Annotated in this window: 55 protein-coding genes and 1 pseudogene (1 of these 56 only partly in view); 26 read left to right on the top strand and 30 right to left on the bottom strand. The window is 68.6% G+C overall.

Translation table 11 applies throughout. From position 1 onward, the window contains the following. Both A5708_RS09615 and otsB read left to right on the top strand, forming a co-directional pair. Positions 1-1,327 carry the 3' portion of a wax ester/triacylglycerol synthase domain-containing protein gene (locus A5708_RS09615; RefSeq protein ID WP_065028393.1) on the top strand. The gene continues 2 nt to the left of window position 1, outside the view, so the window shows 1,327 of its 1,329 coding nt (coding positions 3-1,329); the start codon is cut by the window's left edge — 1 of its three bases falls inside, at position 1; the stop codon is at positions 1,325-1,327. A 40-nt stretch (positions 1,328-1,367) separates the two neighbouring features. After that, positions 1,368-2,513, top strand: coding sequence for a trehalose-phosphatase (otsB, locus tag A5708_RS09610; protein WP_065028392.1), 1,146 nt, complete (start codon positions 1,368-1,370; stop codon positions 2,511-2,513). A gap of 91 nt (positions 2,514-2,604) precedes the next feature. Here otsB and A5708_RS09605 read toward each other — a convergent pair whose 3' ends face one another. Then, entirely contained in the window at positions 2,605-3,471 is an 867-nt protein-coding gene (locus tag A5708_RS09605; protein ID WP_064952079.1) for a MaoC/PaaZ C-terminal domain-containing protein, read from the bottom strand. A 139-nt stretch (positions 3,472-3,610) separates the two neighbouring features. On the opposite strand from A5708_RS09605, the gene A5708_RS09600 reads away from it, so the two are divergent. After that, the gene (locus A5708_RS09600; protein WP_065028391.1) at positions 3,611-4,324 is read left to right on the top strand and encodes a histidine phosphatase family protein; all 714 of its coding nucleotides are present in this window, start codon (positions 3,611-3,613) and stop codon (positions 4,322-4,324) included. Positions 4,325-4,379: 55 nt separating this feature from the next. Then, a complete protein-coding gene (locus A5708_RS09595; RefSeq protein ID WP_065028410.1) occupies positions 4,380-6,395 on the top strand; it encodes an SDR family oxidoreductase in 2,016 nt (671 codons plus the stop codon). Here the strand turns inward: A5708_RS09595 and cmaA1 are convergent, their stop codons facing one another. Further along, a complete protein-coding gene (gene cmaA1 / locus A5708_RS09590; RefSeq protein WP_065028409.1) occupies positions 6,396-7,283 on the bottom strand; it encodes a cyclopropane mycolic acid synthase CmaA1 in 888 nt (295 codons plus the stop codon). A gap of 40 nt (positions 7,284-7,323) precedes the next feature. Between cmaA1 and A5708_RS09585 the strand changes: the two genes are divergently transcribed. The 4 genes from A5708_RS09585 to A5708_RS09570 all read left to right on the top strand — a co-directional run bounded on the left by A5708_RS09585 (position 7,324) and on the right by A5708_RS09570 (position 11,461). Continuing rightward, the gene (locus A5708_RS09585; protein WP_065028390.1) at positions 7,324-8,358 is read left to right on the top strand and encodes a nucleoside hydrolase; all 1,035 of its coding nucleotides are present in this window, start codon (positions 7,324-7,326) and stop codon (positions 8,356-8,358) included. Continuing rightward, positions 8,355-8,813: a hypothetical protein gene (locus A5708_RS09580; RefSeq protein WP_065028389.1), complete on the top strand. Its 459-nt coding sequence runs from the start codon at positions 8,355-8,357 to the stop codon at positions 8,811-8,813. The genes A5708_RS09585 and A5708_RS09580 overlap by 4 nt, the downstream gene beginning before the upstream one ends. 141 nt (positions 8,814-8,954) lie before the next feature. After that, positions 8,955-10,208, top strand: coding sequence for a 3-oxoacyl-ACP synthase KasB (gene kasB / locus A5708_RS09575; RefSeq protein ID WP_065028388.1), 1,254 nt, complete (start codon positions 8,955-8,957; stop codon positions 10,206-10,208). A gap of 74 nt (positions 10,209-10,282) precedes the next feature. Next, complete coding sequence (locus A5708_RS09570; RefSeq protein ID WP_065028387.1) at positions 10,283-11,461, top strand: alpha-hydroxy-acid oxidizing protein; 1,179 nt, start codon at positions 10,283-10,285, stop codon at positions 11,459-11,461. Here the strand turns inward: A5708_RS09570 and A5708_RS09565 are convergent. The 4 genes from A5708_RS09565 to A5708_RS09550 all read right to left on the bottom strand — a co-directional run bounded on the left by A5708_RS09565 (position 11,452) and on the right by A5708_RS09550 (position 16,198). Next, positions 11,452-12,993 carry a DNA polymerase Y family protein gene (locus tag A5708_RS09565; protein WP_065028386.1) on the bottom strand — a complete coding sequence of 514 codons (1,542 nt, stop codon included), beginning with the start codon at positions 12,991-12,993 and terminating at the stop codon, positions 11,452-11,454. The genes A5708_RS09570 and A5708_RS09565 overlap by 10 nt on opposite strands. Positions 12,994-13,049: 56 nt before the next feature. Continuing rightward, positions 13,050-13,733: a hypothetical protein gene (locus A5708_RS09560; protein ID WP_065028385.1), complete on the bottom strand. Its 684-nt coding sequence runs from the start codon at positions 13,731-13,733 to the stop codon at positions 13,050-13,052. 182 nt (positions 13,734-13,915) lie between these two features. Beyond that, complete coding sequence (gene guaA / locus A5708_RS09555; RefSeq protein ID WP_196772584.1) at positions 13,916-15,508, bottom strand: glutamine-hydrolyzing GMP synthase; 1,593 nt, start codon at positions 15,506-15,508, stop codon at positions 13,916-13,918. 45 nt (positions 15,509-15,553) lie between these two features. Further along, a complete protein-coding gene (locus A5708_RS09550; RefSeq protein WP_065028384.1) occupies positions 15,554-16,198 on the bottom strand; it encodes a winged helix-turn-helix transcriptional regulator in 645 nt (214 codons plus the stop codon). Positions 16,199-16,275: 77 nt separating this feature from the next. Here A5708_RS09550 and A5708_RS09545 point away from each other — a divergent pair, with 77 nt between their 5' ends. From A5708_RS09545 to A5708_RS09520, 6 genes are all read left to right on the top strand, one after another. After that, positions 16,276-17,805, top strand: coding sequence for an MFS transporter (locus tag A5708_RS09545; protein ID WP_065028383.1), 1,530 nt, complete (start codon positions 16,276-16,278; stop codon positions 17,803-17,805). Then, the gene (locus A5708_RS09540) at positions 17,802-18,632 is read left to right on the top strand and encodes a class I SAM-dependent methyltransferase (protein WP_065028382.1); all 831 of its coding nucleotides are present in this window, start codon (positions 17,802-17,804) and stop codon (positions 18,630-18,632) included. Before A5708_RS09545 ends, A5708_RS09540 begins: the two co-directional genes overlap by 4 nt. Beyond that, positions 18,629-19,441, top strand: coding sequence for a class I SAM-dependent methyltransferase (locus A5708_RS09535; RefSeq protein ID WP_081292894.1), 813 nt, complete (start codon positions 18,629-18,631; stop codon positions 19,439-19,441). Before A5708_RS09540 ends, A5708_RS09535 begins: the two co-directional genes overlap by 4 nt. After that, positions 19,438-19,866, top strand: a complete 429-nt coding sequence (locus A5708_RS09530) for a hypothetical protein (protein ID WP_065028380.1) — start codon at positions 19,438-19,440, stop codon at positions 19,864-19,866. Before A5708_RS09535 ends, A5708_RS09530 begins: the two co-directional genes overlap by 4 nt. Before the next feature lie 74 nt (positions 19,867-19,940). Beyond that, a complete protein-coding gene (locus A5708_RS09525) occupies positions 19,941-20,690 on the top strand; it encodes a beta-phosphoglucomutase family hydrolase (RefSeq protein WP_065028379.1) in 750 nt (249 codons plus the stop codon). Further along, positions 20,687-23,068 (top strand): glycoside hydrolase family 65 protein, encoded by a 2,382-nt coding sequence (locus tag A5708_RS09520; RefSeq protein ID WP_065028378.1) that lies wholly within the window; start codon positions 20,687-20,689, stop codon positions 23,066-23,068. The genes A5708_RS09525 and A5708_RS09520 overlap by 4 nt, the downstream gene beginning before the upstream one ends. Here the strand turns inward: A5708_RS09520 and A5708_RS09515 are convergent. Further along, positions 23,062-23,637, bottom strand: a complete 576-nt coding sequence (locus A5708_RS09515; RefSeq protein ID WP_065028377.1) for a TetR/AcrR family transcriptional regulator — start codon at positions 23,635-23,637, stop codon at positions 23,062-23,064. The genes A5708_RS09520 and A5708_RS09515 overlap by 7 nt on opposite strands. A 60-nt stretch (positions 23,638-23,697) precedes the next feature. Between A5708_RS09515 and A5708_RS09510 the strand changes: the two genes are divergently transcribed. After that, positions 23,698-24,600, top strand: coding sequence for a TauD/TfdA dioxygenase family protein (locus tag A5708_RS09510; protein WP_065028376.1), 903 nt, complete (start codon positions 23,698-23,700; stop codon positions 24,598-24,600). On the opposite strand, the gene A5708_RS09505 is transcribed toward A5708_RS09510, so the two are convergent. Genes A5708_RS09505 through guaB form a run of 3 tightly spaced genes read right to left on the bottom strand, consistent with a single transcriptional unit; the run spans position 24,597 to position 29,121 of the window. Next, entirely contained in the window at positions 24,597-26,342 is a 1,746-nt protein-coding gene (locus A5708_RS09505; RefSeq protein ID WP_065028375.1) for a GMC family oxidoreductase, read from the bottom strand. The genes A5708_RS09510 and A5708_RS09505 overlap by 4 nt on opposite strands. 48 nt (positions 26,343-26,390) lie before the next feature. Continuing rightward, positions 26,391-27,518 carry a GuaB3 family IMP dehydrogenase-related protein gene (locus A5708_RS09500; RefSeq protein WP_065028374.1) on the bottom strand — a complete coding sequence of 376 codons (1,128 nt, stop codon included), beginning with the start codon at positions 27,516-27,518 and terminating at the stop codon, positions 26,391-26,393. A 7-nt stretch (positions 27,519-27,525) separates the two neighbouring features. Next, entirely contained in the window at positions 27,526-29,121 is a 1,596-nt protein-coding gene (guaB, locus tag A5708_RS09495; RefSeq protein WP_065028373.1) for an IMP dehydrogenase, read from the bottom strand. Between the two features lie 162 nt (positions 29,122-29,283). Between guaB and A5708_RS09490 the strand changes: the two genes are divergently transcribed. After that, entirely contained in the window at positions 29,284-29,697 is a 414-nt protein-coding gene (locus A5708_RS09490) for a DUF5319 domain-containing protein (RefSeq protein WP_007773416.1), read from the top strand. A gap of 1 nt (position 29,698) precedes the next feature. On the opposite strand, the gene A5708_RS09485 is transcribed toward A5708_RS09490, so the two are convergent. The 3 genes from A5708_RS09485 to A5708_RS09475 all read right to left on the bottom strand — a co-directional run bounded on the left by A5708_RS09485 (position 29,699) and on the right by A5708_RS09475 (position 31,949). After that, positions 29,699-30,469, bottom strand: a complete 771-nt coding sequence (locus A5708_RS09485) for an anti-sigma-D factor RsdA (RefSeq protein WP_196772583.1) — start codon at positions 30,467-30,469, stop codon at positions 29,699-29,701. Further along, the gene (locus A5708_RS09480) at positions 30,456-31,034 is read right to left on the bottom strand and encodes a sigma-70 family RNA polymerase sigma factor (protein ID WP_040630965.1); all 579 of its coding nucleotides are present in this window, start codon (positions 31,032-31,034) and stop codon (positions 30,456-30,458) included. The genes A5708_RS09485 and A5708_RS09480 overlap by 14 nt, the downstream gene beginning before the upstream one ends. Positions 31,035-31,124: 90 nt before the next feature. Continuing rightward, entirely contained in the window at positions 31,125-31,949 is an 825-nt protein-coding gene (locus A5708_RS09475; RefSeq protein WP_065028371.1) for a hypothetical protein, read from the bottom strand. A gap of 359 nt (positions 31,950-32,308) precedes the next feature. Between A5708_RS09475 and A5708_RS09470 the strand changes: the two genes are divergently transcribed. From A5708_RS09470 to A5708_RS09465, 3 genes are all read left to right on the top strand, one after another. Further along, positions 32,309-32,617 carry a WhiB family transcriptional regulator gene (locus tag A5708_RS09470; protein WP_007773426.1) on the top strand — a complete coding sequence of 103 codons (309 nt, stop codon included), beginning with the start codon at positions 32,309-32,311 and terminating at the stop codon, positions 32,615-32,617. Positions 32,618-32,907: 290 nt separating this feature from the next. Then, positions 32,908-33,480 (top strand): Rieske (2Fe-2S) protein, encoded by a 573-nt coding sequence (locus tag A5708_RS27960; RefSeq protein WP_419538317.1) that lies wholly within the window; start codon positions 32,908-32,910, stop codon positions 33,478-33,480. A gap of 63 nt (positions 33,481-33,543) precedes the next feature. Continuing rightward, the gene (locus tag A5708_RS09465) at positions 33,544-34,302 is read left to right on the top strand and encodes a superoxide dismutase family protein (protein WP_065028370.1); all 759 of its coding nucleotides are present in this window, start codon (positions 33,544-33,546) and stop codon (positions 34,300-34,302) included. A gap of 63 nt (positions 34,303-34,365) precedes the next feature. Here the strand turns inward: A5708_RS09465 and A5708_RS09460 are convergent, their stop codons facing one another. Further along, positions 34,366-34,938, bottom strand: coding sequence for a TetR/AcrR family transcriptional regulator (locus A5708_RS09460; RefSeq protein ID WP_065028407.1), 573 nt, complete (start codon positions 34,936-34,938; stop codon positions 34,366-34,368). A gap of 128 nt (positions 34,939-35,066) precedes the next feature. Here A5708_RS09460 and A5708_RS09455 point away from each other — a divergent pair, with 128 nt between their 5' ends. Together A5708_RS09455 and A5708_RS09450 are read left to right on the top strand one after the other, a co-directional pair. Then, a complete protein-coding gene (locus A5708_RS09455; protein ID WP_065028369.1) occupies positions 35,067-35,495 on the top strand; it encodes a tautomerase family protein in 429 nt (142 codons plus the stop codon). A 53-nt stretch (positions 35,496-35,548) separates the two neighbouring features. Then, positions 35,549-36,091: a DUF302 domain-containing protein gene (locus A5708_RS09450; protein ID WP_065028368.1), complete on the top strand. Its 543-nt coding sequence runs from the start codon at positions 35,549-35,551 to the stop codon at positions 36,089-36,091. Here A5708_RS09450 and A5708_RS09445 read toward each other — a convergent pair. Further along, positions 36,088-36,507 carry a Rid family hydrolase gene (locus tag A5708_RS09445; protein ID WP_065028406.1) on the bottom strand — a complete coding sequence of 140 codons (420 nt, stop codon included), beginning with the start codon at positions 36,505-36,507 and terminating at the stop codon, positions 36,088-36,090. The two genes, A5708_RS09450 and A5708_RS09445, sit on opposite strands and share 4 nt — an antisense overlap. 91 nt (positions 36,508-36,598) lie before the next feature. On the opposite strand from A5708_RS09445, the gene A5708_RS09440 reads away from it, so the two are divergent. Further along, positions 36,599-37,000 carry a hydrogenase gene (locus A5708_RS09440; RefSeq protein ID WP_065028405.1) on the top strand — a complete coding sequence of 134 codons (402 nt, stop codon included), beginning with the start codon at positions 36,599-36,601 and terminating at the stop codon, positions 36,998-37,000. Positions 37,001-37,004: 4 nt separating this feature from the next. On the opposite strand, the gene A5708_RS09435 is transcribed toward A5708_RS09440, so the two are convergent. The 15 genes and pseudogenes from A5708_RS09435 to glmS all read right to left on the bottom strand — a co-directional run bounded on the left by A5708_RS09435 (position 37,005) and on the right by glmS (position 52,913). Beyond that, positions 37,005-38,213 (bottom strand): FAD-dependent oxidoreductase, encoded by a 1,209-nt coding sequence (locus A5708_RS09435; RefSeq protein WP_081292893.1) that lies wholly within the window; start codon positions 38,211-38,213, stop codon positions 37,005-37,007. 107 nt (positions 38,214-38,320) lie between these two features. Then, positions 38,321-38,818, bottom strand: a pseudogene (locus A5708_RS09430) (adenylate/guanylate cyclase domain-containing protein); the annotation flags it as partial. 101 nt (positions 38,819-38,919) lie between these two features. Next, on the bottom strand, positions 38,920-40,539 hold the full coding sequence (gene groL, locus A5708_RS09425; protein ID WP_065028365.1) for a chaperonin GroEL: 1,620 nt from the start codon (positions 40,537-40,539) through the stop codon (positions 38,920-38,922). A gap of 80 nt (positions 40,540-40,619) precedes the next feature. Then, on the bottom strand, positions 40,620-40,922 hold the full coding sequence (gene groES / locus A5708_RS09420) for a co-chaperone GroES (RefSeq protein WP_007773431.1): 303 nt from the start codon (positions 40,920-40,922) through the stop codon (positions 40,620-40,622). Between the two features lie 249 nt (positions 40,923-41,171). Then, positions 41,172-42,197, bottom strand: a complete 1,026-nt coding sequence (gene tsaD, locus A5708_RS09415; RefSeq protein ID WP_065028364.1) for a tRNA (adenosine(37)-N6)-threonylcarbamoyltransferase complex transferase subunit TsaD — start codon at positions 42,195-42,197, stop codon at positions 41,172-41,174. Beyond that, positions 42,194-42,658: a ribosomal protein S18-alanine N-acetyltransferase gene (rimI, locus tag A5708_RS09410; RefSeq protein WP_065028363.1), complete on the bottom strand. Its 465-nt coding sequence runs from the start codon at positions 42,656-42,658 to the stop codon at positions 42,194-42,196. The genes tsaD and rimI overlap by 4 nt, the downstream gene beginning before the upstream one ends. Beyond that, positions 42,655-43,278 carry a tRNA (adenosine(37)-N6)-threonylcarbamoyltransferase complex dimerization subunit type 1 TsaB gene (gene tsaB, locus A5708_RS09405; protein ID WP_065028362.1) on the bottom strand — a complete coding sequence of 208 codons (624 nt, stop codon included), beginning with the start codon at positions 43,276-43,278 and terminating at the stop codon, positions 42,655-42,657. Before tsaB ends, rimI begins: the two co-directional genes overlap by 4 nt. Beyond that, positions 43,275-43,772, bottom strand: coding sequence for a tRNA (adenosine(37)-N6)-threonylcarbamoyltransferase complex ATPase subunit type 1 TsaE (tsaE, locus tag A5708_RS09400; protein ID WP_269199385.1), 498 nt, complete (start codon positions 43,770-43,772; stop codon positions 43,275-43,277). The genes tsaB and tsaE overlap by 4 nt, the downstream gene beginning before the upstream one ends. Beyond that, positions 43,765-44,814, bottom strand: a complete 1,050-nt coding sequence (locus tag A5708_RS09395) for an alpha/beta fold hydrolase (RefSeq protein WP_196772582.1) — start codon at positions 44,812-44,814, stop codon at positions 43,765-43,767. The genes tsaE and A5708_RS09395 overlap by 8 nt, the downstream gene beginning before the upstream one ends. A gap of 52 nt (positions 44,815-44,866) precedes the next feature. Beyond that, positions 44,867-46,033, bottom strand: coding sequence for an alanine racemase (alr, locus tag A5708_RS09390; RefSeq protein ID WP_065028360.1), 1,167 nt, complete (start codon positions 46,031-46,033; stop codon positions 44,867-44,869). A gap of 240 nt (positions 46,034-46,273) precedes the next feature. Beyond that, positions 46,274-47,638: a glutamate decarboxylase gene (locus tag A5708_RS09385; RefSeq protein ID WP_155765958.1), complete on the bottom strand. Its 1,365-nt coding sequence runs from the start codon at positions 47,636-47,638 to the stop codon at positions 46,274-46,276. 40 nt (positions 47,639-47,678) lie between these two features. After that, a complete protein-coding gene (locus tag A5708_RS09380; RefSeq protein ID WP_065028358.1) occupies positions 47,679-49,100 on the bottom strand; it encodes an NAD(P)H-hydrate dehydratase in 1,422 nt (473 codons plus the stop codon). Between the two features lie 126 nt (positions 49,101-49,226). Beyond that, positions 49,227-49,943: a rhomboid-like protein gene (locus A5708_RS09375; protein ID WP_419538316.1), complete on the bottom strand. Its 717-nt coding sequence runs from the start codon at positions 49,941-49,943 to the stop codon at positions 49,227-49,229. 69 nt (positions 49,944-50,012) lie between these two features. Then, complete coding sequence (locus tag A5708_RS09370) at positions 50,013-50,918, bottom strand: DUF4436 domain-containing protein (RefSeq protein ID WP_065028357.1); 906 nt, start codon at positions 50,916-50,918, stop codon at positions 50,013-50,015. A gap of 120 nt (positions 50,919-51,038) precedes the next feature. Next, on the bottom strand, positions 51,039-52,913 hold the full coding sequence (gene glmS, locus A5708_RS09365; RefSeq protein ID WP_065028356.1) for a glutamine--fructose-6-phosphate transaminase (isomerizing): 1,875 nt from the start codon (positions 52,911-52,913) through the stop codon (positions 51,039-51,041). 83 nt (positions 52,914-52,996) lie between these two features. Here glmS and A5708_RS27200 point away from each other — a divergent pair, with 83 nt between their 5' ends. The 4 genes from A5708_RS27200 to A5708_RS09350 all read left to right on the top strand — a co-directional run bounded on the left by A5708_RS27200 (position 52,997) and on the right by A5708_RS09350 (position 55,799). Next, a complete protein-coding gene (locus tag A5708_RS27200) occupies positions 52,997-53,302 on the top strand; it encodes a hypothetical protein (RefSeq protein WP_196772585.1) in 306 nt (101 codons plus the stop codon). A 146-nt stretch (positions 53,303-53,448) separates the two neighbouring features. After that, the gene (locus A5708_RS09360) at positions 53,449-53,646 is read left to right on the top strand and encodes an Rv1535 family protein (RefSeq protein WP_065028355.1); all 198 of its coding nucleotides are present in this window, start codon (positions 53,449-53,451) and stop codon (positions 53,644-53,646) included. Positions 53,647-53,715: 69 nt separating this feature from the next. Further along, positions 53,716-54,555, top strand: a complete 840-nt coding sequence (locus A5708_RS09355; protein WP_065028354.1) for a dienelactone hydrolase family protein — start codon at positions 53,716-53,718, stop codon at positions 54,553-54,555. 200 nt (positions 54,556-54,755) lie between these two features. Then, entirely contained in the window at positions 54,756-55,799 is a 1,044-nt protein-coding gene (locus A5708_RS09350; protein WP_065028353.1) for an LLM class F420-dependent oxidoreductase, read from the top strand. The last annotated feature ends 424 nt before the right edge of the window (positions 55,800-56,223 follow it).

The following is a 56,223-nucleotide window of genomic DNA, read 5'->3' as shown; positions in this document are numbered from 1 at the left end:
GGCACAGACACTGGACACGGCGTTCCTTCAAGCCCACGATCCGGATCAGCACGCGAGCCTGGCGATCGGCGCGGTCGCCATCGTCGACGGCACCGCGCCCGACTATGAACAGCTCAAAAGCCTTCTGGCCGAGCGCATCCAGCCGATCACGCGATGCACGCAGCTGCTGCGGGCACATCCGCTGAACCAGGAGTGGATCGACTGCCCGGACTTCGACCTGGCCCACCACGTGCGCCGGGTGGCCATTCCCCGCCCCGGCGACGAGGCCGAGCTGTCCCGGGCCATCGCCCACGCCCTGGAACGGCCCCTCGACCTGGACCGCCCCCCGTGGGAGTGCTGGGTCATCGAGGGCCTGAAGGGCAACCGGTGGGCGATCCTGATGAAGACCCATCACGGCCTGCTCGACGGCAACTCGGCCGCGCGCCTGATCAGCAGGCTCTGCGACGACGCCGACGCGGACACCTTCGCCAACGGCGCTGCGGCCAAACCGGTTTCGTCGCCGTCCGCCGGCAAGCCGGGCTGGGTCGACGCGTTGTGGCGAGCTTCGTCGGCCGCGGGCGCCCTGGTCGGCGCGATGTGGCCGACCGTACACACCGACGCGGTCACCGCCTCACGGCACTACAGCACGGTGCGCGTCCCGATCGCCGACGTCGACAGCGTCTGCCGCAAGTTCGGCGTCAGCGCCAACGACGTCGCGCTCGCCGCCATCACCGAGGGATTCCGCACGGCGCTGCTCGGCCGCGGCGAGGAGCCGCGGGCGGACTCGCTGCGCACCCTGGTCCCGATGCCGGTCCGCTCGGCGATGCTCTCGCACCTGCCCGTCGAGCACGACGACCCGGTGCGGCGGTTGCAGACGGTGCACACCAGGTGGAAGGCCAAGCTGACCGCGCAGCCGCCCGGCATCGTGGAGTCGGCGATCGGCTTCCTGCCGACGGTGTTGCGCAGCAACGTCTTAGGGCTGCTCTCCCGCCTTCCGCAGCGCGCCGTCGTCACCTTGGCCACCAACGTGCCCGGCCCGCGCCGGCGGCTGCGGGTGATGGGCCAGACGCTGGAACGGCTGCTGCCGATCCCCCCGACCGCCGCGGCACTGCACACCGGCGTCGCGGTGCTGAGCTACGGCGATGAACTGGTCTTCGGTATCACCGCCGAACACGGCGACGCGTTCGACGTCAAGCAGCTGGCCGCCGGCATCGAGCTGGGCATGGCGCGACTGGTGGCCCTCGGCGACGATTCCGTGCTGCTGTTCAACCGCAAGCGTCCCACGCGCCCGGTGGTGCGCCCCGTGCCGCCGACGCACCCCTCGGCGCCGGGGCACGCGCGCCGCTGACCCGTTCCGCCCGCGGCCGACCACCGTGAGAAGGTTGGTCATGGGCAAGTTGGGGCCGGTCACCATCGATCCGCGCCGCCACGACGCGGTGCTGTTCGACGACGAAGGCGCGCTGGACTCCACGCTGGCCGCCCGACTTCGCGAGGCCGGGGTGGGCGCCGCCGTCATCTCGGCGGACGGCCCGGTGGAGGCGGCCAACCGGCTGCGGGTGCGCCCGGGCCGCTGCGTGGTGGTCGCCGGGGACGCCGCGGGCATCGAGGCCGCACGCGCCGCCGGGTTCGCGCTGGTGGTCGCCGTCGACCCGGCCGGGCACGACGACACGGCGCGCGAGGCGGGGGCCGACGCGGTGATCACCGACCTGCGCGACGTCACCGTGCGCACCGGCGACCGCCGGATGTCGCAGCTGCCCGATGCGTTGCAGGCCTTGGCCGATGGGCTCGCCGACCGGCGACCGGCCGTGTTCTTCGACTTCGACGGCACCCTCTCGGACATCGTCGACGACCCGGACTCGGCGCGACCCGTCGCCGGGGCCACCGAGGCGCTGGACAGGCTGGCCGCGCGGTGCCCCGTCGCGGTACTGTCCGGCCGCGACCTCGCTGATGTGACGAAACGTGTTGGGGTGCAAGGTATCTGGTATGCGGGTAGCCACGGTTTCGAGCTGACCGCGCCCGACGGCACCCATCACCAGAACGACGACGCGGCCGCCGCCATCCCGGTTCTCGAGCAGGCGGCCGGCCAGCTGCGTGACCGGCTCGGCGCGATTCCCGGTGTCGTGGTGGAGCACAAGCGATTCGGGGTGGCCGTGCACTACCGCAACGCCGAACGCGACCGCGTCGGCGAGGTGCTGGCGGCGGTGCGCGCCGCGGGACGCCGAGACGAGCTTCGGGTCACCACCGGCCGCGAGGTCATCGAGCTGCGCCCGGACCTGGACTGGGACAAGGGGAAAACGCTGCGCTGGGTGATCGATCACCTGCACGAGGCCGGATCGGGTGCGCTGACGCCGGTCTACCTCGGCGACGACATCACCGACGAGGACGCGTTCGACGCGGTGCGCGCCGACGGCGTACCGATCCTGGTGCGGCACGGCGACGACGGCGACCGCGCCACCGCCGCGCTCTATGCGCTGGACAGCCCGGCCAGGGCCGGCGAATTCACCGGCCGGCTGGCGGATCAGCTGGCGCGCTAGCGGCGGTCGCAAGCGCGGCGAAGCCGGGCGCAGCGGGCCGCCGCCGTCGGGCTAGCGGCGGTCGCAAGCGCGGCGGGCCGCCGCCGTCGAGCTAGGCGTATTCCACCGCGCCGTCGTCGAGCACCACCCGGGTGTCGGCCCCGTCGGGACCCGAAGCCTCGGTGCGGAACACGGCCTTGCCCGGCTCGGTGCGCCAGATCAGCGTCGTCAGCGTCTCGCCGGGGAACACCGGCGAGGTGAACCGCGAGGCGATCGAGGTGATGTTGGCCGCCACGCCCTGGCCCAGCTCGGAGACCAACGCGCGACCCGACACCCCGTAGGTGCACAGCCCGTGCAGGATCGGCTTGGGGAAGCCGGCCAGCTCCCGGGCGAACCACGGGTCGCTGTGCAGCGGGTTGCGGTCGCCGGAGAGCCGGTAGATCAGCGCCTGGTCCTCGCGGGTGGGCAGCGGGATGCGGGCGTCGGGCTCGCGGTCCGGGAATTCCGGCGCGACGGGCCGCTGGCCCGGCATGCCCCCGAAGCCGCCCTCGCCGCGGATGACCAGGGTGGTGAGCGTCTCGGCGATCAGCTGCCCGGAATCCGGCTCGGTGCCCCGGCCGCGCAGCACCAGGATCGCGTTCTTGCCCTCGCCCTTGTCCTGGATGTCGGCGACCTCGGACACCACCGAGAGCTTGCCCGCGGGCGGCAGCGGCGCGTGCAGCCGGATGCTCTGCGATCCGTGTAACAGCATGGCCCAGTTGAACTTTCCGACCAGGCCGGCCGCGCCGAACGCCGGGCAGCAGATCACCGCATACGTGGGCAGCACCTGTTGGTCGATGTCGTGGCTGTTCTCGGTGGTGAACGGTAGGTCGTCGATCCCGGCGCCGACACCGAGCGCATAGAGCAGCGTGTCCCGGTCGGTCCATTCGAACTGCATGGGTTCGGTCACCGCGCCGACGGCACTCGGATCAATCGCCATGGAAGTCTCCTGCTCGTTGAGTAGTGATCCTGAAGTCCACTCTGGCATCCGGCGAAACGGCGGCCTCCCCGAGGTCGCGCGGTAACAAACCGTCGCAAACCCTTCCCACCGGAGCCGTCGGCAAGGCAGGCTAATCGACATGCCCAAGCGCAGCATGATCCGGAAAGCCACGATGACGCTCGCCGCGCTCACCGCAACCATGATCGTCGCCGGCTGCGGCGGCTCGCCGCAGGCGCGGTCGATCACGGTGACGTTCATCCGCCATGCCCAATCCGAGGCCAACGCCAGCGGCACCATCGACACCGAGGTGCCGGGCCCGGGCCTGACGCCGGAGGGCAAGGGGCAGGCCGAACAGGTGGCGCACCAATTCGGCCGTAAGGACTTCGACAGCGTCTACGCCTCCACCATGACCCGGGCCCAGCAGACCGCCACCCCGCTGGCCGCCGAGCTCGGCAAGCAGGTCGAGGTCCTGCCCGGCATCCAGGAGATCAACGCCGGCTGGTACAACGGCAAACCCGAGTCGATGGCGAAGTCGACGTACATGCTGGCGCCGGCGAACTGGCTCAACGGCGATGTGTCCGACAGCATCCCGGGCTCGGTCAGCGGCAAGGAGTTCAACGACCAGTTCACCGCGGCCATCAACAAGATCTACAACAGCGGCCACCGCAACCCGGTGGTGTTCTCGCACCGGAACTCGATCATGGTGTGGACGCTGTTGAACACGCAGAACGCCAAGGACAGCCTGATGGACAGCCACCCGATTCCGAACACGGGTCGCGTGGTGATCACCGGTAACCCGCTGACCGGCTGGACGCTGGTCGACTGGGACGGGATCCGCGACTTCCACAACTAACCTCCGCTCTATATCGGCAGTTGACGTGCGCGGCTGCCACCGCCACGATGTCTTCATGCGGTATGTCGTTACCGGCGGTACCGGGTTTATTGGTCGCCGTGTCGTGTCTCGTCTTGTGGAATCGCGCCCCGACGCGCAGGTGTGGGTGCTGGTGCGACGGCAGTCGCTGGGCCGCTTCGAACGGCTCGCGGAACGCTGGGGCGAGCGGGTGAAACCGCTGGTCGGCACGCTGCCGGAGCTGGAGCTGGGCGACGAGGCCCTCGCCGAGCTGGGCGAGATCGATCACGTGGTGCACTGCGCGGCGATCTATGACGTCACCGCCGGTGAGCTCGAGCAGCGGGCCAGCAACGTCGAGGGCACCCGCGCGGTGATCGGGCTGGCGCAGCGGCTGGACGCGACGTTGCACCACGTCTCGTCGATCGCCGTGGCGGGCGATTTCGCCGGCGAATACACCGAGGACGATTTCGACGTCGGCCAGCAGCTGCCGACGCCCTATCACCAGACCAAGTTCGAGGCCGAGCTGCTGGTGCGCTCGGCGCCCGGGTTGCGGCACCGCATCTACCGCCCGGCGGTGGTGGTGGGCGACTCACGCACCGGCGAGATGGACAAGGTTGACGGGCCGTATTACTTCTTCGGCGTGCTGGCCAAGCTGGCGGTGCTGCCGTCGCTGACGCCGATGCTGCTGCCCGACACCGGCCGCACCAACATCGTGCCGGTCGATTACGTCGTGGACGCCCTGGTCGCGCTGATGCACGCCGACGGCCGCGACGGGCAGACGTTCCACCTGACCGCGGAGAAGACCATCGGCCTGCGCGGCATCTACCGCGGCGTGGCCAAGGCGGCCGGGCTGCCGCCGCTGCGTGGGTCGCTGCCGCGCTCGGTGGCCGCCCCGGTGCTCAAGGTGCGCGGGCGCGCCAGGGTGGTGCGCAACATGGCGGCCACCCAGCTCGGCATCCCCGCCGAGGTGCTCGACGTCGTCGACCTGGCGCCCACCTTCATCAGCGAGAAGACGCGAAATGCTCTGCAGGGCACCGGGATAGACGTTCCAAAGTTCGCCGATTACGCGCCCAAGCTGTGGCGGTACTGGGCAGAGCACCTCGATCCGGATCGCGCGCGTCGCGACGATCCGCGGGGACCGTTGCAGGGCCGCCACGTCATCATCACCGGTGCGTCCAGCGGCATCGGCCGGGCCGCTGCCATCGCGATCGCCGAGCGGGGCGCCACCGTGTTCGCGCTGGCCCGCAACGGCGAGGCGCTCGATGCGCTGGTCGACGAGATCCGCACCAATGGTGGTGTGGCCCATGCCTTTACCTGCGACGTCACCGATTCGGCGTCGGTGGAACACACGGTCAAGGACATCCTGGGCCGCTTCGACCACGTCGACTACCTGGTGAACAACGCCGGCCGGTCGATCCGCCGCTCGGTGGTCAACTCCACCGACCGGCTGCACGATTACGAACGGGTGATGGCGGTCAACTACTTCGGCGCGGTGCGGATGGTGTTGGCGCTGCTACCCCATTGGCGCGAGCGCCGGTTCGGTCACATCGTCAACGTGTCGAGCGCCGGCGTGCAGGCACGCAATCCCAAGTACAGCTCCTACCTGCCGAGCAAGGCCGCGCTGGACGCGTTCTCCGACGTGGTGGGTTCGGAGGTGCTGTCCGACCACATCACCTTCACCAACATCCACATGCCGCTGGTGCGCACTCCCATGATCGTGCCGTCGCACCGGCTCAACCCGGTGCCGGCGATCAGCCCCGAGCGCGCGGCGACGATGGTGGTGCGCGGGCTGGTGGAAAAGCCGGCCCGCATCGACACCCCGCTGGGCACGCTCGCCGAGGCCGGCAACTATTTCGCCCCGCGGACGTCGCGGCGCGTGCTGCACCAGCTCTATCTCGGCTATCCGGATTCGGCCGCGGCGCGCGGGCAAACCACCGAACCCGGCGAACCCGCTCCGGCTCCGCGCACCGCGCGCCGCAAGCCCAGCCGGCCGGTGCGCGCCGTCACCCGCGGCATCCGGACACCCCGTCCGGTCAAGCGCCTGGTCCGCCTGGTGCCGGGCGTGCACTGGTAGTCACTTCTGCAGTGTGAACTGGTCGACGTCGATGTATCCGATCCGGAACGCTTCGGCGCAGCCGGTCAGGTATTTCATGTACCGCTCGTAGACTTCCTCGGACTGCACCGCGATGGCCTCGTCCTTATGGGCCTCCAGCGCGGCGGCCCAGATGTCGAGCGTCTTGGCGTAGTGCGGTTGCAGCGACTGCACCCGGGTCACGGTGAAACCGTTCGCGGTGGCGCGCTCCTGGACCATCGGGATCGACGGCAGCCTCCCGCCCGGAAAGATCTCGGTGACAATGAATTTGATGAATCGGGCAAATGTGAACGAGATCGGCATGCCGCGTTCGGCCATCTCGGTCGGGTGCAGCCCGGTGATGGTGTGCAGCAGCATGACCCCGTCGTCGGGCAGCAGGTCGTGCGCCAGGGTGAAGAACGCGTCGTAGCGCTCGTGCCCGAAGTGCTCGAAGGCGCCGATGCTGACGATCCGGTCCACCGGCTCGTCGAACTTCTCCCAGCCCTCCAGCAGGACCCGCGCCGAGCGAGAGCTGCCGGACTTCGCGATCAGCTGCTCGACGTGCTCGGCCTGGTTGCGGCTCAGGGTGAGGCCGACGACGTTGACGTCGTACTTTTCCTGGGCGCGCAACATGGTGGCGCCCCAACCGCAGCCGACGTCGAGCAACGTCATGCCCGGCTGCAGTCCGAGTTTGCCGAGCGCGAGGTCGATCTTGGCGATCTGCGCCTCTTCCAGCGTCATATCCTCGCGCTCGAAGTAGGCGCAGCTGTAGGTCCGGGTCGGGTCGAGGAATAGCCGGAAGAACTCGTCCGACAGGTCGTAGTGGGCCTGCACATCGTCGAAGTGCGGCGTTAGATCAGTCCCCTCGGGGGGCTCCGACGTGGTTGGCATCATGCCAGCCTAGTCGCCGGATTGAGTATGTTGGAAAACGATGAACTCCCCCGTCTTCGTCGACGTCGATACCGGCGTGGATGATGCGCTCGCGCTGATGTATCTGTTCGCCAGCCCCGACGCCGAAGTCATCGGCATCGCCTCGACCGGGGGAAACGTTGGGGTGGAGCAGGTTTGCGAAAACAATCTGGGCCTGCTGGCGCTGTGCGGGCGCACCGACATACCGGTCTCCAAGGGTTCCGGGGAAACCCTGACCGGACCGATGCGGCTGCCGTCAAAAGTCCACGGCCCCAGGGGATTGGGCTACGCCGACCTGCCACCGGGCTCCCACCGGCTCACCGACTACGACGCGGCCGACGCCTGGGTGCGCGCCGCGCGTGCCCGACCCGGTGAGCTGATCGGCGTGGCGACCGGCCCGCTGACCAACCTGGCGCTGGCGCTGCGCGCCGAGCCCGAACTGCCGGCGCTGCTGAAGCGGCTGGTGATCATGGGCGGGTCCTACGACCACCGGGGCAATACCACCGCCGTCGCGGAGTGGAACATCAGCGTCGACCCGGAGGCTGCGGCCGAGGTGCTGTCGGCCTGGTGCCCGGAAAACGTTGGGCGACAGCGGCTCCCGATTCTGTGCGGCCTGGATCTGACCCGCAAGGTGGCCATGACGCCCGATCATCTGGCGCGGCTGGCGACGGCGGCGGAGTCGACGACGACGCGGCTGAGCGAACACGACGCCGCCGGAACCCGGTCGACGGCGTCCAACCCGCTGATCCGGGTGATCGAGGACGCGATGCGGTTCTACCTGGAGGCCTATCACGAACTCGGCCATGGGTATCAGGCACACATGCACGATCCGCTGGCCGCCGCCGTCGCGCTGGATCCCGGGCTGGTCACGACGCGTCCGGCGACGGTGGACATCGAGCTGACCGGAACCCTGACCCGCGCCATGACGGTGACCGACTGGTCGGACCGTCGAGAACCCAACGCGCTCATCGGGATTGACGTCGATGCGGCGGAGTTCTTCGATCGGTTCATCGAACGGGTCGGGCCGTTTGCACGTCAAATAGGGGGCGACAGATGAAAATTCGTGCGATCGAGCTGATCCGGGCGGGGTGGGGTGTGCTGCTGCTGGCCGCCCCCAACGAGGTGCTCGACCACATCCACGGGGTGCGGGTCGACCGCAAGGCGCTGGTCGTCACCCGGATCCTGGGCGCACGCCACCTGACCCAGGCGCTGCTGTCGGGGGTCAACCCCGGCCCGGAGGTGCTCGCGGCCGGGGTGTGGGTCGACACCGTGCACTCGGCGACCGCGCTCGGCCTGGCCGTGGTCGACCGGCGCCGCGCTCGCGGTGGGGTGACCGACGCCGTCGTCGCGGCGTCGTGGGCCGCGTTGGGCTGGCGCCACCTGCGCGCCGGAAACGCCAGGACCGACAGTGTGCACGGCCGCGACCGGCTGGCCCGCACCGTGGTGGGCTCCCTGCCCGGCGGCCGCGGGCTGATGGCGCACGCGGAACGCATTCGAATGAGTACGCAGTAGCGAAAGTTCGGCCACCAAAAGAACAGTCGAAATCCATAGAGTGTCTCCGGCAGGAACGCTAGGTTGATGATTTGGTAGAGAGGGGACGCGCAGGGGCGTCAGGCGTTAACGGGCTCTGAGCAGGGAAAGGGTTTCGTGGTCATGACGGAGCTGGTTACCGGTAAAACGTTGCCGAATGTGGTCGTCACCGGCTTCGCCATGACGACCGCGCTGGCGACTGATGCCGAAAACACCTGGAAGCTGTTGCTGGACAGCCAAAGCGGTATCCGCAGGCTCGAGGACCCGTTCGTCGAGGAGTTTGACCTGCCGGTGCGCATCGGCGGCCATCTGCTGGAGGAATTCGACAGCCAGCTCACCCGCGTCGAGCTGCGTCGGACCGCTCATCTGCAGCGGATGTCCATCGTTCTGGGCCGGCGGGCCTGGGAGAACGTCGGGAATCCCGAGGTCGACGGCAACCGCCTGTTGGTGTCCATCGGCACCGGTTTGGGTCCGTCGGAAGAGTTGGTCTTCAGCTACGACGACATGCGCGCTCGTGGCCTGAAGGCCGTCTACCCGCTCGGGATCCAGAGATTTATGCCCAACGGCGCCGCCGCGACGGTGGGGCTGGAGCGGCACGCCAGGGCCGGTGCGATCACCGCGGCGTCGGCGTGCGCGTCCGGCTCCGAGGGCATCGCTCGTGCCTGGCAGCAGATCGTGCTCGGCGAGGCCGACATCGCGATCTGCGGCGGCGTCGAGGCCAGGATCGAAGCGGTGCCGATCGCGGCGTTCGCCCAGATGCGCACTCTGTTGTCGCCCAGGAACGACGACCCGGTCGGCGCCTGCCGCCCCTTCGACAAGGACCGCGACGGCTTCGTGTTCGGCGAAGCCGGGGCGCTGATGGTCATCGAAACCGAAGAGCACGCCAAAGCCCGTGGCGCCGACATTTTGGCCCGCATCATGGGCGTCGGCATCACCTCCGACGGCTACCAGATGATGGCCCCGGACCCCAGCGGCGAACGCGCCGGGCATGCGATGACCCGCGCGATTCAGCGCGCCGGGTTGACACCGGGCGATATCGGCCACGTGAACGCCCACGCGACTGGCACCGTGGTCGGCGATCTCGCCGAGAGCAAGGCCATCAACAACGCGCTGGGCAGCAACAAGCCGGCCGTCTACGCCCCCAAGGCCGCACTCGGCCATTCGGTGGGCGCCGGCGGCGCCGTGGAATCCATCCTGACCGTGCTCGCCCTGCGCGACCAGGTGGTCCCGCCCACGCTCAACCTGGAAAACCTCGACCCCGAAATCGACCTCGACGTCGTGGCCGGCAAGCCCCGTCCCGGCAACTACGAGTACGCGATCAACAACTCGTTCGGCTTCGGCGGACACAACGTGGCCATCGCCTTCGGGCGCTACTGACGGCGGCGTAGGCCGCGGGGCCGCGTCTCTCCCAGCGCTCGTTTGGTGATCCAAGCACGGGGAAGTCAGCGACTATGGCTTTCGCCGATTATCAAAACGAGCTGTACGACCAGTCGCTGCACGGCAATCAGCCCCAGTACCCGATCAAGTTCGAGGAGCTGGAGGCCAAGGCGTCGGCGGCGATGACGCCGAAGGTGCTGGGATACGTGGCCGGTGGCGCCGGTGACGAACACACCCAACGCGCCAACTGCGAGGCGTTCAAGCGCTGGGGGTTGTACCCGCGGATGGGGATCGCCCCCGAGCAGCGGGACATGTCGGTCGAGCTGTTCGGCATCAGGTTTCCGTCCCCGATCTTCATGGCGCCCATCGGCGTCATCGGGGTATGCGACCCGGACGGCCACGGGGACATGCTCTGCGCGCGGGCCTCGGTCCGCACCGGTGTGCCGTTTTTCGTCGGGACGCTGTCCGCGGACCCGATGGAAGACCTCGCCGCCGAGCTCGGCGATACCCCGGCGTTCTTCCAGCTCTACACGCCGCCGAACCGCAAGATGGCCGCCAGCCTGGTGCACCGCGCCGAGGCGGCCGGCTTCAAGGGCATCGCCGTCACCCTCGACACGTGGGTCACCGGCTGGCGCCCCCGCGACCTGAAGGGCGGGAATTACCCGCAGGTGCCCAGCGGCTGCCTGACCAACTACACCAGCGATCCGGTTTTTCGCGCCAACCTGAGCCGCGGTGAAGACGCCACCGAGGCGGCGGTGCGCAAGCTGCCGATCTTCGGCGGGCCGTTCCGGTGGTCGGACCTGGAATGGCTGCGGTCCGAGACCAGTCTGCCGCTGATGGTCAAGGGCATCTGCCATCCCGACGACGTTCGCCGCGCCAAAGACATTGGCGTGGATGGCATTTACTGCTCCAACCACGGCGGCAGACAAGCCAACGGCGGACTGCCGTGCCTGGATTGCCTGCCCGCGGTCATCGAGGCCGCCGACGGGATGCCGGTGCTGTTCGACTCGGGAGTGCGCGGCGGCGCCGACATCATCAAGGCGCTCGCGCTGGGCGCGACCGCCGTGGGGATCGGCCGCCCCTACGCCTACGGGCTGGCCGTCGGTGGCGTGGACGGCATCGTGCACGTGCTGCGCTCGCTGCTGGCCGAAGCGGACCTGATCATGGCCGTCGACGGATATCCCTCGCTCAAGGACCTGACCCCGGACGCGTTGCGTCGCGTCGAATATGCTGTACCGCAAGACTATTCATAACTCCCCTCCACATACCAGCGGCGCTGGCGATAGCACAGCAGCAGCGCTCGCTCGCTCTCCAGCAACACCTGGGCGCGGGCGGTGCGACCCTTACTCAATTCGGGATCCCACCATCGCTCGTCGACCGGCCAGGGTCCGGACCACCAGCACAGCCGCTCGTCGCGACCGTGGGCGATCATGCGCGCGGGGTCGGCGGAGAACAACCCCCGGATGGTCACCCGTATCGGGTTTCCTTGGGCGTCAAGCAGTTCCACCGGGTCGTCCAGCAGCACCGCCGGTGACGGCTCGGGCAGCCGGCCCGGCCACGGCGGATCGGGATCGGCCCGCGCTACCGGCTCGTCACCGAGCGGGATCAGCGTGATGCGCTCGGCCGGGCCGCGCCCGCCGGACAGCACCGGCACGCGCACCGCCTCCGGACCGAGCAGACCCTGCACCCGCACCAGCGCCCGGCGGGCCCGCAGCCTGTCCTCCTCGCCCAGGCCGCCCCAGAGCGGCAACTGCAGCGCCTCGGCGGACACCACCTCCACCGCGCCCAGCCGCAACAGCGTCACCGCGGCCGTGGGGCGGGGATTGTGCGCGGTGCGGCTGCTCAGCCATCCGTCCAGCTGCCAGCGCACCCGGTCGGCGGTGGCGTCCTCGGTCAACGGCTCGGCGCACCGCCACACCCGGTGCAGTTCTTCGCCGTTGGCGGTGACGGCGTGGATCGCCAGCCGGGTGCATCCCACGCCGGCGGCCATCAGCGTCTGGTGCAGCCTGCCGGCCAGTGAGCGCCCGGCGAACGCCGCGGCATCGACCCGGTCGATCGGCGGATCGCAGTCCAGCACGGCCTCGAGTTCGGCCGGCGGCTCCCGGCCGGACGGCGGCCGCTCGGGTTCGCCCCGGGCCAACCGGTGCGCGGTCACCCCGTCGGCGCCGAACCGGGAAGCCACGTCGCTGCGCGACAGCGCGGCGAACTGCCCGATGGTGCGAATCCCCATCCGCCACAACAGGTCCGTCAGTTCTTCGCGGCCGGCTCCGGACAGGCTCGGCTCGGTGGCAAGTTGCCGGATGGACAACACCGACAAAAACTTCGCGTCACCCCCCGGCTCGACGACCCGGCCCGCCCGCGCCGCGAAGACCGCGGTGGACAGCTGGTCGGCGACCCCGGCCTGACACTCGGCGCCTGCCACTGAACTCACAGCCACCGCATCGATCAGCCGTTCGGCGGCGGTGGCCTCGGACCCGAAATAGCGGGCCGCCCCGCGCACCGGCAGCACCAAAAGCCCGGGCCGCAGCACCTCGGCGCGGGGCACCAGGTCGTCCACCGCGGCGATCACCGCCTCGAAGAAGCGGGCGTCGCGGTCCGCGTCGGCGGCGGTGACGTGCAGCTGCGGGCACCGGGCCGCCGCCTCCCGGCGTCGCAGCCCCCGCCGCACACCCGCCGCCCGGGCCGCCGACGAGCAGGCGATCACCCGGTTGGCCAGCGTGACCGCGATCGGGGCGGTCGCGGTCAGGCCCGCGGCCGTCGCCGCCGCGACCGCGGGCCAATCCATGCACCAGACCGCCAAAACCCTTGAGCCGGAAGGGCCAGAAAGACCAGCCACGATATTTACCCGGCTCGCGCCGGGGTCATCACCCGTCGTCCCGCGCACGTCCCGCTGACCTGCAGCCGCACCCCGCCGATCCGGCCGAATCCGGGGCGGCTGTCCGCGGTGATGTCATAGCCACAGACCCGGGCGGCAAGGCGCGTCGGCGCCCCCTGCCAATCGCCGCCGGTGACCAGCAGGGTGCAGCCCTTGTTCCGGGCGCGGGCCACCACCGCCCGCGCCCGGGTGGGCGGCACCCGGCGACCACCCAGCCCCAGCACCACCAGGTCCATGCCGTCGACGAGCACGGCGGCCACCTCCACCGGATCGGTGCCCGGATCCGGTATCACCGCGAGCCGACTCAGGTCCGCCCCCATCTCCGCGGCGGCCAGCAGCCCGATGTCAGGCTGGCCGACGATTGCGGCGTTGCCACCGGCCGCCGTGACGGCGGCCACCATGCTCAGCAGCAGCGACCGGGCACCGGAGAGCACCGCGACCGTTCCCCGCGGCACCGGGGCGGGCAGCAGGTCGGCCAGCCACGGCGGGAGGGCCAGCTCGGCCTCCGAGTCCGGCAGCAGGTCCCCGGCGGGCGCGGCGGCGTGCGGCCCGGCCTTCCTCCCGGAGATGCTCGCCATCCGGCGGCGAAGCGATTCCAGCTGCTCAGCGCGGGTTTCCTGACGGGGACTGGAGGCAAAAGCCGCGGTCATGACAGCCTCCTATCACCAGCTTTCCGGGAGCTTCCGGGGAGTGTAATCGAATGTATGTTCGATACATTTCGAAGTAAACACCCGCCCTCCGACAACCGTCAAGAAACGGGAGGGGCGGCGTTATGCGATCGATACCAGTGGGGCGGATGGGTGTGATGTGGCGGCATTTACCCGCCGACCCGTCACTCCCATTCGATGGTGCCCGGTGGTTTGCTGGTGATGTCCAGCACCACGCGGTTGACCTCGGCCACCTCGTTGGTGATGCGGGTCGAGATGCGCTCCAGCACCTCGTAGGGAACCCGGGTCCAGTCGGCGGTCATGGCGTCCTCACTGGTCACCGGCCGCAGCACGATCGGGTGCCCGTAGGTGCGGTTGTCGCCCTGCACGCCGACCGAACGGACGTCGCCCAGCAGCACCACCGGGCACTGCCAGATCAGGGTGTCCAGGCCCGCCGCGGTCAGCTCCTCGCGCGCGATCGAGTCCGCGCGACGCAGGGTGTCCAACCGCGCCGCGGTGACCTCGCCGACGATCCGGATCCCCAGGCCGGGGCCCGGAAAGGGTTGGCGCGCAACGATTTCCTCCGGCAGGCCCAGCTCGCGCCCGACCGCGCGGACCTCGTCCTTGAACAGCAGCCGCAGCGGCTCGACGAGTTTGAACTTCAGGTCGTCGGGCAGTCCGCCGACGTTGTGGTGGCTCTTGATGTTCGCGGTGCCGCTGCCGCCGCCGGACTCCACCACGTCCGGATACAGCGTGCCCTGCACCAGGAAATCGACGTGAGAATCCCCGTCTCCCACAATGTCTCGCACCGCACCCTCGAAGGCCCGGATGAACTGGCGGCCGATGATCTTGCGCTTGCCCTCGGGATTGGTCACGCCCGCGAGCGCGTCCAGGAAGGTGTCGGCCGCGTCCACGGTGACCAGGTGGGCGCCGGTGGCGGCCACGAAGTCGCGTTGCACCTGCGCGCGCTCCCCGGCGCGCAGCAACCCGTGGTCGACGAAGACACAGGTCAACTTCTCCCCGATGGCCCGCTGCACCAGCGCGGCGGCCACCGCGGAATCCACGCCGCCGGACAGTCCGCAGATCGCCCGGCCGTCACCGATCTGGGCGCGCACCTGCTCGATCAGCACGCCGGCGATGTTGGCCGCGGTCCAGTCCGCGCCCAGCCCGGCGAAGTCGTGCAGGAATCGGCTGAGCACCTGCTGCCCGTGCGGGGTGTGCATGACCTCCGGGTGGTACTGCACACCGGCCAGGCGGCGCTGCCGGTTCTCGAAGCCGGCCACCGCGGCGCCGGAGCTGCTGGCCACCACCTCGAACCCGTCCGGTGCGGCCGTGACAGCGTCGCCGTGGCTCATCCATACCGGCTGCGAACTCGGCAGTCCCGAATGCAGTTCGCCGCCAATCACTTTCAGTTCGGTGCGGCCGTATTCACTGGTGCCGGTGTGGGCGACGGTCCCACCCAGCGCCTGCGCCATGGCCTGAAACCCGTAACAGATGCCGAACACCGGCACCCCGAGATCGAACAGCGCCGGATCGATCTGGGGCGCGCCGTCGGCGTAGACACTGGACGGCCCGCCGGACAGCACCAGCGCCAGCGGGTCGCGGGCCTTGATCTCCTCGACCGTGGTGGTGTGCGGGATAACCTCGGAGAACACCCGAGCCTCGCGGACGCGACGGGCGATCAACTGCGCATACTGCGCGCCGAAGTCCACGACGAGCACCGGTCGGGCCGGCGATCCGGACGCATCGGTTTCAAGGTTTTCGGTGGGGTCGGCCACGCAGGCGAGTCTAGTGGCTGCCCATGCCGTCTCCGCCCCGCAGGGCTACAGCGCAAACGCGGCGCGCACCGCGCCGACCGCCGACGCGTCGCCGTGAAACTCGATTCGCCGCAGGGCGGCATCGCGCTCACCCTCGTCGGCCCCCAGCCGGGCGGTGACCAGATCCGCCGCCGCGGCCGTGATCGTCACCGCGGGTTCGCCGCGCCCCGCACCGAGCCGGCCGTGCATGACGGCGAATTCGAAACGGCGACCGTCGATCTCGACGCGGCATGTCATCTCCACGCCGGCGGCCCTCCCCGACTGGAAGCCCAGCAGGATTCCGGCCAGAAACCCGTTGAGCGGGGACACCGGCCCATCGTCGATCGGGTCCAAGTGGTCCACCCCGAACCACGCGAGGCCCTGCAGGATGGGCAGCACCCGCTGCCAACCCAGGTCACTGAGCGTGTAGACGGTGCGGCCGATCGGCGCCGGCAGGTCGGCCCGCTCCACGAGCCCGGCGTCCTGAAGCTCCTTGAGCCTCTCGGCGAGCAGATTGGTTGCGATACCGGGCAGTTCGGCCCGCAGGTCACCGTAGCGACGGGCTCCGCCGACCAGCTCGCGCAGGATCAGCAGTGTCCACCGCTCGCCCAGGACATCGAGGCCGCGGGCGATCGGGCAGTTCTGGTTGTAGTTCCTGCGGGACGCCACCATGCCAGCTTACCTGGCGATAGATATCTTTTTCAACCTATCACTTGATTTATTTGTCTATGGGATTTAGTGTCTTGTCCATGCGTACCGACCCAACTTTTCGAAATCACCCCATTGCCGCGCTCGCCGTCATCTGCCTCGGCGTCTTCGTGATCAGCGTCGACGCCACCATCGTCAACGTCGCTCTGCCCACGCTGTCGCGTGAACTCGGCGCCGACACCGCGCAACTGCAATGGATCGTGGATGCCTACACCCTGGTGATGTCCGGCCTGCTGCTCTCGGCGGGCAGCCTGTCCGACCGCTACGGCAGGCGAGGCTGGCTGAATGCCGGGCTCGCACTGTTCGCCGTCACTTCTGCGGTTGCGGCACAAATGAAGTCGGCGGATGCGTTGGTTGCGGCGCGCGCGGCCATGGGAGTGGGCGCGGCGGTGATATTCCCGACCACCCTGGGACTGATCACCAACATCTTCACCGACCCCGTACCGCGCGCGAAGGCAATAGGGCTGTGGGCGGCCATGGTTGGCGTCGGGGTGGCCGTCGGGCCGATCAGCGGCGGCTGGCTCCTCCAACACTTCTGGTGGGGCTCGATCTTCATGGTGAACATTCCCGTTGCGGCGCTGGCCATCATCGGCACCACGTTGTTCGTTCCGAGCTCGCGCGACCCCGCGGCGCCCCGCGTCGACGTTCCCGGCTTGGTCCTGTCCGCGATCGGGATCACCACGGTCGTCTACACGGTCATCGAGGCGCCTACCTGGGGATGGACCGATGGCCGGACCATGGCCGGATTCCTGCTCGCCGCAATCGTTCTCGCAGCGTTTGCGCGTTGGGAACGGCGCAGCACCCACCCCATGCTCGACGTCTCGGTCTTCTTGAACCGCCGATTCTCCGGCGGCAGCCTGGCGGTGACGGCGGGGTTCCTGACGCTGTTCGGCTTCATCTTCGTCATCACCCAGTACTTCCAATTCATCAAGGACTACACCGCGTTTCAGGCCGGCGTGCGCTTGCTACCGGTCGCCGCCTCGATCGCGCTGGCCAGCATCCTGGGCCCCCGGCTGGTCGAACGCGTCGGCACCACCACCGTCGTCTCCGCCGGCCTTGCGGTATTCGCCGCCGGCCTGGCCTGGGCGTCCACCGCCGACGCCGCCACGCCGTACATCCAGATCGCCCTACAGATGTTGCTGCTCGGTGGCGGCCTCGGGCTGACCTTTTCGCCGGCCACGGAGGCCATCATGGGATCGCTGTCCGCCGACAAAGCCGGGGTCGGCTCGGCCGTCAACGACACCACGCGCGAACTCGGGGGCACACTCGGAGTGGCCATCGCCGGCAGCATCTTCGCCTCGGTGTATTCGGGCCACCTCGGTACATCCGCGCTGACGGGATTGCCCGCCGACGCGATGCGCCACTCGATGGCGGTGGCGCACACGGTGATTCAGCGGTTGCCCGCGCAGCAAGCCGGCCATGTGCGTGCCGTTGTGGATCGCGCGTTCCTGGACGGCCTGCAGGTGAGCTCGCTGGTGTGCGCGGGCATCGCGCTGGGCGCGGCGATGGTCGTCGGCTGGCTTCTCCCAGCCAGGGAACCGGCGCGTCAAAAGGAAGAGGCACTCCGATGAGCACCGCACCACAGGGCAGCACATACGTTCTCGGCCACGCCGACGCGGAGGTGCAGCGGCTCCTCCTGCAGGGACGGCTGTACGACCACCACACCGAACACGCGCTGCGGCTCGCCGGGCTGCGGCCGGGCATGCGGGTGCTCGATATCGGATCCGGGCCCGGTGACGTGTCGTTCGTCGCCGCCCGCTTGGTCGGCCCAACCGGGACCGTTCTCGGCGTCGACGCCGCACCCGCGATGGTCGAGCTCGCTCGCACTCGTGCAGCCGAAAAGGGCTTGACTACGGTGCATTTCATGCAGTCCGCGGTTGACTCGATCGCACTGGACGAACCGGTCGACGCGGTAGTCGGCCGGCTGATCCTGATGCATCTGCCCGATCCGGCCGCAACGCTGCGGCACCTCGTCTCCTTCGTGCGCCCGGGCGGGGTTGTCGCGTTCTCCGAGAACGACATCACCGCGACGCGCACCATCCCGGACATGCCCCTGTTCGATCAGGTGACGGCGGGGATCGTGCGCGCCTTCGAGACCATGGGGCTCAGCGCCGCGTTCGGCAACACGCTGCACACCGTCTTCGCCGACGCCGGCCTGGGTGCCCCACGCCTCACCCAGGGCACGCCGATCGGTACCGCCGATGACATCGACCTGCTGGCCTATGCCGCGGAAGTCTGGCGGCTGGTATCCCCGGTCGCCGAACAACACGGCTTCGCCATCGACGAGGTGGCCGACATCGATGGTTTCGTTCCGCGATTCCGCGAGCAGGCGCTCGCGGTCAACGCGCTTATCGCGATGCCGCCGATGATCACCGCATGGGCGGAGGTCCGGAAGTGAGCGAGACCATCGAAAACCAGTACTCGACCGGCCTTTCGCGATCCAGCATCGAGCGGGCACTGCTCGACGCCGGCAAGGACCTCGACGACCTGGCGCCCGCGGACCTGGGCGCACTGGAGGACTTCCACACCATGGGCCGCTTCGCCACCGCCCAGTTGCTGGAGCTGACCGCAATCACCGGCGACAGCCGGGTTCTCGACGCGGGCAGCGGGATCGGTGGCACCGCGCGCTACCTCGCCGACCACTACGGCTGCGCGGTCACCGCCGTGGATCTCACCGGCGAGTACTGCGACACTCACCGCTGGCTTAATCGACTTGTCGGGCTTGATGATTCGATCACCGTCCGGCAGGGCGACGTCACCGCCCTGCCGCTCCCCCACGGCTCCGTCGACGTGGTGGTCAGTCAGCATGTGCAGATGAACGTGGCCGACAAGGCGCGTCTGTACGGCGAGGCACGCAGGGTGCTCACGCCCGGCGGCCGGCTTGCGCTGTGGGACTTGACCATTGACGATGGTCGCGCACTCGACTTCCCGCTGCCCTGGGCCGACGTACCCGCCCGCAGCCACCTGGTGACCCCCGACGAGCTGCGCACCCTGGTCACCTCCGCGGGGTTCGCCGTGCAGCACTGGGATGACCTCACCGAGACCGCGAGTTCGATCATGCAGGCGTTGCTGGCCCAGCCGCCCCAACCGCTGGGTCTGCACGCGTTCGTCACCGACTTCGTCCGCAAGGCCGAAAACCTCACCCGGGCGCTTGCCGACGGGAGATTACGCGCGATCCAGGGCGTCGCACACGCGATTGGCCCATGAACCACCGGAGTCGCGCGGCGTCGTGGCTTCCGGTGATGATCCGAGTGACCGCCGTCGGGTATCTGCTGTTCTTCCTCCCCGACCTGGTTCTCGCTTCCACGCATCACGTCAGCGGGTTGCCGCCATTGCTGGCCAGGCTCTTCGACTGGGGGGAGGGCGGCGACGCGGTAGCCGTGATGTTCTCCACCGTTTACGTGGTCTGGGCACTCTTTTTGTTCCGCTCGGCGAAAGCGCCGCTCGCCAACCGGCTGTTCCTGGACTTCAATCTCACCGCCAATTCCGCACACTTCGCGGCCATGCTCGTCATGGCCATCGCCATGAGTGACGAGCACCGGCACCTGGCGGGCGTGGTCGCGCTCGGATTACTCACCACCGTGCCCCTCGCGGCGTGCTGGCTTCCGGTACGGCGTCGCGGCAACGGGTGAACGCTTGGCGGCACACATACCGGCATGGTGGAGTGGGTATCGGTTAACCAGCCCCCCACTAGAGAGGACCGCCGGTGAGCTCAGCGCTGGGTCTGCCAGAGAAAGTGCGTGCCTGCCTGTTCGACCTCGATGGCGTGCTCACCGACACCGCCAGTGTGCACACCAAAGCCTGGAAGGCCATGTTCGACGCATACCTGTCCGGCCGGGCCGAGCGCACCGGCGACAAGTTCGTTCCCTTCGACGAGGCCGCCGACTACCGCGAGTACGTCGACGGCAAGAAGCGCGAGGACGGCGTCCGCTCGTTCTTGGAGAGCCGCGACATCCACCTGCCCGACGGCAGCCCCGACGATCCCGACGACGCCGAGACGATCTACGGCCTGGGCAATCGCAAGAACGAGATGTTCCAGAAGGTACTCAAGGAGGACGGCGTCAAGGTGTTCGACGGATCGCGCCGCTACCTCGAGGCGGTGTCGGCCGCCGGGCTGGGGATCGCGGTGGTGTCGTCGAGCGCCAACACCCGCGACGTCCTCGAGATCACCGGCCTGGACCGCTTCGTGCAGAAGCGGGTGGACGGCATCACGCTGCGCGACGAACACATCGCCGGCAAGCCCGCCCCCGACTCCTACCTGCGCGGCGCGCAGCTGCTCGACATCCCCGCCGACGCGGCGGCCGTGTTCGAGGACGCCTTGTCCGGCGTGGCCGCCGGCCGGGCCGGTAACTTCGGATTCGTGGTGGGTGTCGACCGGGTGGGCCAGGCCGAGGAGTTACGCCGCAACGGCGCCGACGTGGTGGTCACCGACCTCGCCGAGCTGCTGCAGTCATGATCACCGACGAATCGTTTCCGGTAGATCCCTGGCATGTGCGCGAGACCCAGCTCGACCTCAACCTGCTGGCCCAGTCCGAATCCTTGTTCACCCTGTCCAACGGGCACATCGGGCTGCGCGGCAACCTCGACGAGGGCGAGCCGTACGGCCTGCCGGGCACCTACCTGAACTCGTTTTACGAGATCCGTCCGCTGCCCTACGCCGAGGCCGGTTACGGCTACCCCGAAGCCGGCCAGACGCTCGTCGACGTCACCAACGGCAAGATCATCCGGCTGTTGGTCGAGGACGAGCCCTTCGACGTGCGCTACGGCGAATTGCTCTCCCACGAGCGCGATCTGGACCTGCGCGCCGGAACGCTGACTCGCACCGCGCACTGGCGCTCACCGGCGGGCAAAGAGGTCAAGGTGGTCTCCACCCGGTTGGTGTCGCTGGCCCAGCGCGGCGTCGCCGCCATCGAGTACTGCGTCGAGGCCGTCGGCGCGTTCGCCCGGGTGACGGTGCAGTCCGAACTGGTCACCAACGAGGACCAGCCCGAGACCTCCGGTGACCCCCGGGTGTCGGCCATCCTGGAGAACCCGCTGGAAGCGGTCGACCACGAAAACACCGACACCGGAGCGGTTCTCATGCACCGGACGCGCAGCAGCGCGCTGATGATGGCCGCCGGCATGGATCACGAGGTCCACGTCGAAGGACGCGTCGAGGTCGGCACCGACGCTCGCGCCGATCTGGCGCGCACCACCGTGATCTGCGGGCTGCGGGAAGGCCAGCGGCTGCGCATCGTCAAGTACCTGGCATACGGCTGGTCGAGCATGCGCTCGCGCCCGGCGCTGCGCGACCAGGTCGCCGCCGCGCTGCACAGCGCCCGCTACACCGGCTGGCAGGGGCTGCTCGATGCGCAACGCAAGTATCTGGACAATTTCTGGGACTGCGCCGACGTCGAGGTCGAGGGCGACCCCGAGTCCCAGCAGGCCGTGCGGTTCGGGCTCTTCCACCTGCTGCAGGCCAGCGCCCGCGCCGAACGCCGCGCTATCGCCGCCAAGGGGCTCACCGGAACCGGCTATGACGGCCACGCCTTTTGGGACACCGAGGGGTACGTGCTGCCGGTGCTCACCTACACCGCACCGCACACGGTCGCCGACGCGCTGCGGTGGCGGGCATCGACGCTGGACCTGGCCAAGGAGCGCGCGACCGAACTGGGCCTGGCCGGCGCCGCCTTCCCGTGGCGGACCATCCGCGGTCAGGAGTGCTCGGCCTACTGGCCGGCCGGCACGGCGGCCTGGCATATCAACGCCGACATCGCGATGGCCTTCGAGCGCTACCGCATCGTCACCGGAGACGACGACCTGGAAGCTGATTGCGGGCTGGAGGTGCTGGTCGAGACCGCCCGCCTGTGGCTTTCGCTGGGCCATCACGACCGCCACGGCGTCTGGCACCTCGACGGCGTCACCGGGCCCGACGAGTACACGGCGATCGTGCGCGACAACGTCTTCACCAACCTGATGGCCGCGCACAATCTGCGCGTCGCCGCCGACGCCTGCAACCGCCACCCCGACGCGGCCAAGGCGCTGGGGGTCAACACCGAGGAGACAGCGGCCTGGCGCGACGCGGCCGACGCCGCCAACATCCCCTACGACGACGGGCTGCGGGTCCATCAGCAGTGTGAGGGGTTCACCACCTATGCGGAGTGGGACTTCCGGGAGAATCACTCCTACCCGTTGCTGCTGCACGATCCATACGTGCGCCTGTACCCCGCGCAGGTGATCAAGCAGGCCGACCTGGTGCTCGCCATGCACTGGCAGAGCCACGCGTTCACGCTCGAGCAGAAGGCGCGCAACGTCGACTACTACGAGCCGCGCATGGTGCGCGACTCGTCGCTGTCGGCCTGCACCCAGGCGGTGATGTGCGCCGAGGTCGGCCACTTGGAACTGGCCCACGACTACGCCTATGAGGCCGCCCTGATCGACCTGCGCGACCTGCACCACAACACCCGCGACGGCCTGCACATGGCCTCGCTGGCCGGTGCATGGACCGCGCTGGTGTCGGGTTTCGGCGGCCTGCGCGACGACGAGGGCGTCCTGTCGCTGGATCCGCAACTGCCCGATGGCATTTCGCGGCTACGGTTCCGGTTGCGATGGCGCGATTTCCGGGTCACCGTCGACGTCAACCACGCCGACGTCACGTACACGCTGCGCGACGGGCCCGGCGGCGAGCTGAGCATCCGGCACGCCGGCGAGGAACTCGAGCTGAGCACCGAGTCGGCGACGACGGTGCCCGTGCGTGTCCGCAAGCCGCTCTTGTCGTCGCCGCCGCAGCAACCCTCGGGCCGCGAGCCACTGCATCGGCGGGCCCTGATCGCGGAATCGGTGCGGGATCACTGAGGGTCGGTAGGACCGAGAATCCGCTGCACCTCGGCGCTGACCGCCTCGCGTATCTCGTCATCCGTCAGGTCTTCGATCCCGGTGGCAGAGCGCAGGATTGGCGCGAACAGCCGCCAACCAAATTGCAGGGCAAGGGCATTGGCGACCGCGAGCCGGGCCGTGACCTCGTCGTCGTACAGCGGCCGCACCCCGTCGAGCAGCGTCGCGATGTTGGGAAATCGTTTCTGTAGCTGGCCGGCCGGATAGCCGTCGAGGACGGTGCGGGCCATCACCCGCATCTGCCGGTCCAGGGAACTCTGCAGCACGGCCGCGGGCGCATCGGTGCCGAGCAGGGCGCTCAGGTTGGCGCCCAGGTGGTCGAGCACCGCGCCGACCAGTTGCTCCTTGGTGCCGAAGTGGCGGAAAACCAGCCCGTGATTGACGTGGGATCGCGCGGCGATGTCGCGGATGGACGTCGCGGCCGGACCGCGCTCGGCGAACAGGTCGGTGGCGGCCTCCAGGATCGCCGCGGCCACTTCCGCACGCCCGGTGGGCACTTTCCCGCGGCCTGTTGCGGAAGTTGTAGTCATCTGACTACACTACCAAATGTAGTCAGTTGACTACACCAGTTTGAGCCAAGGACGACGACAATGACAGGTCAGATAACCGTCAACAAGCTGGGCAGCCGGATCGGCGCCCGGGTGGACGGGGTTCGCCTCGGCGGCGACCTCGACGAGGACGCGGTCGAGGAGATCCGCCGCGCGCTGTTGGCCCACAAGGTGATCTTCTTCCGTCACCAGCACCACCTCGACGACGAGCAGCAGCTCGCGTTCGCCGAGCTGCTGGGCACGCCGATCGGCCACCCGGCCGCCGGCGCCCTGGCCGCCCGGCAAGTCCCGGTGATCACCCCGATCGACTCCGAATACGGCAAGGCGAACCGCTGGCACACCGACGTCACATTCGCCGCCAACTATCCGGCGGCGTCGATCCTGCGCGCTGTCACGCTGCCGACCTACGGCGGCTCGACGCTGTGGGCGTCGACCGTGGCGGCCTATGAGCACCTGCCCGAGCCGCTCAAATGTCTGGTGGAAAATCTCTGGGCGCTACACACCAACCGCTACGACTACGTGACCGCCGAAGCAGCCCTGTCGATGAGCGACACGCAACGCTCGTTTCGGCAGGCGTTCGAAAAGCCGGACTTCCGCACCGAGCACCCTGTGGTGCGGGTGCACCCGGAGACCGGTGAGCGCACCTTGCTGGCCGGTGACTTCGTGCGCGCCTTCGTCGGCCTGGACAGCCACGAGTCCACCGCCCTGCTGGAACTGCTGCAGCGCCGAATCACCTTGCCGGAGAACACAATTTGCTGGAACTGGGCTCCCGGTGACGTCGCGATGTGGGACAACCGCGCGACCCAGCACCGGGCGATCGACGACTACGACGACCAGCCCCGGCTGATGCACCGCATCACCCTGATGGGCGACGTGCCGGTGAACGTCCGCGGCGAGCGCAGCCGGGTGGTCAGCGGAGCACCGCTGCAGGCGCTCGCCAGTTAACTGGCGTCGGCGGTGGAGCTTATGTGATCGCTCGGCAACCAGCGCAGCGCGCCGGGCGCCTCGGCCGGCACGACGGGCGCCTTGGGCAGGATCGGCTCCAGCCGGCGATACGGCTCGCCCTGCACCGGGCGCTCGTCGTTTTCGCCGATGTTCGGCCACAACGACGCGGCCCGCTCGGCCTGGGCGGTGATTGACAACGAGGGGTTGACGCCCAGGTTCGCCGAGATGGCCGCGCCGTCCACCACGGACAGCGTCGGGTAGCCGTAGACCCGGTGATACGGGTCGATCACCCCGTGGCCGGCGTTGTCGCCGATCACGGCGCCGCCGAGGAAGTGCGCGGTGAGCGGGATGTTGAACAGCTCTCCCCAGGTGCCGCCGGCCACGGCGTCGATTTTGTCGGCGATGCGCCGGGTGACCTGGTTCCCGACCGGAATCCAGCTCGGGTTCGGCTCGCCGTGTCCCTGCTTGCTGGTGTACCAGCGGATGCCCAGCTTGCCGCGCTTGGTATAGGTGGTGATGGAGTTGTCCAGGTGCTGCATCACCAGGGCGATCAGCGTGCGTTCGCTCCACTGGCGGACATTGAGCAGCCGCATCATGCGACGTGGATCGTCGCGGGCCTGCTCCAACAGCTGCTTCCAGCGCGGTACGTCGCTGCCCTCGGGGCCGGTCCCGTCGGTCATCAACGTCTGCAGCAGCCCCATCGCGTTGGAGCCCTTGCCATAGCGGACCGGCTCGATGTGGGTGTCCGGCGTCGGGTGGATCGACGACGTGATCGCCACCCCGTGCGTCAGGTCGAAGTTCGGGTCGACCTCGAGCTTTCCGGCGCCGACGATGGACTCGGAGTTGGTGCGGGTGAGCATGCCCAGCCGATTCGAGAGCCTGGGCAGCAGACCCTGATCGCGCATGTTGAACAGCAGATGCTGGGTGCCCCAGGTTCCGGCGGCCAGGACCACATGCTTGGCCGTGTAGGTGCGCCGGTCGCGGCGCAGCCAACTGCCGGTGCGCACGGTGCGAACCTCCCACAGCCCATCGGGACGCTGCTCGAATCGCTTCACCGTGGTCATCGGAATCACCTGCGCCCCAGCGGATTCCGCGAGGGCAAGGTAGTTCTTCAGCAGGGTGTTCTTGGCGCCGTAGCGGCAACCGGTCATGCAGCAACCACATTCGAGGCATCCGGTGCGCTCCGGCCCGGCGCCCCCGAAGTACGGGTCCGGCACGGTCTTGCCCGGGGCCTTGGTGCCGTCAGGGCCGAAGAACACGCCGACCGGCGTCGGCACGAAGGTATCGCCACAGCCCATCTCGTCGGCGACCTGTTTGACGATCCGGTCGGCGTCGGTGAAGGTCGGGTTCTCCACCACGCCGAGCATCCGCTTGGCCTGCTCGTAGTGCGGCATCAGCTCGTCGCGCCAGTCGGTGATGTGCTTCCACTGCGGGTCGTTGAAGAACGGTTCCGGCGGCACATACAGGGTGTTGGCGTAGTTCAGCGAGCCGCCGCCCACCCCCGCGCCGGCCAGGATCAGCACATTCTTCAGCGGGTGGATGCGCTGGATTCCGTAGCAGCCCAGCTTCGGGGCCCACAAAAACTTACGCAGATCCCAGGATGTCTCGGCGAAATCCTCGTCGGAGTACCGCCGCCCGGCCTCCAATACGCCGACACGGTAGCCCTTTTCGGTCAGCCGCAACGCGCTGACGCTTCCCCCGAAACCCGAACCGATGATCAGTACGTCGTAATCCGGCTTCATCGCACCAGTATGGCCTTACCGATGGGTAACAAGCCAATGGCCTCCGGGTTAGCTACCGACGGTCAGGCCGACCTTCTGGAACTCCTTGAGATCGCAATAGCCCGCCTTGGCCATCGACCGGCGCAGCCCGCCGACCAGGTTGAGGCTGCCGAACGGGTCGTCGGACGGGCCGTTGAGCACCTGGTGCAGCGGCGGGCGCTCGCCGACGGCGATCTGCAGCAGCGCCCCGCGCGGCAGTGACGGGTGCGCCGCGGCGGCCGGCCAGAACCATCCCTCGCCCAGCGCCTCGGCGGACTCGGCGAGCGGCGTGCCCAGCACCACCGCGTCGGCGCCGCAGGCGATCGCCTTGGCCAGCTCGCCGGAGGTGTGGATGTCACCGTCGGCCAGCACGTGCACGTAACGGCCGCCGGTCTCGTCGAGGTACTCGCGCCGCGCGGCGGCGGCGTCGGCGATCGCGGTGGCCATCGGCACGCTGATGCCCAGCACCTCGTCGCTGGTGGTCACTCCCCGCGTCGCGCCGTAGCCGACGATGACGCCGGCGGCGCCGGTGCGCATCAGGTGCAGCGCGGTGCGGTGGTCTTGCACCCCGCCGGCGACCACCGGCACGTCGAGCTCGGAGATGAAGGTCTTGAGGTTCAGCGGTTCACCGTCGCTGGCCACCCGCTCGGCCGAGACGATGGTGCCCTGGATGACCAGCAGGTCGATGCCGGCCTGCACCAGCACCGGCGTCAGCGCCTGGGCGTTCTGCGGACTGACCCGCACCGCGGTGGTGACCCCGGCCTCCCGGATCCGGGCGACCGCGGCGCCCAGCAGGTCCGGGTTGAGCGGGGCCGCGTGGAACTCCTGCAGCAGCCGGATCGCCGCCGAGGGCTCCGGCTCCTTGCTTGCTGCCTCGACCAGCTGCGCGATCTTGGACTCGACGTCGGCGTGCCGCCCGATCAGGCCCTCGCCGTTGAGCACGCCCAGGCCGCCGAGCTTGCCGAGCTCGATCGCGAACTCCGGCGACACCAGCGCATCGGTCGGATGCGCCAGCACCGGGATCTCGAACCGGTAGGCGTCCAGCTGCCAGGCGGTCGACACGTCCTGCGACGAGCGGGTGCGCCGGGAGGCCACGATGCTGACTTCGCTCAGTTCATAGCTGCGACGGGCGACGCGGCCCATCCCGATCTCGACCATCTGGGCCTCAGCGTGCGTAGTAGTTGGGGGCTTCAACCGTCATGGCGACGTCGTGCGGGTGGCTTTCCCTCAAGCCCGCCGCCGTGATCCGGACGAACTGCGCCTGTTGCAGCGCCTCGATGCTCGGCGAACCGGTGTAGCCCATCGCCGCGCGCAGCCCGCCGGTCAGCTGGTGGATCACCGAGGACAGCGGGCCGCGGAAGGGCACCCGGCCCTCGATGCCCTCCGGCACCAGCTTGTCTTCGGAGAGCGCGTCGTCGGCGAAGTAGCGGTCCTTGGAATACGACTTTCCGCTACCCGACCCCCGGCCGGCCATGGCTCCCAGCGACCCCATCCCGCGGTAGCTCTTGAACTGCTTGCCGTTGACGAAGATCAGCTCGCCGGGGGCCTCGGCGGTGCCCGCCAGCAGCGAGCCCAGCATGGCCGTCGACGCGCCGGCGGCCAGCGCCTTGGCGATGTCGCCCGAGTACTGCAGCCCGCCGTCGGCGATCACCGGCACGCCCGCCGGACCGCAGGCCGCGACCGCCTCCAGAATCGCCGTGATCTGTGGTGCGCCGACGCCGGCCACCACCCGGGTGGTGCAGATCGAGCCGGGACCGACGCCCACCTTCACCGCGTCGGCGCCGGCGGCGACCAGGGCCGCGGCCGCCGAGCGGGTGGCGACGTTGCCGCCGATCACCTCGACCTTCTCGCCCACTTCGGCCTTGAGCTTGCCGACCATGTCGAGCACCAGCCGGTTGTGTGCGTGCGCGGTGTCCACGATCAGCACGTCCACCCCGGCGTCGACCAGCATCATGGCGCGCACCCAGGCGTCGCCGCCGACGCCGACGGCGGCGCCGACCAGCAGCCTGCCGTCGCTGTCCTTGGTGGCCAGCGGGTGTTGTTCGGTCTTGACGAAGTCCTTGACGGTGATCAGACCGGTCAGCCGGCCGTGGCCGTCGACGATGGGCAGCTTCTCGATCTTGTGGCGCCGCAACAGGCCCAGCGCCGCGTCGGCGGACACGCCCTCCTGCGCGGTGATCAACGGGGCCTTGGTCATCACCTCGGCGACCTTCTTGGTCTGGTCGACCTCGAACCGCATGTCGCGGTTGGTGATGATGCCGACCAGCGCGCCCGATTCGTCGACCACCGGCAGGCCGGAGATCCGGAACCGCGCGCACATCGCGTCGACCTGGGCCAGGGTGTTGTCCGGGCGGCAGGTGACGGGGTCGGTGACCATGCCGGCCTCCGAGCGCTTGACCATCTCGACCTGGCCGGCCTGTTCGGCGACCGGCAGGTTGCGGTGCAGCACACCCATGCCGCCGGCCCGGGCCATCGCGATGGCCATCCGCGACTCGGTGACCGTGTCCATCGCCGAACTGACCAGCGGCACCTTGAGCCTGATCTTCTTGGTGAGCTGGCTGGAAGTGTCCGCGGTTGCGGGGACGACGTCGGAGGCCGCGGGCAGCAACAGCACGTCGTCGAAGGTCAGCCCGAGCATGGCGATCTTGTGCGGGTTGTCACCTCCGGTGGGCACCGGGTCGTCGACCAGGCCACCCACCCGCACATACGCACTGCCGACGAGGTCAGAGCTGTCTTCCAGGTGGGACGTGCCACGGGTCATCAGTGGGGCCCTCCATACGATGCGGCGTGAGAAACCCATCCTATCGGCTCGCCTCCCGCTGTCGTTCGCTTGCTCGGGCGCGCCGCGCGCACTAAACGACGCGGCACGGCGGGCGGGCTCCCTGCTGGCGTTATCCCGGGCGGGCTGCGTAGGCTAGAGGACGTGCGCGACCACCTCCCACCGGGTTTGCCGCCCGACCCATTCGCCGACGACCCCTGTGATCCGTCGGCGGCACTGGAAGCCGTCGAGCCGGGCCAGCCCCTGGATCAGCAAGAGCGGATGGCCGTCGAGGCCGACCTTGCCGATCTGGCCGTGTACGAAGCGCTGCTGGCGCACAAGGGTATTCGCGGACTCGTGGTGTGCTGCGACGAATGTCAGCAGGATCACTACCACGACTGGGACATGCTGCGCGCCAACCTGCTGCAGCTGCTGATCGACGGCACCGTGCGTCCGCACGAGCCCGCCTATGATCCCGAGCCGGATGCCTACGTCACGTGGGATTACTGCCGGGGCTACGCCGACGCCTCGCTGAACGAAGCGACGTCGGACGCCGACGGTTTCCACCGCCGGCACTGATTCACTGATTCGGAGTCAACGGCGCCACCGGTGGTGGCGTCTGGCCATGATGGTGATGCTTACCCACTGATGGACTCGGCGGCGGGCTGAGCGGCGCCGGTGTCGCGTCCTTCGACGGCGCGACCGACGCGGCGGGCGGCGCCGCCGGAATCGCGGTGGGCCCGGGTGGGGCCGCCGGTGGCGAAGCGACCGGCAACGTGGCGTTCGGGTCGCGCGCATCGACCTTGGCGTTCAACAGCTTCAGCTGATTCATCAGCTCTTGTTTGCTGGCCGGGTCGTCGATCGACTGCACCAGGCTGCTCACCTCGGTCAGTTGATTCTTGGCCTGGTCCCACTGACCGCGGTCGATCGACTCCTGAACCTTCGCCAGATCGGCCTTGGCGGCCAGCATCTCCTGGCTGCCGTGCACCTGGGGCTGATCGAAGAACATCGCGTGCAGCCCGTACAGGGTGCCGCCCGGCCGGGCCTCGACCACCATGGCGCCGAATCCACTGAGCACCATCAGCGCCGCGGCGACCGAGCCGACGACGGCCAGGCCGCGATGGCTGCCGCGGCGGCGCTCGGCCAATCCGGTGCGCAACGCGTTGACGGCCTCTTCGGGAGTCACCAGCGCGCTGGCCGGCGGCCACCTCAGGTTGTCGCGCCAGTCCTCCAGCAGGCCGGTCAGCACATCGACGTCGGGGTCCTCGACGTCCACCGGCCGGCGCTGGGCGAGCGCATCGAGCAGCAGATCGGTGCGGGCGAATTCATCCAGGGATTCAGGCACAGTCACCTGCCGCGATCATTTCGGACTTCAGCCGCGACAGCGCGCGGTGCTGGGCGACTCGCACCGCCCCGGTGGTACTGCCGACCGCGGCCGCGGTCTCCTCGGCGGACAGTCCGACGACGACGCGCAGGATCAGGATCTCGCGCTGCTTGGCGGGCAGGATCTCGAGCAGTTCGCTCATCCGGCTCACCGAATCGGCTTCAATCGCAAGCTGTTCGGGTCCCGCGTCGTTCGACCAACGGTCGGGAATCGTTTCGGTGGGATAGGCGAGGTCGCGCCCGGCGGCCCGGTGGGCGTCGGCGACCTTATGGGCCGCGATGCCGTACAGGAAGGCCAGGAAGGGACGTCCGCGATCGCGATAACGCGGCAGCGCCGTGATAGTCGCCAAGCACACCTCCTGTGCCACGTCATCCGCTGACAGGCCACCCCGATCGACGGTGCCGACACGCGCTCGGCAATATCGCACGACGATCGGACGGATGGTCTCCAGCACCTCCCTCAATGCGTTGTGGTCTCCGGTGACGGCCTGGGCGACCACAGCGTCGAGACGTTCCCCTGCTGGAATTGTCATCGACGGTGATATCTCCAACGTTACGAAGCGGACACATCGCGGGCCAACCGGGCTAACTAACGAAATGACAATAACGGGCGGAGGGCCGTTTCAAGCGGAACGCCACGTTCCACCGGCGCGCCGCACCTGGCCTGCGCAGACATCGCGGATTTCGTGCAGCTGATGTGCTGGAAACGTGACACTTTCGATATCGATCAGCAAGCAGGCCAGCGCCCAACGAAGTGGTAGCAGCCCTAATTCGCCGCTAGTCGCCAGCGCGGCGTCGGCGACCGTGCGGGCGCGCTCGAGGTTGCCCGCGCAGCACAGCGCGGCGGCCAGCACCACGTCGCTTTTGATCCGGTGCCGCGGCGACGCGACGGTCATGGCCGCTGCCAGCTCGGCGCCTTCTTCGGCGTGCCGGACGGCGGGGGCGCCGTCGCCGCGGGCCATCGCGAGCTCGGCGGCCACCCAGCGCCGGCGCACCGGCAGCCGGTCGGGCACCGCGGATTTCGGCGATGCCAGCAGCGGGTCGGCGCGCTCCAGCAGCGCCGCCGCGGCCGCGAAGCGCCCGACGCCCAACGCGTCGGCGGCCAGCCCGATGAGGGCGTCGGCGCCCGCCTCGGGGTCGTCGCCGGCCAGCGCCAGGGCGCGCCCGTCCCAGCCCCGAGCCAGGCTGTGCCAGCCGAGTTGGCGCAGGAACGACCCGTGGGTGCTCATGCTCAACGACACCAGCGGCCCGGCCGGCGCGCTGCGCCGCAACACCTCGAGGTCCCGGAAGGCGGCGCCGTAGCGACCCTGTCCCCCGGCCGCCACGGCGCGCAGCCACAGTTGGACCGGCGTCGTCGCCGACGGCAGCGGCCAGCTGCCGGGCCGGTCCCCGAAGGCGGCGTCGGCCAATCGCCGTCCAATCAAGGAAGTGTGACGAGTTTCAATCACAATGATGTAGTAAACAGTTTGTGGTCTTCATGTTACCGAACCGTTAATCACTATAGCCCATGGATAAATTCGCCGTATCCCCCTCCCGCGCGCTGAGCTGGGAAATCTCGTTTTGGCCAACTGCCTGGTAGCACGGCATGGGTTTCGCCATTTCATTCGAGGTGAACGGAAAGTTAATTCTGCTCCAACGAGCACATACTTTGCCGGGCTAAGTGGCTATTGACGGAAATTCACCGTCCCCCCTAACGTCTACGCATGACGGGTAGTCATCGGTGACCCCACTCCACTTAATTTAAGTTGCACCCAACCGCTTTCACGAACCTGACCTCGAGCGAGCGGTGCAGAGAGGGAACGAACCAATGCCACAGCCGGAACAGCTACCTGGACCCAACGCCGACATCTGGAATTGGCAACTGCAGGGCGTGTGCCGCGGCGTTGACTCATCGATGTTCTTCCACCCCGACGGTGAGCGCGGCCGGGCCCGCATGCAACGCGAGCAGCGCGCGAAGGAAATGTGCCGGCAGTGCCCGGTGATCCAGGAGTGCCGCTCGCACGCCCTCGAAGTCGGTGAGCCCTACGGGGTTTGGGGCGGCCTGTCGGAGTCCGAGCGCGACCTGCTGCTCAAGGGCGACATCGGTCGCGGTCGCACCATCCGCCGCTCGGCCTAGCCCCCGTTCGGCCTCGCACCCGTCGCGGGTGGACGATCCGCGGCGCCAGGCCGTGTCTTAGTCATGGGCTAGGCCGGCCGGGTCACGGTCCTGGTCGACGCGGCGTCGAGTCCGTTGCGTCACGCCGGCTCCCCCTACACCGGAGGAGCGCCGTGGCGAACCGATGGCAGCATCTGCACAATCGGATCCGCTTGACCGGACCCGCGGTGCGGACAACGCTCGGGCAACAGGCGTGGCTGGCTCGGCCGAGTTACCGGCTCGAGCACGCGTTGACATTCCTCTTTGCGGCCATGGGCCGTCACCGCGATCGGGTCGGGGCTCTATGCGGCGTCGTGGTGGGATCGGTGCCGCGGCCGCCACCGGCGCGGGGCGGCGTGCCGCAGCGTGTCGCAGTCGACGGCGTCGGGGTGGTTCTGTATCGGCATGACGGCCGACTCATCGCGGTCGGTGAACACTGCCCGCACCTCGGCGCGCCGATGACTGACGGGTGGATCGACCGCGGCCCAATCGTATGCCCCTGGCATGGTTCAAGATTCGCGTGCGGATCGGGTGCCGTGCTGCGCGGACCGGCGACCGCGCCCCTGCCGAGCTACCCGGTGCGGATTCGCGACGGGCTCGTCGAAGTACACGGGTGGCGAAATGAACGCATACGAGGTGCTTTTCGAGCATCACAAGGTCGGTCCTACGCCCACGCCAGCGAAGAGGAGCGCGACTTATGCCCGGCCCCAACAGATTTGGATGACAGCCTGCTCGAAGCGCTGGGAAACCGAATGATTGAGCGCATTGCGCGGTTGCGTCGATCCCCCGTCAACAAGTTCCGCGTCCGCAGTCGCAAGGCCTTGCTGAGTCGCCTCAGGACGTAGGCGCGGTCGCCGGGGCCGCGGGTAGCTCGTTTCGGCGCGGGTCAATGTGGGTAGGCACCGCAAATGAACAAGGCCGCATCGTTTGCGGTCGCGGCGCTCACCGCGACCATCGCTCCGATCGCCGCGTGCTCGAACCAACAAGGCAGCCAGCCCAACACCGCACCGCTGACCAGCTCGACGCCCGGTGCGGAGCGGCTGACCACCCAGCTGAAGACGGCCGACGGAAGTCCGGTCGCCAACGCCACCTTCGAGTTCGCCAACGGCTACGCGACGGTGACTGTGGAGGCCGGCCCGAATCAGGTGCTGAGCCCCGGCTTCCACGGGTTGCAGATTCACGCGGTGGGCAAGTGCGAGCCCAATTCGTCTGCCCCCAGCGGAGGCTCGACCGGAGACTTCGACTCCGCCGGAAGGGTCTACCAGGCGGCCGATCACACGAGTTATCCCGCCAGCGGCGACCTGACCGCCTTGCAGGTGCGCTCCGACGGCTCGGCCAAGTTGGTCACCACCAGCAATGCGTTCACCTCCGCCGACCTGAGGAACAGCTCGGGTACGGCGCTGATCATCCACCAGACCGCGGACAATCTGGGCAGCACCGCCCCCACGGCTGATTCCGGCAAGCGGTTGGCCTGCGGTGTGATCGCGGCGGCGTCGTCGACGACCTCGCCGACCACCACCGTCACGACGAGCACCACCACCACCGTGGTGCCGCCGGCGTCCACCAGCACGAGCACCAGTACCGTGACGGTCACCAGCACCCCGACCACGACGTCCATGCCGACCACCACCGTGACGACCCCGCCCTACTATCCGCCGGGGCGCTGACACTCAAGCCACCATGAATCCGAACACCCCGATCCGCAAGGGACCGGGGGTGTTTCGCGTCGCCTAGTCGGCCTCGGCGGCCGCGGTCAGTTGGGCAATGGCCGTGTCGAACGGCTCGGGGCTGCGCAGGGCACGGCTCAGGATGAGCGCCCCCTCCACGTTTGTCCACACGCTGGTTGCCAGCTGCACGGCCCTGTCGTGGCTCAGGCCCTTTTCGGTGAGCCGTGCGGCCAGCGTGGTGATCAGATCCTGGAAGGCACGCCGCGTCACATCGCTGAGTTGATCGGAGGCGGGCGTCGACTCGATGACGATGGGAGCGACCGCGCACCCCTCGCGGTAGTTGCTTGAGACCAGCTCGTCGCGTTCGCGGCCGACGAACGCCGCGATCAGGTCCGCAGCGGTGCCGGTGGCGGCCGCCGCGCGGTTGATGTCCGCGATGCGGTCGGACGCGTGCAGGATGGTGACCTCGGTGGCGAGCTCGTCCTTCCCCCCGGGGAAGTGAAAGTAGATCGAACCCCGCGGGGCCGTGCTCTCGGCGACGACGTCCGACAGTGCCGTGCCGAGATAGCCGTGTTCGCGGAACAGGCGGCGCGCGGCCGCGGTCATTCGTTCCTTGCTGTCGGACCTTCTTGGCATGTCGTCCATCATACATAATTCTTGCCGTCAGTCGAATGTAGCAGTAAGCTACGCGGTATCAATAAGTATGACGCCCGACATAGTATGGGCGTTGCCGGAGCTGAGCTCCGGGGAATGGAAGGAACACCATGCCCGTCTACCAGTGCTACAGCCCGAAGGGTCTGCTCACCCGGGCCGCGAAGGCCAAGATCGCCGAGGAAATGACCACCATGTACTGCGACGCCACCGGGGTGCCGGCGGCATGGGTCAAAGTCCTGTTTCACGAGCTGGGCGAGGGCGAGTGCTTCGCGGCCGGCAAACCGACAACGCAATCGCTGATTCTGGGCATCGCCCGGCACGGGCGTGACCTCGAAACGCGCCGGGGAATGTTGCGTCAGCTCGCACAGATCTGGACGCGTAATTCAGGCCAGCAGGAAGCCGACCTGTGGATCTCGGTCAACGAAATCGATTACACAAATGTCATGGATGCCGGGTTGTTCATCCCGGGGCCCGGACGCGAACGCGAGTGGTTCGAAGAGAACCGGACCAGGCTGGCCGAATTGGGAATCTCGTCCTGACAAGCGCTGCCTTTCAAGGCATTTCGATAAACCAACCGAGACTAGGAACTACCATGTCCCAATCACTGCAGGGATCGATCGAGACGGTCTCGCACCAGGTCGACCGGTTGACGATCCAGATCGATGACACGTTCGTCGGATTCAGGGATCGCTACGAGCACGCGGTGCCGGTGTTCCAACGCGAATGTTTCGACTCCCTCATCGAACGCGATGCCGACTGGCAGACCGTTCTAGAGGCCACCGCAGCGAACGCGCCACACGATTTCATCCTCTACTGGTCGCACGATTTCACGTCGCTGATGCGACTGGCCGGAGACCGCGGCCGTTGCGTCGAGTACCTGATGGGCAATCACACCATCGCGCAGAAGATGTACCGCTACAACCCGGCCATTCTGCTCTATGCGCCGTTACGCACAGCCATCGTGGAGGACGCCGACGGCACCACGTCGTTTACCGTCGACCAGCCCAGCACCCGGTTCAGCAGCTTCAACACACCCGAAATCACCACGGTAGGAATCGAATTGGATCACAAGCTGGCTGCGTTGCTGGAGCACCTCGGCGCCTCCGTGCCGACCGCGCTCACCGTACCGCACTAGTCGAGGCTCAAGATGGCGCTGACTTGAATCTCGACGCGCATCTTCGGGCTCGCCAATGCGGCGACGCCGATGCACGTCCACAAGGGTGCGTGGTCGCCCATGCGCCGACGGAACTGTTCGACCATGGTGTCCAGGTGCTCTTGCCCGATCTGGCCATCGGCGTCGGGCAGGTGGTACGAGTGCACGTGCACCACGTCGCGCCAGGACGCTCCGGCTGTCGACAATGTCCGTTCGACGTTGTCGAAGGCCTGAACGATCTCGTCGCGCACTGACTCGGGATAGCGCCAGTACTCGTCCCAACCTCCTTGGCCGGCCGTCTCCACCCGGTCGCCGTATCGAACAACTTGCGCATAGTGGAACTCCCGAAGCTGATGGTCGCCATAGCCGGGAGTGACGGAAAATATCGGCCTACCCATGCGTGCCATCTTCGTCGCCACCCGCGTCACGGGTACTCGCTTGGCCGGAAATCCGCAGCACGCGCGGGCTACCGCCCCTACTGTGCTGGACATGCAGACACTTCTGTTCACGCTGGGGCTGGTCTTGTTCTTAATCGGGCTGTTCACCGGGTTCGCCCTTCCCGTGTTGACGAACCCCCGCATGGCGCTGTCGAGCCACCTCGAGGCGGTCCTCAACGGCATGTTCCTCGTCTTGCTCGGCCTGCTCTGGCCGCACATCCACCTGCCGCACGCGTGGGCAGTCGCGGCTGTCGCGTTGATCGTTTACGCCGCCTACACGAACTGGCTGGCCACACTGCTCGCGGCGGCGTGGGGCGCCGGCCGCAAATTCGCGCCGATCGCGGCGGGCGACCATGCGACCTCCGCCGTAAAGGAGCGGATCGTCAGCGTGCTGCTGGTGGCCCTCGCACCGTGCATCGTGGTGGGCGTCGGCATCGTCATCGCCGGGCTCTGACGCGCTACAGCGCGTGTACGTCCGGCGTGCGGACATGCTCGGGACGGAAGCCGCGCCCGACCAAAAGCGCCGGAATCGCTTGCAGTGGCCCGAATCCCACGATCTTCGGAACGCGAATCGTGGACAAGTCACCGCTGAGATTGCGAGCCACCACGTTGTCCTGCACGAGCACCTGAAAGGCCTGGACGATACGGGTGGGCAGCTCGCGCCGCCGCTGCACCTTTGCGAGGTCGCTGTCGGTCAACCGGCCCTGGCGCAGCGGGGTACACAAGATGTTGGCCGCGGCCACCGCGTCGGCGACGGCAAGGTTGATGCCGACGCCGCCGACCGGCGACATGGCATGCGCGGCATCGCCGATGCACAGCACGCCGGTACGCCACCACGTCTCGAGCCGGTCCACCCGCACGTCGAGCTCGCTGGTGTCGTCCCACGAGTTCAGGTCGTTGACATGCTCACGCAGCCGCGGCTGCGCGGTGACTATCCGCTCCTTGAACTCCGCCAAGGATCCGCCCCGGGGATTCGATCCCTTCGGCATCAAATAGGCGATCTGCCAGTAATCGCCCCGGTAGATCATGACCATCATCAGGCCTTTACGGGCCACGCCGAACAATTCCTGAGGGTCACCGGGGCGCCACTTCAGCCGGAACCACAGCACGTCCATCGGGGAGTGCGCCTGCGCGGTCTGCAGCCCCGCCGCCTCGCGCACCGCGGACTTGCGTCCGTCCGCGGCTATCACCAGTTCGGCGCGCACCTGAAGATTCGGCGTGCGCACCCCGGCCACCCGGTCGCCGTCGAATACCAGACCGGTGACCTCCGCGTTGCGGACCAGGGTGAATTCGGGGTAGGCAGAAGCCTTTTCGGCGATAAAGTCGAGAAAATCCCACTGCGGCATCATGGCGATATAGGGCTGCCTGAAACCGAGCCGCTTGAGCACCTTGAAGTTGCCGAAGGTGCGAATCGAGCCATCGGTGTCGAAGGCGACGTGGTCGATCTTGGTGTGCGGTAGCCGCAGGAACTCGTCGATGAACCCCAACTCGTCCATGATGCGCAGGGTGGTCGGGTGCACGGTGTCACCGCGGAAGTCGCGCAGGAAGTCGTTGTGCTTCTCCAGGACCACAACCCGAATTCCGGCCCGCGCCAGCAGCAGGGCGTGCACCATGCCGGCGGGACCGCCGCCCGCGACGCATACCTGAGTTTCCATCACTTGCGGCATCGTGCTGACACTCCTCGTGGAGTACGGAATACGAGAGCAGACTACCTAACCGGCACCGCCTGCGACGTCTTCGCCGATGCGTTCGTGCGTGCCGTCGCGTCGCAGCTTCAGGAGGGCGCGGGGCCGGTGCCGAAGACCTGCACCTCAGCCGACTTTCCCTTCAGAGCGTGAAATCCCTTGTCCGTCAGTCCGATTAGCCGGGAACGCAGCGCTTCGACGGTCAGGCGGGTCAGAAGGATCGCGTCCCCGGTGGTCTTGGTGAGCTGTTCGACGCGGGCGGCGACGTTCACGGCATCACCGATGAGCGTGAACTCGAGTTTGCCTCCGCCCCCGATGGTGCCGGCGATCACCTTGCCGGTGTTGATCCCGATGCCGATGCGAAGCCCACCGCCGAACCGCCCCGCGACCAGACGATGAATCAGCACCGCCGCATCCATCGCGGCGTCGGCATGACCGGCGAGGTCGTTGGGAGCGCCGAACACGGCCAGCGCGCCCAGGTCGTCGTCCTGAACCATCGGTAGGCGCCGGCTGAAGTCACCGGCCGCGACACGCTCAGTACCCGCGGCGAGATCGCGAATGGGTTGCAGGAGTGGGGAGTACGCGGCCCAGAGCGACGGCCCGATGCCGAGCACCAGCACACCACAACGAAACACCCCCGGCCATCAGACCGGGGGTGTTTCTTCGGCACTACCTACTGGTGGTGATGCTAGTGGTGGTGATGATGGCCGTGGCCGTGGTCGTCGGCCTCCTCGGCCGGCTTGTCGACGACCACCGTCTCGGTGGTGAGGACCATCCGGGCCACCGAGGCCGCGTTGACCACCGCCGAACGGGTGACCTTGACCGGGTCGATGACGCCGTCGGCGATCAAGTCGCCGTACGTCAGCTTGTCGGCGTTCAGCCCGTGGCCGTTGGGCAACTCGGTCACCTTGTGCACCGCGACCGCGCCGTCGAGCCCGGCGTTGGTGGCGATCCAGTACAGCGGCGCCGCCAACGCCTCGGAGAAGACGTCGACGCCCAGCGCCTCATCGCCGCTCAGGGACTTGCGGAGCTTCTTCAGCGCCTTGCGGGTCTGCAGCAGCGCCGAGCCGCCGCCCGCGACGATGCCTTCCTCGACAGCCGCTTTCGCGGCCGCGACGGCATCCTCGACGCTTTCCTTGCGTTCCTTGAGCGCGGTCTCGGTGGCCGCACCCACCTGGATCACGGCCACGCCGCCGGCCAGCTTGGCCAGCCGCTCCTGCAGCTTCTCCCGGTCCCACTCGGAGTCGCTCGCCTCGATCTCGGCGCGCAGCTGCTTGATGCGGTTGGCCACCGCGTCCTTGGGGCCCCCGCCGTCGACGATGACGGTGTCGTCCTTGCTGACCACCACGCGGCGGGCCGAGCCCAGCACGTCCGTGTCGACCTCACGCAGCAGCAGGCCCGCGTCGGGGTTGATCACCTGGCCACCGGTCACCACCGCCAGGTCCTCGAGGAACGCCTTGCGGCGGTCGCCGAAGAACGGCGCCTTGACCGCGACGGCCTTGAGCGTCTTGCGGATGGAGTTGACGACCAGGGTCGCCAGCGCCTCACCCTCGATGTCCTCGGCGATGATCAGCAGCGGCTTGCCCGATTCGGCGACCTTCTCCAGCATGGGCAGCAGGTCGGGCAGCGAGCTGATCTTGTCCTGGTGCAACAGGATCGCCGGCTCGTCCAGCACGGCCTGCTGGGCGTCGAAGTCGGTGACGAAATACGCCGACAGGAAGCCCTTGTCGAAACCGACACCCTCGGTGAATTCGAGCTCGGTGCTCAGCGTCGAGGATTCTTCGACGCTCACCACGCCGTCGGTGCCGACCTTAGTCATCGCCTCGCCGACCAGCTCACCCAGCAGCTGGTCGCGCGACGACACGGTCGCCACCTGCGCGATCGCGTCCTTGCCGGAGACCGGGGTCGCCGACGCCAGCAGCGCTTCGGACACCGCGTCGGCGGCCTTGCTGATTCCCGCACCGAGTTCGATGGGGTTGGCGCCGGCCGCGACCAGCCGGAGGCCGCCCTTGACCAGCGCCTGCGCCAGCACGGTCGCCGTCGTGGTGCCGTCGCCCGCGACGTCGTTGGTCTTGGTCGCCACCGACTTCACCAGCTGGGCACCCAAATTCTCGAACGGGTCTTCCAGGTCGATCTCACGCGCGACGGTCACGCCGTCGTTGGTGACCGCAGGGCCACCGAATGCCTTGGCCAGCACCACATGCCGGCCGCGGGGACCGAGCGTCACCCGCACCGCGTCGGCGAGCGTGTTCACGCCCGCCTCGATGGCGCGACGTGCTGTCTCGTCGTACTCAATGATCTTGCTCATCAGGCTCCTTCACCCAAACGCGTGCCGCCCCGGAAATCACCCGCGCAACGCGCGGGGATCGCCGGGGCGGAACACGTTTATTACTTGGAGACGACAGCCAGCACGTCGCGTGCCGACAGGATCAGGTACTCCTCGCCGCCGTACTTGATCTCGGTGCCGCCGTACTTGCTGTAGATGACGGTGTCGCCTTCCGAGACGTCCAGCGGGATGCGCTTTGCGCCGTCTTCGTCCCACCGGCCGGGGCCGACTGCGACGACGGTGCCTTCCTGCGGCTTCTCCTTGGCGGTGTCAGGAATGACCAGACCAGACGCGGTCGTGGTCTCGGCCTCGTTGGCCTGCACGAGAATCTTGTCCTCGAGTGGCTTGATCTTCACCTTCGCCACGATTGGAGCCCTCCAGTGTTTGGGTCGGGTCCGGGACATCCCCGGACCGGAGTTGACGGCCGGCACGGGTTGACCCCGAACCTTCCGAGTTATCAGGTGTTCGGCATCCGTCCGTGCCCGAGCGCCGTCGTCGCGGGTGCCGACACAGGGCTTGGCCGATTGCCACCTAGCACTCTATACATGCGAGTGCTAGCACTCAAGGGCGCCCTGCTGCTTCTTCCCGGTTGGCGTGTCCGCGCTGAGCGAACGTCAGCTCACCTGCGCTTTTACCACTGGCAGGCCGGGGTCGCTGGGTGCGTCCAGCGGCGAGGGCGGCGCCCCGGCGGCCACCAGGTGTGCCGCGAAGGACGCGATCATCGCCCCGTTGTCGGTGCACAGCCGTGGCCTGGGGACCCGCAGCGTCACCCCGGCCGCCGCGCAGCGCTGCTCCGCCAGCTCGCGCAACCGCGAATTCGCGGCCACTCCCCCGGCGATCAGCAGGGTCTGCACGCCGAGCCCGGTGGCCGCGCGCACCGCCTTTTTGGTCAGCACGTCGGCGACGGCCTCCTGGAACCCCGCCGCGACGTCGGCGTTGACGGCGTCCGGGTGGCTTTCCAGATAGCGCGCGACGGCCGTCTTGAGCCCCGAGAAGCTGAACGCGTACGGGTCGTCGCGCGGCCCGGTCATGCCGCGCGGGAAGGCGATCGCGTCCGGGTCTCCGGTGCGGGCCAGCTCGTCGAGCACCCTGCCGCCCGGGTAACCGAGGCCCAGCAGCCGGGCCACCTTGTCGTAGGCCTCGCCGGCGGCGTCGTCGACGGTGCTGCCCAGCTCGATGATCGGCTCGCCGAGCGAGCGCACATGCAACAGGTGGGTGTGGCCGCCGGAGACCAGCAGCGCCACACACTCGGGCAGCGGCCCGTGCTCGTAGACGTCGGCGGCCAGGTGTCCGCCAAGGTGGTTGACCGCGTAGAAGGGCACGTCCCAGGCGGCCGAATAGGCTTTGGCCGCAGCGATTCCCACCAGCAGGGCGCCGGCCAACCCGGGCCCGATAGTGGCCGCGACGACGTCGGGCTTGTCCAGGCCGGCGACCGAAAGCGCGCGGCGCATGGCGGGCCCCAACGCCTCCAGGTGGGCGCGTGAGGCGATCTCGGGCACCACTCCGCCGAACCGCACGTGTTCGTCGACGCTGGACGCCACCTCGTCGGCCAGCAGTGTCACGGTCCCGTCGGCGTCCAGCCGTGCGATGCCGACTCCCGTTTCGTCGCAAGAGGTTTCGATCGCGAGGATGGTTTTCACAGGGCCTCCCGCCGCATCGTGTACGCGTCGGCGCCGCTGACGCGGTAATAGCGCCGGCGCAGGCCGATCTGCTCGAACCCGACGCTGGTATACAGCCCGATGGCCGCCGCGTTGTCGGTGCGGACCTCCAGGTACACCGCACCGCCGTCGGCGAAGGTCAACAGTTCGTCGAGCAGCCGGCGGCCGATGCCCCGCCCCTGGTATGCGGAATCCACGCCGATGGTGTGCACCTCGTACTCATACGGCGGGGTGCGTCCCAGCCGCGAGATACCGGCATAGCCGACCAGCGTCTCGCCGACCCGGGCACCCACGTAATGGTTGTGCGCACTGGCTAATTCGCGATGGAACGCCACCGCGGGCCAGGGGTCGTCGCCGTCGAAGAGCTGGGCCTCCAGCTCGGCGCAGCGCTGTGCATCGGCCCGGGTCAGGCCACCGACGACGGCCTCGCTGGGGGCGGTCATTGGCGTGCCGCCAGCGGTTTGGCGTCGGGCCGACGCAGATACAGGGCCACCAGCGGTTCGGGGTCGACGGACCAATCAGCCACCGCCGCAACCAATCCGGCGGGTGTCGGGCAGCTGGGCTCACGCACCGGCAAGTCGAACAGGCCCGCATGTTCGGGTGAGCCGGCGACGGCCGCGGCGGTGCCCGGGTCGACGGCGGCCGGGGCGCTGACCGCGGGGCCGTGAGTGCGCACGCCGTCGCGGTAGCGGGCCCAGTAGACCTCGCGGCGGCGGGCGTCGGTGACCACCAACGCGTCCCCGGTGGTTCGTACGCCGATGGCGTCCAGGCTGCACACGCCGTGCACCGGGATGCCCAGGGCGTGGCCGTAGGCGGCCGCGGTGGCCATCCCGGCCCGCAGACCCGTGAACGGGCCCGGCCCGCAGCCCACCACGACGGCGTCCAGGTCGGCCATCGTCAGCCCCGCATCGGCCAGGGCCGCAACGACATTCGGGGTGAGCCGCTCGGCGTGGGCCCGCGGGTCGACGGTGATCCGCTCGGCCAGCACGCTCAGGTCGTCGCGGCGAACCAGGCCGGCCGTCACCGCGGGAGTGGCGGTGTCCAAGGCAAGGACGATGCTCATGAACGGCCCTCGTTGTCGGCGTTGCCGGCCCACTGCCAGGTCGCGATCCGGACGTCGGAGTTGGTGATGCGCTCCAGCCGGATGTCCAGATGACGCTCGGCGAGCCGCTCGACCAGGCCCTCGCCCCATTCCACCACGACCACAGCGTCGTCGAGATCGCTGTCCAAGTCCAGCGAATCGAGTTCACCGAGCAGGTCAGCGCCCTGGTTGCCGGTGTGGTCGAGCAGCCGGTACATGTCGACGTGAATCATGGTCGGGGCGCCGGGGCGCCGCGGCGGATGCACCCGTGCCAACACGTAGGACGGTGAGGTGACCGGCCCGTCGACATCCATCGCCGCGGCGATTCCCTTGGCGAGCACGGTCTTTCCGGCGCCGAGCGGGCCGGAGAGCACCACCACGTCGCCCGCCCGCAGGTGTTGCCCCAGCCGTGACCCCAGCGCCATGGTGTCCTCGACGCGCTCCAGCGTCGCGGTGCCGCCATTGACCTCAACCACGACGCCGCAACCTTTCTCGGATCCGTCGTATCCGCAGCGCCGCCTTGGTCGGGGTGGACCGCCTGACCAGTCGGATCAGTCCGCCGTTGATGGCGTCAGGCTTGTCCAGCAGCGCCAGGTGGCTGGCCCCGGAGACGATGACCAGCTCGGACTGGGGCAGGCTGGCGGCCATCTTTCGTGAATACTCGTCCGGGGTGAGCAGGTCGTGGTCGCCGCAGGCGATCAGGGTCGGGACGCGCAGCAGCGTCCACAGCCCGGCGGTTTCGTCATGCTTTTCCAGCGCGTCGAGGAAACCCACCATGGTGGGGATCGGGGTGCTGTTCATCATCCGCTGGGAGAACGCGTCGAGGCTGCGGCTGACCTGCAGGTCGCTGTAGGAGGCGGCCCGCAGCACCGGGCCGATCAACGAGCGGGACACGTTGCGGCCGCGGTGCATCAGCTTCGGCGCGGACCGGGCTGCGACCCGGACCGCTTCCAGCGCAGGGTTTTTCAGTATCTCACCCAGCGGTGACCGCGAAACACCCTCCGCCGCAGAGGAAATCAGTGCGGCGCCAACGATGCGCCGCCCGTACTGCTCGGGGAACTGGCGGGCATGGGCCAACACCGTCATGCCACCCATCGAATGGCCTACCAGCACGATCATTCCGCGCGGGGCCACCACGTTCAGCACGGTCTGCAGGTCCCGGCCGAGCTGGGTCAGCGTGTAGGTCTCGGGGTCGGCCTCGCCGGACCTGCCGTGCCCGCGCTGGTCGTAGAAGACCATCCGCACGTCGGGACCCAACTGATCGGGCAACCGCGTGCGCTGAAAATGAAAGGCGCCCATCTGCAAGCAGAATCCGTGGACGAACACCAGGGTCAGCGGTGCGTCGGCCGGGCCGGAGTCACGGACCGCCAGCGGTATCCCGTCGGGGGTGGTCACCACCAGGCTGGCGTCGTCCTCGAGCCGGTTGAAATCCTCGTGGGCGTAGGGGTCTTCGACCGTGGCGCGCTGGGTCATCGACCGGCGGGCCGAGGCTCCGATGATGGTGGCGACGGCGGTCACCCCCGCGCCTCCCGCAAGCCAGGCCCTGCCCTTGCGGCGCCTGCGGGATTCCTCAGGACTCAACGGTTTGCGCCTCGCGGTAGGTCCTGGTGATCCGCCCGCGGGGGCTGGTCACCACTTCGTAGTGGATGGTGCCGAGCAGATCGGCCCAGTCCTGCGCGGTGGGCTCGCCATTGGCGCCCGGCCCGAACAGGATCGCCTCGTCGCCCTCGGCCACGTCGGTGCGTCCCGGGCCGAGGTCGACGACGAACTGGTCCATGCAGATCCGCCCGACGCCCGGTCGCCGCTTGCCGTTGATCGACACCTCCAGCCGGCCGCCCAGCGACCGGAAGACGCCGTCGGCGTAGCCGACCGGGATGAGCGCGAGGTTGGTGTCGTGCTGCGCGGTCCAGGTGTGGCCGTAGGACACGCTCTCGCCCGCACGAATCGACTTCACCAGGGCAACAGTGCATTTCACCGTCATCGCCGGCACCAGACCCATGTCGCCGCGCTCGGGGACCGGGCTCAGCCCGTATATCGCGATGCCGGGGCGCACCATGTCGAAGGCCAGGTCCGGACGGGACATGGTGGCCGACGAGTTCGACAGGTGTGCCACGTCGAACCGCACACCCTGATCGCGCGCCTGGGCCAGCATGTCGCTGAATCGTTGGGCCTGAACGTTATTCACGGGATTGGCGGGCTGGTCGGCATACACCATGTGCGACATCAGGCCGCGCAGCGCGATGGCCTCCTCGGCGACGGCCTTGCGCAGCGCGGTCAGCATCGCGGGGTATTGCCCCGGCGGAACCCCATTGCGGTTCAGCCCGGTGTCGACTTTGACCGTCACCGTCGCGGTCCGTCCGGTGCGGCGGGCCGCGTCCAGCAGTTCGTCGAGCTGGCGCTCCGACGACACGGCGATCTGCAGGTCGGCGAGCAGCGCGGGACCGAAGTCGAAACCGGGCGGGTGCAACCAGGCCAGCACCGGGGCGGTGATTCCGGCCGCGCGCAGCGCCAGACCCTCGGCGACGGTGGCGACGCCCAGCTCGGTGGCCCCCGCGGCCAGCGCGGCGCGCGCCGTCTGGGGGGCTCCGTGGCCGTAGCCGTCGGCCTTGACCACGGCCATCACCTGCGCGCCGCCGGCCTGCTCGCACAGCAGCCGCACGTTGTGCTCAATCGCGCCCAGGTCGACCAGGGCCTCGGCGAGGACGCCCGGTGTCAGGGATATCGGCGTAACGGCCAATGAAGTCGCGCTCCACTCGTCTGTCTGTCAGTTCGCAGCAGCCATTGTCCCAGAACCTGTCGGACACACCGCTCGCCGACGGCGCGCGGGCCGCACACAGCCGCGTCCGCGCCGCCGCAATGGTCACAGCCGCCACATGCGCCCCGGGCCGCGGGTGGACGGATAATTGCACATGCCTCCCCGCCGGGGCCACTGTGACCAATGTGACAACCGCGGTGTGACGAAGCCCCCGAAACGGACTTAGTGCGCGAAGTGCTCCGCACGGTAGTGCCCGCCCGGCTTGAGCTTGTCCAGCGACGCCAGCGCCGAGCGGGCGTCGTCGTGCAGCGCCCGGGCCAGGTCGGCGGACAGGCCCTCGCGCACCACGATGCGCAGCACCGAGATGTCGGTCGCGTTGTCGGGCATGGTGTAGGCCGGCACCTGCCAGCCGTATCCGCGCAGCTCGTGCGAGACATCGAATTCGGTGTAGCCCAGCCCGCGGGCCAGCCTGAAAGCGACCACCGGGATCGCCGTACCGTCGGAGATCAGCTCGCAGTGCTCGCCGACGCGCAGTTGCTCGCCCAGCCATCGCGCGGTTGACGACAGCGTCTGCATCACCTGCGTGTAGCCCTCGCGGCCCAGCCGCAGGAAGTTGTAGTACTGGCCGACCACCTGGTTGCCCGGCCGGGAGAAGTTCAGCGTGAAGGTCGGCATGTCGCCGCCGAGGTAATTGACGTGGAACACCAGATCCTCGGGCAGGTACTCCTTGCTGCGCCACACCACGAATCCGACGCCGGGATACGTCAGCCCGTACTTGTGGCCGCTGACGTTGATCGAGACCACCCGGGGCAGCCGGAAGTCCCACTTCAGCTCGGGGTGCAGGAACGGCACCACGAATCCACCGCTGGCGGCGTCGACGTGCACCGGGACGTCCACCCCGCCGCCGGCGGCCAGTTTGTCCAGCGCCCCGCAGATCTCCGCGATGGGTTCGAGCTCACCGGTGTAGGTGGTGCCCAGGATCGCCACCACACCGATGGTGTCCTCGTCGACGGCGTCGAGGACCTGCTCGGGGGTGATGACGTAGCGTCCCTCCTCCATCGGCAGGTAGCGCGGTTCGACGTCGAAGTAGCGGCAGAACTTCTCCCAGACGACCTGGACGTTGGAGCCCATCACCAGGTTCGGGGTGCGCGTCTTCCAGTCTTTGCCGACTTTTTCCCGCCACCGCCATTTCATCGCCAGGCCGCCCAGCATCACGGCCTCGCTGGACCCGATGGTGGACACCCCGCACGCGCTGGACGGGTCGTCGTCGCGCAGGCCGTCGGCGTGGAACAGGTCGGCCACCATGCACACGCAGCGCTGCTCGATGGCCGCCGTCGCCGGGTATTCGTCCTTGTCGATCATGTTCTTGTCGAACGTCTCGGCCATCAACCGCCCGGCCTGCGGGTCCATCCAGGTGGTGACGAAGGTGGCCAGGTTCAGCCGCGAACTCCCGTCGAGCATCAGCTCGTCGTGGATGAAGCGGTAGGCGGCGTCGGGGTCCATCGACTCGTCGGGCATCCGCAGGGCGGGCACCGGCGCGGTGAACAGGCGGCCGGTGTACGCGGGGGCGATGGAGTGCGCGGGCATGGAAGGGTGTTGGGGCACAACGAGATCCTTTCTACTGCTCCTACAGGGCGGCCAGGGCGGCCCGGATGTGTGGCACCATGCGCGACGACGAGGTGGGCGCCTCGCCGGGGCCGGGGTCGGCGGCCGACAGTGCCGCCGCGCGCGCGTGCACGAAGGCCGCGGCGGCGGCCGCCTCGGCCGGTGGCAGGCCCGACGCCAGCAGCGCGCCGATCATGCCGGACAACACGTCGCCCGAGCCCGCGGTGGACGCCCACGACTGCCCCGCCGGATTGAGATAGACCGGGCCGCCCGGGTCGGCGATGACCGTGACGTTGCCCTTGAGCAGCACCGTGGCGCCGAACGCGTCCGCCAGCTTGCGGCACGCACCCACCCGGTCATCACCTGGCGGGTTACCCGCTAACCGGGCGAATTCACCCGCGTGAGGGGTCAGCACCGTCGGCGCGGTGCGGTTGGCCGCCAATTCGGGATGGGCCGACAGGATGGTCAGCCCGTCGGCGTCCACGATCACCGGCAGGTCGGTTTCCAGCGCGAACCACAGCGCCGCGGCCCCGACGTCGTCGGTGCCCAATCCCGGCCCGACGACCCAGGACTGCACGCGTCCGGCCGACGCGGGGGTGGGCGAGGCGATCACCTCGGGCCAGACCGCGAGCACCTCGCGGTGCGCGCTGCCGGCGTAGCGGACCATGCCCGAGGTCGCCGCGACGGCGGCGCCGGTGCACAGCACGGCCGCACCCGGATACGTCGACGAGCCCGCCATCACGCCGGTGACGCCCTGGGTGTACTTGTCGTCGTGGGGCCCGGGCACCGGCCAGCGGGCGGCCACGTCGGCGGCCTCGAAACCCAGCACGTCGGTGTCCGGCAGATTGAGGCCGATGTCGATCAGCTTCACCCGCCCGCAGTCGCCGAGGGCGTGGACGGGTTTGAGGCCGCCGAAGGTGACGGTCAGCACGGCGTGCACCGCGGGGCCGGTGATCGCCCCGGTCGCCGCGTCGATGCCGCTGGGGATGTCGACGGCGATCACCGGGATTCTCGCGTCGTCGACGGCGGCGAACACCTCGGCCGCCGCGGGCCGCAGCGCCCCGGAGCCGGAGATGCCCACCACGCCGTCGATGACGAGATCGGTTGTCGGCGAGACACTTTCGACGACACGACCGCCGGCCTGCCGAAACGCCGCCAGCCCCTTGGGGTGGGTGCGCTCCGGGTTGAGCAGGATCGCGTCGGCGGCCGCGCCGCGACGGCGCAGGAAGGTGGCCGCCCACAGCGCGTCACCGCCGTTGTCCCCGGAGCCGACGACCGCGCACACACGTCGCCCGGTTACCCCGCCGGTGCGGGCGGCTAACTCAGCGATGATCTCGGTGGCCAGCCCGTAGGCCGCGCGCCGCATCAGCGCACCGTCGGGCAGGCTGGCCAGCAGTGGCGCTTCGGCCTGGCGGATCGCGTCTACGGAGTAGTAATGCCGCATCAGAGTCAGATTACGTGGCGGCGTCGCGGTGTACAGCCGCGCTCGGATCGCCGGCGTGCACGGCGGCCGGCGCCGTTACGGAGCGGCTTGGCGCCCAACATCTTTCGGTGCCGGCGGGTGCCGGCATCAGGTCGAGGTCTCCGGCGGCACGTTGCGGCGCGCCATGGCCCGCACGCGCGCGGGACTCAACGGGCTGCTGCGTTTGGAGCGCGCGCGAGTCATCGGGTAGAAGCACAACCCGATCAGGATCGAGGTGAAGTGCCCGATCGCGGTGAAGTTCAGCTCGCTGCCCATGGTGATCAACGGGAACCCGAAGATGAGGAACAACACCCCGAGATATCCCCAGCGCCACGGCCGGGCGATGTGGTAGCTCAGCACGGCCATCACGCCGACGAGGAAATAGCTGACCCCGATGTCGCGGGCGTGCACCAGCCGTTGCGAGGCGTCGTGTTCCTCGATTGCGAAGTAGAGGATGCCTTCGCTGATGTAGGTGGCGAGGATGTGCGAGCTCAATCCCACACTGAGCCAGCGCAGCTGGCCGAGCCAGTGTTCGGCTGGCGCGAGAAACAGGGTGAACAGCAGCAGGTAGGGCTCGAAATTCTTGCCGTCGATCCACAGCAGGCTGGAGAACAGGACGTGCAGCGGGTCCCTGCCCAACTCGTGAATGTTGGTGGAGCGGTGCAGCAGTACCGAGTGCAGCTCCCGGCCGGTGAGATGGGTCTGGATGAACGTCGTGATCATCAGCACCAACAGCCAGCCGTAGGTCAGCGGCGCGCTGATGACGAAATGCCAGACCACCAGCGTCATGCTGCGCACTCGATTGCGAACCGACGGACCCGCCACGACATCAACCTTCGCACGCGCGGCGGGGCACCGGACAACTTCGGCGGCAAACACGCCGCCGGCGATCGGCTACTTCGCCGACGCGGGGGCGGGTTCCGGCGCGGGCGCGGGTTCCGCCGGTGCGGGCGCGGGCACCGGCTTCAAATGCCGCCACCAGCAGCCGATGTAGAGAATCATCGAGACCGCCAGCGCGACCAGCACCCAGATGACGACGGTGATGTCGACCCAGCTGCCGAATGGCGGCGAGCCGGGTAGCGCGTTGCGCAGTGGCACCACCGCGAACAGCATGGCGGCGTACCACGTCGTCATCGGCGGCTGGAACGGCCGCCGGTCGCGCGCCGTCTGAATCGCAACCACCAGAGCCAGACTGGCGATCGTGATGAGCACGCCCAGGATGACGATCGCGAACGCCGCGGTGGACAGCGAGCGATGCACGTTCAGCCGGTAGGGACCGTCCGCCTGGGTTCTGGTGGCGGACAGCCGCCAGCCCGACAGGTGATCGACGAAGGTGACCGGCACGTGGTCGGGCGCCCGGTCGGTGTCAGGGCCGTAGAAGATCTCGACTTCGATCGGCCCCGAACGGTATTGGTCGAAGGGCCAGCGCTCGATCTGGCCGGCGATGGTCAGCGGGACGGCCATCAGGCCGGGGAGCATGCCCTTGGTCCAGGTGTGCCGGGCCGGCATCGCGGAGGACCTGACACGCAGGCTGAGATCGTCCTTGAGGTGGTGGGTTTTCGGGTCCAGCATCGCCGATCCGGGGTTGAACGCCAGATTGACGGCGAGCACGCTGTTGTTGGACTGGATGTCTTCGACGTTGATCGTCGCCGACGGCCTGTCACCGTCGGCGGTCGGGGCGGTCGCATCCAGCCGGCGGCCGGTACCGCTCTGCGCGTACATCCCGACCGCCACCGCGTACGCCGCGAGGATGAGGACGACAAGACCTACGACGCCGTATTTCGTGCCGGCCGATCGCATACTTCCTCCCGTACGGACTTAGCCCTACCCACCTGCCGCGAATGCTGCCCCAGGGCAATGTAATGGATCGGCCGCGTGTCCGCGGGGTATCCGGGCGATGCGGCGCAAGCGGTTCCCCGCCTATTCGACGGTGACGGACTTGGCCAGGTTTCGCGGCTTGTCGACGTCGTAGCCGCGGGCCTGCGCCACCGACGCCGCGAACACCTGAAGCGGGATCGTCGACAACAGCGGCTGCAGAAGTGTTGACACCGAGGGAATTTCGATCAAGTGGTCGGCGTAGGGCCGCACGGTGTCGTCGCCCTCCTCGGCGATCACGATGGTGATCGCGCCGCGCGCCTGGATCTCGCGGATGTTGGACAGCAACTTGGCGTGCAGCACGGCCGACCCCTTGGGCGACGGCATGATGACGATGACCGGCAGATCGTCTTCGATCAGCGCGATGGGGCCGTGCTTGAGCTCGCCGGCGGCGAATCCCTCGGCGTGCATATACGCCAATTCCTTGAGCTTCAGCGCGCCTTCCAGCGCCACCGGGTATCCGACGTGGCGCCCCAGGAACAGCACCGTCGGCGACTGGGCGAATTGATACGCCAGGGCGGCCACCGGCTTGATCGTCGCGATGACCCGCGCGACCAGGTCCGGCATCGCTTCCAGCTCGTGGTATTCACGCCAGACCTCGTCGGGGTACTTGGTGCCGCGCGCCTGCGCCAGCGCCAGCCCGACCAGATAGTTGGCGGTGATCTGCGCCAGGAACGTCTTGGTCGAGGCCACCCCGATCTCCGGGCCGGCGCGGGTGTACAGCACCGCATCACACTCGCGCGGAATCTGCGAGCCGTTGGTGTTGCAGATCGCCAGGACCTTGGCCTTCTGCTCCTTGGCGTGCCGGACGGCTTCGAGGGTGTCCGCGGTCTCGCCGGACTGCGAGATGGCGACCACCAGGGTGCTGCGGTCCAGAACCGGGTCGCGGTAGCGGAATTCGCTGGCCAGCTCGACCTCGACCGGCAGCCGCGTCCAGTGCTCGATCGCGTACTTCGCCAGCAGGCCGGAGTGATACGCGGTGCCGCAGGCCACCACGAACACCTTGTCGATCTCGCGGAGTTCCTGGTCGGACAGCCGCTGCTCGTCGAGGACGATCCGGCCGTCGACGAAGTGCCCCAGAAGGGTGTCGGCCACGGCCGCGGGCTGCTCGGCGATCTCCTTGAGCATGAAGTACTCGTAGCCGCCCTTTTCGGCGGCGGCCAGGTCCCAATCGATGTGGAACTCGCGGTATGCCCCGGGCCCCAGGTTTTCGTTGCCGTCGAAGTCGGTGATCCGGTAGCTGTTCGCGGTGATCACCACGGCCTGGTCCTGGCCGAGTTCGATGGCGTTGCGGGTATGCGGGATGAACGCCGCCACGTCGGAGCCGACGAACATCTCGCCATCGCCGATGCCGATCACCAGCGGGGTGGAGCGGCGGGCGGCGACGATGGTGCCGGGGTCGTCGGCGTTGGCGAACACCAACGTGAAGTGGCCGTCCAGGCGGCGCAGCACCGCGAGCACCGACGCGGCGAAATCGCCCGCGGTCGGGCCGTGCCGGTATGCCTGCGACACCAGATGCACCGCCACCTCGGTGTCGGTGTCGCTGGCGAACTCCACGCCCTCGGCCTCCAGCTCGTGGCGCAGGTTGGCGTAGTTCTCGATGATGCCGTTGTGGACGACGGCGATCTTGCCGGCGGCGTCGCGGTGCGGGTGGGCGTTGCGGTCGGTGGGCCGTCCGTGGGTGGCCCACCGGGTGTGCCCCAGCCCGGTGGTTCCGGTCAGCGACGACGCCGGCATCTCGGCGACCGCCTCTTCCAGGTTGGCCAGCCGGCCGGCGCGACGGCTGACCGTCAGGGTGCCGTCGCCGTTGACCAGGGCGACCCCCGACGAGTCGTAACCCCGGTACTCCATCCGGCGCAGCGCGGCCATGACGACCTCACAGGCGGGCTGCTGCCCGACGTAGCCGACGATTCCGCACATTCTGAACAGGGTAGTGCAGGTGGGCCACCACCCCCGCACTCCGCGGTCGGGGTTAGGCCGCCCACCTGCGCGAAAGGCCCGCTGTGACCTACGCCTACCGCCAGTTCTTTATCCGGCTCGTCACGGCCGGACGTCCTTCACCCATCCGTCATTCACTCAATCGTCATAAACGGCGGAATTGTTTTCACCTGATGTATTTGCGACGTTTCCGTGTCGCAACAACGACGACAGCACACGCCGATTTAACATTCGGAATATCAGCAAAGACTGGAAAGGACCGGATCCAGCGAAAAGACGAGCTGCATGAAGCCCGCCCGATCACGATTACGCAGCGTGTCAGCGACAAAAGCGTGGTCAACGATTCGCAGTCCGGCTTTTATCAGGCATAGGCCAGATATTCTGGCTACCTGGGACCACGCTTTTAGCCGAGCAATGAATTCAATCGTCAGTGGTTGTTAACCGGGAATTGTGCAACGGGTCGTATTGAGATGCGTAACTTTTCGGACCGCCCGCCGGGCGCCATGAGGAGGCAATCATGACCGCAGTTCGCTACGACGATGTGGTGCCCGCCCCCATGGCGCCGGCGCCCCTGCGGACGCCCAAGGGCAGGCCGGAGGCGTCGGCCGGTTCCGGGAACCCCTTGATGGACATGACCACCCAGCTGCTGTCCATCCCGCTGCACCAGCTCTACGCGGCGCTGTGGCGGATGGGTGTCATCGAGGTCAGGGGCTAGAAAGGGCCCGCGCACCCGCCGGCGTTCCTTCTCCCTCGCCGCCCGATTGCGATGCGCTAACGTCAACGCGTGGCCCGCATCCGCAAGCTCGTCGCAGCTCTCAGCCGCCGTGGTCCGCATCGAGTTTTGCGTGGTGACCTGGCCTTTGCCGGCCTTCCTGGCGTGGTGTACACCCCCGAGGAGGGGCTGAACCTGCCCGGCGTGGCGTTCGGCCACGACTGGCTCGCCGGCGCGGCCCGCTATTCGAACCTGCTCGAGCATCTGGCGTCGTGGGGCATCGTGGCCGGCGCTCCCGACACCCAGCGCGGCGTGGCCCCGTCGGTGCTGAACCTCGCCTTCGACCTCGGCACCGCCCTGGACATCGTGTCGGGCGTGCGCCTGGGCCCCGGCAAGATCAGCGTGCATCCGGCCAAGCTCGGCGTGGCCGGTCACGGCTTCGGCGGCTCGGCGGCGGTGTTCGCCGCGGCGGGGATGCCGGCCAAGCCCGCCGCGGTGGCGGCGATCTTTCCCAGCGCCACCAGCCCGCCGGCCCAGCAACCGGCCGCGACGTTGAAGGTCCCCGGGGTGATCTTCACCGCGCCGGGCGATCGGAAAAGCCTGAACTCCAACGCGTCGGCGCTCGCCGACGTGTGGGACGCGGCGACGCTGCGCATCGTGGGCAAGGCCGAATCCGGCGGGCTGGTCGAGGGCCGGCGGCTGACCAAGGTGCTGGGTCTGGCCGGACCGCACCGGCGCACCCAGCGGACGGTTCGGGCGCTGCTGACCGGCTACCTGCTCTACACCCTGGGCGGCGACAAGAAGTACCGCGATTTCGCCGACCCGGAGGTGCACCTGCCGGGCACGGACGCGATCGACCCCGAGGCCGAAGCGATTCCGCTGGAAGACAAGATCGTCGCCCTGTTGAAGTGAGAAAGGGCTATTCGCCCTTTCATGTCGACCGCCTACGAACCGTGGAACGGCCGGCCGATCGCGGCCGAGATGGCCACCGACGACTTCGTGGGCCACTGGCCCGGACGGACCGGTTTCGTTCACCGGCAACGACATTCTTCGCCTGACCGCCGGCGGGCGACGGTTCGCCGAGTACTGGAGGGGCGTGGTAAGTGTCATGGATGCGAATCGGGATCGCTCTGAATTATTCGGGCGGCTTTCACGAGGCCGTGGACCGCGTGGTCGAACTCGAGAAGTCCGGCATCGAGGTCGTGGTGGTGGCCGAGGCGTATGCCTTCGACGCCATCAGCCAGCTGGGCTATCTGGCCGCCAAGACGAACACCGTCGAGTTGGCGTCCGGCGTGCTGCCCATCTACATCCGCACGCCGTCGCTGCTGGCGATGACCGCCGCGGGGCTGGATTACGTGTCCGACGGGCGATTCCGCCTGGGTATCGGCACCTCGGGCCCGCAGGTGATCGAGGGGTTCCACGGCGTTCCGTTCGACGCCCCGATCGGCCGCACCCGCGAGATCGTGGAGATCTGCCGCAAGGTGTGGCGCCGCGAACGCGTGCAATACGACGGCAAGCACTACCAGCTGCCGTTGCCCGCGGATCGCGGAACGGGCTTGGGCAAGTCGCTGCAGCTCATCAATCACCCCGTGCGCGAACGTATCCCGGTAAGCATCGCGGCGCTGGGCCCCAAGAACGTGGAGCTCACCGCGGAGATCGCCGAGGGCTGGCAGCCCGTCTTCTACCTGCCGGACAAGGCCGACTCGATCTGGGGCGAGGCGCTGGCGGCCGGTGCCGCCAAGCGTGATCCCGCGCTGGGGCCGCTGGATGTGATGGTGCATGCGTCGCTGGCCATCGGCGAGAACCTCGACGAGCGGCTGGCGTGGGTCAAGCCGCAGCTGGGCCTCTACATCGGCGGGATGGGCGCCAAAGGCCGCAATTTCTACCACAATCTGGCGACGCGCTACGGGTTCGGCGAGGTCGCCGACCGCATCCAGGAGCTGTACCTGTCCGGCCGTAAGCAGGAGGCCATCGACGCGGTGCCCGACGAGCTGGTGCGCGGCATGTCGCTGATCGGCCCGCCCGGGTACGTCGCCGAGCGCATGGCCGCCTTCGCCGAGGCCGGCGTGACCACGCTGCTGCTGAATCCGTTGACGACCGACCGCGCCGAATCCGTGCGCTTCGTCGAGGAAGCCCTGAAGCTGAAGCCCGCCTGAGCGGTCATTGCCCCGCCTGTGGAAGCTGTTCCGCGGCAATCTCACACGGCGTTTTCTGCGGGTCGGCCGCGGGTTCCGGTTCGGCGACGGGAGCGGCGGGCGGCGCGGGCGGCGCGTCCGGTGCTGGTGGTGGTGCGCCGGGCGGCGGTGGCGTCCCGACCGGTTGGATCACGTCGTCGGGCTGAGGTTCGTCCGCGGGTTGGGCCTGGTCGGCTTCGGCGGGTGACGGGCTCGACGGCACGGACGCCTTGAACGGCGGCGACCCGGACAACTCCGACGAGAAGCCTTTCCACGCAGACGATCCCGAGGGCACCGTGGCCGACGAGGGCGCCGATGATCCCGACGATCCCGCCGAAGCCGACCAGGCCCAACCCGCGGACGAACCTCAGCCCGACGACGTGATCCAACCGGTCTCGACGCCACC

The organism is Mycobacterium colombiense, from assembly GCF_001672755.1.
Taxonomy (GTDB): Bacteria; Actinomycetota; Actinomycetes; order Mycobacteriales; family Mycobacteriaceae; genus Mycobacterium; species Mycobacterium colombiense_C.
The sequence above is the reverse complement of the archived record's forward strand: the minus strand, read 5'-3'. Positions and strand labels throughout refer to the sequence as shown.

Excerpts from the sequence above, each read along its gene's own strand:
- otsB (WP_065028392.1), top strand. The coding sequence starts at position 1,368 with ATGGGCAAGTTGGGGCCGGTCACCATCGATCCGCGCCGCCACGACGCG.
- A5708_RS09605 (WP_064952079.1), bottom strand. The coding sequence starts at position 3,471 with ATGGCGATTGATCCGAGTGCCGTCGGCGCGGTGACCGAACCCATGCAG.
- A5708_RS09600 (WP_065028391.1), top strand. The coding sequence starts at position 3,611 with ATGCCCAAGCGCAGCATGATCCGGAAAGCCACGATGACGCTCGCCGCG.
- A5708_RS09595 (WP_065028410.1), top strand. The coding sequence starts at position 4,380 with ATGCGGTATGTCGTTACCGGCGGTACCGGGTTTATTGGTCGCCGTGTC.
- cmaA1 (WP_065028409.1), bottom strand. The coding sequence starts at position 7,283 with ATGCCAACCACGTCGGAGCCCCCCGAGGGGACTGATCTAACGCCGCAC.
- A5708_RS09585 (WP_065028390.1), top strand. The coding sequence starts at position 7,324 with ATGAACTCCCCCGTCTTCGTCGACGTCGATACCGGCGTGGATGATGCG.
- A5708_RS09580 (WP_065028389.1), top strand. The coding sequence starts at position 8,355 with ATGAAAATTCGTGCGATCGAGCTGATCCGGGCGGGGTGGGGTGTGCTG.
- kasB (WP_065028388.1), top strand. The coding sequence starts at position 8,955 with ATGACGGAGCTGGTTACCGGTAAAACGTTGCCGAATGTGGTCGTCACC.
- A5708_RS09570 (WP_065028387.1), top strand. The coding sequence starts at position 10,283 with ATGGCTTTCGCCGATTATCAAAACGAGCTGTACGACCAGTCGCTGCAC.
- A5708_RS09565 (WP_065028386.1), bottom strand. The coding sequence starts at position 12,993 with ATGGATTGGCCCGCGGTCGCGGCGGCGACGGCCGCGGGCCTGACCGCG.
- A5708_RS09560 (WP_065028385.1), bottom strand. The coding sequence starts at position 13,733 with ATGACCGCGGCTTTTGCCTCCAGTCCCCGTCAGGAAACCCGCGCTGAG.
- A5708_RS09550 (WP_065028384.1), bottom strand. The coding sequence starts at position 16,198 with ATGGTGGCGTCCCGCAGGAACTACAACCAGAACTGCCCGATCGCCCGC.
- A5708_RS09545 (WP_065028383.1), top strand. The coding sequence starts at position 16,276 with ATGCGTACCGACCCAACTTTTCGAAATCACCCCATTGCCGCGCTCGCC.
- A5708_RS09540 (WP_065028382.1), top strand. The coding sequence starts at position 17,802 with ATGAGCACCGCACCACAGGGCAGCACATACGTTCTCGGCCACGCCGAC.
- A5708_RS09530 (WP_065028380.1), top strand. The coding sequence starts at position 19,438 with ATGAACCACCGGAGTCGCGCGGCGTCGTGGCTTCCGGTGATGATCCGA.
- A5708_RS09520 (WP_065028378.1), top strand. The coding sequence starts at position 20,687 with ATGATCACCGACGAATCGTTTCCGGTAGATCCCTGGCATGTGCGCGAG.
- A5708_RS09515 (WP_065028377.1), bottom strand. The coding sequence starts at position 23,637 with ATGACTACAACTTCCGCAACAGGCCGCGGGAAAGTGCCCACCGGGCGT.
- A5708_RS09510 (WP_065028376.1), top strand. The coding sequence starts at position 23,698 with ATGACAGGTCAGATAACCGTCAACAAGCTGGGCAGCCGGATCGGCGCC.
- A5708_RS09505 (WP_065028375.1), bottom strand. The coding sequence starts at position 26,342 with ATGAAGCCGGATTACGACGTACTGATCATCGGTTCGGGTTTCGGGGGA.
- A5708_RS09500 (WP_065028374.1), bottom strand. The coding sequence starts at position 27,518 with ATGGTCGAGATCGGGATGGGCCGCGTCGCCCGTCGCAGCTATGAACTG.
- guaB (WP_065028373.1), bottom strand. The coding sequence starts at position 29,121 with ATGACCCGTGGCACGTCCCACCTGGAAGACAGCTCTGACCTCGTCGGC.
- A5708_RS09480 (WP_040630965.1), bottom strand. The coding sequence starts at position 31,034 with ATGACAATTCCAGCAGGGGAACGTCTCGACGCTGTGGTCGCCCAGGCC.
- A5708_RS09470 (WP_007773426.1), top strand. The coding sequence starts at position 32,309 with ATGCCACAGCCGGAACAGCTACCTGGACCCAACGCCGACATCTGGAAT.
- A5708_RS27960 (WP_419538317.1), top strand. The coding sequence starts at position 32,908 with ATGGGCCGTCACCGCGATCGGGTCGGGGCTCTATGCGGCGTCGTGGTG.
- A5708_RS09465 (WP_065028370.1), top strand. The coding sequence starts at position 33,544 with ATGAACAAGGCCGCATCGTTTGCGGTCGCGGCGCTCACCGCGACCATC.
- A5708_RS09460 (WP_065028407.1), bottom strand. The coding sequence starts at position 34,938 with ATGCCAAGAAGGTCCGACAGCAAGGAACGAATGACCGCGGCCGCGCGC.
- A5708_RS09455 (WP_065028369.1), top strand. The coding sequence starts at position 35,067 with ATGCCCGTCTACCAGTGCTACAGCCCGAAGGGTCTGCTCACCCGGGCC.
- A5708_RS09450 (WP_065028368.1), top strand. The coding sequence starts at position 35,549 with ATGTCCCAATCACTGCAGGGATCGATCGAGACGGTCTCGCACCAGGTC.
- A5708_RS09445 (WP_065028406.1), bottom strand. The coding sequence starts at position 36,507 with ATGGGTAGGCCGATATTTTCCGTCACTCCCGGCTATGGCGACCATCAG.
- A5708_RS09440 (WP_065028405.1), top strand. The coding sequence starts at position 36,599 with ATGCAGACACTTCTGTTCACGCTGGGGCTGGTCTTGTTCTTAATCGGG.
- A5708_RS09435 (WP_081292893.1), bottom strand. The coding sequence starts at position 38,213 with ATGCCGCAAGTGATGGAAACTCAGGTATGCGTCGCGGGCGGCGGTCCC.
- groL (WP_065028365.1), bottom strand. The coding sequence starts at position 40,539 with ATGAGCAAGATCATTGAGTACGACGAGACAGCACGTCGCGCCATCGAG.
- rimI (WP_065028363.1), bottom strand. The coding sequence starts at position 42,658 with ATGACCGCCCCCAGCGAGGCCGTCGTCGGTGGCCTGACCCGGGCCGAT.
- tsaB (WP_065028362.1), bottom strand. The coding sequence starts at position 43,278 with ATGAGCATCGTCCTTGCCTTGGACACCGCCACTCCCGCGGTGACGGCC.
- A5708_RS09385 (WP_155765958.1), bottom strand. The coding sequence starts at position 47,638 with ATGCCCGCGCACTCCATCGCCCCCGCGTACACCGGCCGCCTGTTCACC.
- A5708_RS09380 (WP_065028358.1), bottom strand. The coding sequence starts at position 49,100 with ATGCGGCATTACTACTCCGTAGACGCGATCCGCCAGGCCGAAGCGCCA.
- A5708_RS09370 (WP_065028357.1), bottom strand. The coding sequence starts at position 50,918 with ATGCGATCGGCCGGCACGAAATACGGCGTCGTAGGTCTTGTCGTCCTC.
- glmS (WP_065028356.1), bottom strand. The coding sequence starts at position 52,913 with ATGTGCGGAATCGTCGGCTACGTCGGGCAGCAGCCCGCCTGTGAGGTC.
- A5708_RS09360 (WP_065028355.1), top strand. The coding sequence starts at position 53,449 with ATGACCGCAGTTCGCTACGACGATGTGGTGCCCGCCCCCATGGCGCCG.
- A5708_RS09350 (WP_065028353.1), top strand. The coding sequence starts at position 54,756 with ATGCGAATCGGGATCGCTCTGAATTATTCGGGCGGCTTTCACGAGGCC.